This is a genomic window from Sinorhizobium sojae CCBAU 05684 (genome assembly GCF_002288525.1).
GTDB lineage: Bacteria > Pseudomonadota > Alphaproteobacteria > Rhizobiales > Rhizobiaceae > Sinorhizobium > Sinorhizobium sojae.
This window is the reverse complement of the sequence record NZ_CP023067.1, coordinates 2,552,501-2,608,110: the sequence shown is the minus strand read 5'-3', so window position 1 is coordinate 2,608,110 and position 55,610 is coordinate 2,552,501. Positions and strand designations below refer to the sequence as shown.

Genomic DNA, 55,610 nt, shown 5'->3' with positions numbered 1-55,610 from the left:
ATGATAGCAGATGTGGCCGGCGGTATGGCCGGGTGTTTCGATCACCTCGACCGGGTGACCAGCGAAGTCGAAGCGCTCGCCGTGGCCGACCGCCTTGTCGAGGCCGGGGATCTTCTGTGCCTCGCCCTGGGGGCCTATGATCGTCGCACCGAAGCGCTCCTTTAGGCTGACATTTGCGGCGACGTGGTCGCTGTGATGGTGCGTGGTGAGGATATGCGTCAACCTCCAGCCACGCCGTTCCAGGGTCTCCAGGATCGGCAACTCTTCGGGGGCGTCTATCGACGCGGTCGCGCCGCTTGCCGGATCGTGGACGAGGACACCGAAATTGTCGGTGCGGCAGAGGAAGAGGTCGAGTTCGAGCGCGGCCATGGCGTGTTCCTCCGATCGAATGCGATCGATCCTGATGGTCGGAAGCGGGTACGGCATAGATGCCTTTTTCCGCCATTTTGGTTCGTGCCCCGAATGTAGCGAGGCTCGCCTTGAAGTCTACCGCCCCGAGGCTAACATGTCGTCCATGCACACCGATATCGTCGATCTCCGCCAATTCTATCATTCCGAACTCGGCAGGATGGCGGAACAGGCCGTCACCATGGCGCTCTCATCCATTTGGGCGCGGTTACCGGAAGAGCGTCTCGTCGGCCTCGGTTACGCGGTCCCCTATCTCGAACGTTTCCGTCCCGACACGGAACGGACCTTCGCCTTCATGCCGGCGGGCCAGGGGGCGGTGAACTGGCCGGCGGCCGAATTGTCCTCGACGGCACTGGTGTTCGATGAGGAATTGCCGTTGCCCGACGCCTCGATCGACCGCGTGCTGATGGTCCACGCCTTGGAATTCGCCGAAAGTCCGCGCGAGACCATGAAGGAGATCTGGCGCATTCTGGCGCCCGGCGGGCGGCTTGTCATCGTGGTGCCGAATCGCCGCGGCGTCTGGGCTCGGATGGAGCACACACCCTTCGGCTCGGGCCGGCCCTATTCGCGCGGGCAACTGACGGCACTGTTGCGCGAAACGAATTTCACGCCCGGCGCCAGCTCCGAGGCGCTCTTCTTCCCGCCGTCCAAACGTAAGCTGGTTCTTCGCCTGCGCCACGGTCTCGAGCGCTTCGGCAGGTCGTTATGGCCGGTGTTTTCCGGGGTGATCATCGTTGAGGCCCAGAAGCGCCTCTATCAGGGTCTGCCCGTGGCCGCCCGCGCCTCGCGCCGTGTCTTCGTTCCCGTGCTGGCGCCGCATGGCATTCCGAGCACTCGGAGCAGGGCCGTGGGGATCGGGCGGCCATAGGCGCAGGCCGAGAGGCTAAAAATCCGCGGCTGCCGAGTTAAAGACACCGCACTCGACAAATTTCCGCGGTCCCGCTATTGGCTGGACCCGCGTTCTCCCGTGAAAGCCGAGCCGATGAACCTTGCCTTGAAGAGCCCCGAGCCGCGCCACGGCATCCTGGACATAGTCGCCTATGTTCCGGGCAAGGAGCATGCGCCGGGTGTTGCGAAGGTGCACAAGCTGTCATCGAACGAAACGCCGCTCGGTGCCAGCCCGCGTGCGATCGAGGCGTTCCAAAAGGCCGCATTCAGTCTCGAGCGCTATCCCGACGGACAGGCATCGGCACTCAGGGAAGCGATCGCTGCGGTCCACGGGCTGAATCCGGCCAACATTTTTTGCGGCAACGGTTCGGACGAACTGCTCGGTCTACTCTGCCACGCCTATCTCGGACCCGGCGACGAGGGCATCGTCACCGAGCACGGATTCCTGGTCTACAAGATTCAGATCACCGCGGCCGGCGGCAGGGCGGTGACCGTCAGGGAGAAGGATGAGCGGCTCGACGTCGATCAAATCCTGGCGGCCGTCACAGAGCGCACCAGGATCGTCCTTATCGCCAACCCGGCGAACCCGACCGGCACCTACATACCGGTCGACGAGGTACGGCGGCTGCATGCGGGCCTTCCCGCCGGCGTGCTGCTGGTCCTCGATGCCGCCTATGCCGAATATGTCCGGCGCAACGATTACGAGGCGGGGCTGGAGCTGGTCTCGGGCAACCGCAATGTGGTTATGACGCGGACGTTCTCTAAGATTTACGGCCTGGCGGGCCTGCGCATTGGCTGGATGTATGCCCCGCGTGCAGTGGTGGAAGCGCTCGACCGCGTACGTGGGCCGTTCAACCTCAATGCGCCGGCGATTGCCGCGGGCGCAGCGGCTATTCGCGACCGAGCTTTTGTCGCCGCTGCGGTCGAGCACAATCTCGCCTGGCTCGCAAGGGTCAGCGAAGCGCTGACGGCGATCGGTCTTCGGGTGACGCCGTCGGTCACAAATTTCGTGCTGATCCATTTCCCGGATGGGGACGGAAAGACCGCCGAGCACGCCGATGCGTTCCTGACGGAGCGCGGCTTCATCCTGCGCGCCGTTGGCGCCTACGGCTTTCCCAACGCGCTCCGAATGACGGTCGGCGCGCAGGAGGCGAACGAAGGCGTCATCGCGGCGCTGACAGAATACATGGGACGGAAATGATGGCTCAGCAGTTCGAAACCATCGCACTTGTCGGAATCGGCCTGATCGGCTCATCGATCGCGCGCGATATCCGCGAGAAGCAGCTCGCCGGCACCATCGTCGTTTCGACGCGCAGCGAAGCAACGTTGAAGCGCGCGGGCGAGCTCGGTCTCGGCGACCGCTACACGCTTTCGGCCGCCGAGGCGGTCAAGGATGCCGATCTGGTGATCGTCTCCGTCCCGGTCGGTGCCTCCGGCGGCGTCGCGGCGGAAATCGCCTCGCATCTGAAACCGGGCGCGATCGTCACCGATGTCGGCTCGACCAAGGGGTCGGTGATCGGGCAGATGGCGCCGCATCTGCCCAAGAGCGTGCATTTCATCCCCGGCCACCCGATCGCCGGTACGGAGCATTCCGGTCCGGATGCTGGCTTCGCCGGACTTTTCCGCGGCCGCTGGTGCATTCTGACGCCGCCGCCGGGTGCGGACGAGGAAGCGGTCGCCCGGCTTCGGCTCTTCTGGGAAACATTGGGCTCCATGGTTGAGGAAATGGACGCGGAGCATCACGACAAGGTGCTGGCCATCGTCTCGCATCTGCCGCACATCATAGCCTACAACATCGTCGGAACGGCCGACGATCTGGAAGCCGTCACCGAGTCCGAAGTGATCAAATACTCCGCCTCCGGCTTCCGCGATTTCACCCGCCTCGCGGCTTCGGACCCGACCATGTGGCGGGACGTCTGCCTGCACAACAAGGATGCGATCCTGGAAATGCTCGCGCGTTTTTCCGAGGACCTGGCTTCGCTGCAGCGCGCGATCCGCTGGGGCGACGGCGACAAGCTGTTCGATCTCTTCACCCGCACGCGGGCGATCCGTCGATCGATCATCCAGGCCGGCCAGGACACGGCCATGCCGGACTTCGGCCGGCACGTCATGGATCAGAAATAGACTGCGGTTCCGATTCGCTTGTCCGCAGCGGGAGGGCAGATGCCGCAGGCAATCACCCGCCCTACAACGCCGGCAGCACGCCGATCGGAACGAAGGCGAGGAAGGCGGTACCGTCGCGCACATTGAGCTTGACGGTCGCCTCGTCTTTGCCGCCGGCGAGCGCCGTCAGCATATTGGCGACATTGTTGATGAGATCCGTCTCTTCGGGAACGGCTTTCGCCAGGCTGTCGCGCCAGGCGCCGATGCCCCTCAGGGTGAGGGAGAACTCGCCGGAAATGAGCCCGCGCTCGCCGACCGAAAAGGGGCCGGAGAGCTTGGCGCTCATTCCATCACCCAGGTCCAGCGTCAACTGGCGCAGTTCCCCCGTCGTGCCGCGTAGCGCATGCGGCGAAAGCGAGGCGCCGTGAAGCCAACCGGCCTTGCCCGTGAACGTGAAGTCCGCAGCGATATCGGCCGGCTGGGCGAGGCTCAGACCATCCTCCAGGCGCAGGTCGAGCTTTTCGACGCTCAGGGCCGCATCGAGATCCTCGCCGTTCTGGCGCAGATGCACTTCCCCATGATTGGCGCCGAAGCTGAAGCCTTTTGCGGACAGCGACGAACGAACCGTGCCCGTCAGGTTGTCATAGGCAAGCGATGTGCGATCGACGCCTGTGAGGGTTGCCGCGAGGCTCGCATGCAGCAGCGTCCAATCGGCGGAGATCGAAATGCCCGGCGAGACGCGGATTTCCGCCGGCCCGTCGAGTTCGATCACCGCTCGGCCGGGCTGGTAGACCTGGGCTGCGGACCTCAGCGCCCCGAAGGAGGCGGAGACGCCATAGCGGGCATCGTCGAGGCGCACCTTTTCGCAGAAGAGGCCGATGCGGAAGGGAAAGCCGCGCACCTCCATCTCCGCACATTCGCCGCCTAGGCCGGCTTCCCGATTCTCTGCAAGATAGGCCGGCAAGCGCTTCTCGATCTGGTCCGCCGCCAGAAACCAGACGCCGGTATAGAGACCGGTGACCAGCACGACACCCGCGGCGAGCCAGAGAAATTTCCTGCCGGCACGTGATTCCTTGGCAACCTCGGTCATCGTCATGGTACTCGCATACTCCGATTGCTTCGGCGGAACCCGCGTTTCCTGTGGCCGCTTCCGGTCCCGCAAGATTTTCCGACGCAGCAGGTGACTTCTCTTCATCCCGCATGCATCTTCGAGAAATGGGACGAAAGAGGGTGGAAATCGCTTCACACCTTCAATCATCCCGCTCTAATAGTGTCCACTACAGCGCCGCGCGTCTTATCAGGCAAGGATCGCTGTAGCACTTTGAATCGCTGCATGTCTTTGTCCATAAATCGAGGTCGATTAAGGAGATATGCAGCAGGCCGTCGCTCACCACCATCCGGCGGCCGCATGGTTGAATGGCAGCGGATATGGACGAATTTTGGGTCTTTGGCTACGGATCGTTGATGTGGAATCCGGGCTTTCGCTTCGAAGAGAAGTGGACCGCCCGCGCCTTCGGCTATCGCCGCTCCCTCTGTGTGCATTCCTGGGTGCACCGCGGCACCGAGCAGCGGCCGGGCCTGGTGCTCGGCCTCGACTATGGCGGCTCCTGCATCGGCACGGCCTTTCGCGTCGCGCTCCCCGATAAGGCGGAGGTGATCGACTATCTGCGCGAACGCGAGCTGGTGACCCGCGTCTACAAGGAGAGGGTCATGCCGGTGCAACTCCTGGACGGGCGTCGCGTGCCGGCGCTTGCCTATGTGGTCGACCGCGATCACGCGCAATATGCCGGCGGTCGGACGCCGGCGGAAGCGGCGGCAACGGTCGCCGACGCCGTCGGCAGGTCGGGTCCGAACAGCGAATACGTGCTCAATACGCTCGCCCATCTGCGGGAGATGGGCATCCGCGATCAGTGGCTCGAAGAGGTCGCCGCCGAGCTCTCGATCAGTGCGTCGGCCGGACCGGGTCTAGCGCATCGGCCCGAGTATCGGACGATCTTCGGACAGCGCGATGCGTAAATTCAAAGGGTCAGAGCATCCTAATGCGTCATGAAGCACGCATTAGGATGCTGTAATGCCTCTCAGGAGTTGAGTTCGCGCAGCCGTTGTTTCGCCGTGGCCGGCAGCGGCACATGCGGATTGTCCCGGACCGTATCGACGAGAAGCTCGTCGCTGGCGGCCTCGGTCACTTCCACGAGTTTCCTGAGGAAGGCGTCAGGGTCCATGCCGGGTTCGATCGGCGGTAGGACTCGTACTTTGAAATGGCCGGGAAAGCGCAGGAATTTGCGCCGCGGCCAGAACAGGCCCGGATGCATGGCAATGGGAACGACCGGCACCTGCAGGTCCCGGTAAAGCCGGGCGATTCCGTATTTGTATTCCGGAGGCGCCCCTGGCGCGCGCCGCGTGCCTTCCGGGTAGATGATCAACTGACGCCCGGTTGCCATTTCCCGTTTGGTGCGCTCCATTACCTCGGACATGGCCTTGCCCCGCGCGGCACGGTTTACCGGCACCATGCGCTGCTTGATGACGTACCAGCCGAAGAGCGGTATCCAGGTGAGCTCGCGCTTCAGGATGAAGAACGGATCGTCGAGCCAGGGCAGAAGCGCGTAGGTGTCCCAAAAGGACTGGTGCTTCGGCGCGAAGATATAGGAGCCCTTCGGAATGTTCCCCAGGCCCTCGATCTCAAAAGTCGTGCCGACGATCTTCTCCATCAGCCAATGATTGCTGCGTACCCAGTTCTTCGGCACGATCCAGGACGCCTTGCGCGGCAACAGGAAATAGACCGGCGTCATCACGATCATCTGCACGATCAGATTGGTATAGAAGACCAGATTGAAGAGGATCGAACGCAGGATGATCATCAGGCGGGCTCTCGGTGCGCATGCAAAGGCTTTCGGCCGCTGCCTACACGAAACCCGCCCGGAGGAAAACTGTTCTTTGGCTATTCAGCCGGCGCTCCGTGGGAAGAGGCGGTCCTGAGCCCGTTTTCGGAAGGAGAGCCTGCCAGGTCACGCAGCGACGCGATGGAATATTTGGCGTATTCGAGCAATATGGCCTTCAGGAACAGCGGATTGCGCAGCCAATTGCCCGACTTGAGATCGGAATTGACGACCGGATAGGCAATGAACTCCGTTTCCGGCCGGGCACGGCGCAATTCCAGCAGACTGCGGGGCATGTGATAGTTGTTGGTGACGACGAGGACGCTCCGGTAGCCGCGATCGAGAATCCATTGGGAGGCCTCGGTCGCATTGCCCGTCGTGTCGATCGCCTGGTGTCCGATATCCACGCAGCATTTGAAGAGAGCGGCCGAGCTCTGCGTATTGCGGCGTATCTGGCTCCCGGTCGTCGCCGGGTGGACGCCGGAGATGAGGAGCCGTCTGCCAGCACCGGTCTTCAGGAGTTCGACGCCTTGGTCTATCCGCTGAAAGCCGCCGGTCAGGACGACGATCGCGTCGGCCTTAGGCGCGAGCGGCGGCTGCAGCGAGGCGACGGTATCTGCGAAATGCAGGAAGCCGGCCACGAAAAGACCGAGGAAGGAGACCAGGACAAAAAAGCTCCGGCGCAGAATTCTCCGCAGCCGGCTGCGGGACCGGCGGCGGTGCGCTACCCTGTCTCGCCATTTGCCTCTCTCGGCCATTCCGCTCCCGCGAAGCTCCTCAACCATCGTGATTCTCTCACATAGCCGCCCTTTGCGGCAGGGAATAGATCAAACGCGGGCGAATCACCGCTCCAACGCCATCCATTCTGTCAGAGTCTAAAGCGTGTCGCGATCAAACGGACTCATGCGACGCGCGCATTTGCTTCCATGTTCTTGTGCATGTGGTTGCCCAACACCGCTGAACACATTTCGGGCGGCATGCATTACAGCGCCGCGCGTCTTTTCAGACGCCCAAAGGTCGCTGTAACTCTTTGACAGCGCGTCGAGCTTTCCGAAAACCGGGTCCGATTTTCGGGCCGATCCGCTAGCCCTGAAAGGTATCGGTCCGTCCGGGATCCGAGCGGATCAGATCGATCTCATAGATGGTTCGCATGACGGTGAGCCGCGCCGTCAGCGTCGTCAACAGGGCGATGACGAGGATGATCGCGAAGATGCCGAGATAGCCGGTATAGCCGATCGAGAATGTGCCGAAGAGGGCGGTCGCCTGGTCGGTTTCCGGCGTTGCGAGGGTCTGCGATTGCCAGAAGCTGGCGATCACGAAGGAAAGGGCTGCGAGAAGACCGCCGGCGCCGGCGCCCTTCAGGCTGATCCTCAAAAAGTGCTTTTGGAATTCGGAGGCGACGAAGCCGGCTTCCGCACCGACGAAATGCAGGACTTCGACGATGTGGCGATTTCCCGAAAGCGCGCCGCGCGTCGCGAAGACGACCGTTAGCACCATCGCCGAGGAGACGAGCATCAACACGCCGCTGCCGATCATCGCCGTGGTGTTGGCCATCGCCACGAGCCGGTCGACCCAGGTGCGGTGATCGTCGAGAAAGGCCTGAGGGATCATCTCGGTCAGCGCCTTGCGCATGGCGGCGAAGTCCGGCGGATTGTTCTCGTCGATGGTGACCACCACCAGCCGTGGCACCGGCAGTTCGTCGAGGTCGAGGCCGCCGCCGAGCCACGGTTCCAGGAGCCGAGCGGTCGCCGCACGGTCGACGATCGTTCCGCCCGTCGTGCCGCTAAAGGTCAAAGCGAGATCGCGCGCGTCGGCAAGCGCCCTCTCCATGTCGAGATCATCGTCCGGCTTGATCTGGATGGTGATTTCCCGGGAAATTTGCGATTGCCAGCTATGTGCCGTAGCCCGCACCATGCTGACGCCTCCGAGCGTCAGGCAGGCAAGGAAGGACATGATGGCGATGACGCACATCAGCGCATGGCCGGACACATTGGCCGAGGGGACGATCGGTCCGGTGGGGCGCACGCGCATTTCGGCACGGCGCTGCTGCTGCGGCGGATCTGCTTCGCGGCGGGGGCGCTGTTCATTCATAGATGTCGAGCCGCCCCTGTGACAGGATCATTCTCCTGGCCTCGACCTGATCCATCAGCGACAGGTCGTGGGTGGCAATCACCACCGCGGTTCCGAGCCGATTCAGTTCGAGGAACAGGTTCAGGAGCCGGCGTGCCATTGGCGGGTCGACATTGCCGGTCGGCTCGTCGGCGAGCAGGATTTCCGGCCGATCGATCAAGGCCCGCGCGATCGCCGCGCGCTGCTTCTCTCCGCCGGAAAGCACCGGTGGCAGTACATTGATGCGTTCGCCGAGGCCGACCCATTTCAAAAGCTCCAGCACGTCGGAGCGGTAGGTGGCCTCGTCCTTCCCCCGCACCCTCAACGGCAGGGCGACGTTCTCATAGGTCGTCAGATGGTCGAGCAAACGGAAGTCCTGGAAAACGATGCCGACCCGGCGACGCAACATCGGGAATTCCTCGCGCGGGATGGAGGAGATGTTGCGATCGAACATGCGGATCAGGCCGCGCGTCGGCTTCAGCGAGAGGAAGAGCAGGCGCAACAACGTCGTCTTGCCGGCCCCGGAGGGACCGGTCAGGAACTGAAAGGACCGGCGCGGAATGTCGAAGGTCAAGTCCCGGAGAATTTCCGGTCCCATGCCATAGCGCAGTCCGACATTTTCGAAATGAATCAACGGGACAGCCCAGTCTCTCGTCACGACCTCGATATCCGCGGCAACTCGGTCACAGCGGCGGTGTTACACCCTGCTGCATGTTTCCATCCCAAAATGGAGCCGATCGGGACCGTGCAGTAGGACAGCGCGCCTGCCAAGGCGAAACCGAGGGTCGCATCATGGTTAAACGACCGTTAATTTTCCATGAAAAGGCGCCGCTTTCGCGGCTCTTTTCCGAAACATTAACCATTTCCGTTTACGTGTCGTCAGGATTTCATGCAATGCCCTGTTTCTTGCATTGAAGGTCCTACTGTATGTCTCCTTGAATCAAATCCCGATTGAAGGACAAAGACGTGCAGCAACCCGAAGTGTTATAGCGACATTTGCGGATAGGACGCGGCGCTGTAGGGGCATTGTGCGAGCGAACCTCGTTGCGCTTCATCAGAGGCGCGACGCTGCGACGGGAGAGCCCCATGCAGGCATTTCGCACGAAGACAGCCGCCGGTATCGATCTGCTTTTGCCGGAACGAAGGCCGCGCTCGGCTGCCGCTGCCGTCAGGCGCCTGGACTACATCGACGTCGAGTTCGAGACGTTGGCGCCAGGGCCGCGGCGGAGCGCCTACCGGGTTTGCAACGACGGCCGGAGGGCGGCAGACCGTCCCGTGTCGCGTCCGACGACGGTAGCGGTCGAAAGCTTGCCGCGCCGGATCATGGCCATGGTCGAGCAGAGACTGGATGCGATGCCCGCCCGGCGTTTCGCCGGCCTCGTCCTCGCTCTCGGTGTGGCCGCATTCCTGACGATCGCCGGTTTCGGCGGCAAGGGTGAAGTCGATGCGCATCCGCTGGCAATCGAAGGCGTCACCGCATCGCTCGGCGATGCCGGCGGCATGCGCGTTCTCTCCGTCTACGCTACGATCGACAACCGATCGGGCAGAGAACAGTACGTGCCGTCTCTCGTCGTGGATGTGATGAGCAATGGGCGCCGGATGACGGCGACGCGGGTCATGCCCGAAGGTGCGGCTTTGGCGCCCGGCGAAAGTCGCCACCTCGTCGCCCGGCTGCCCTATGCGGGTGGAAAAAAGCCCGAGGTGACGGTTTCCTTTGCCGAAAGCAGTGCCTCTTCCCGCTGATTGTGGTAATCGGCGCTTGAGAGCGGAACAGGAAAGGGCCCGGCGGTCTTTCGCACGTGTTCCGGTTCCGCCAAAATGGGAAGGCTGGTGTTCTTCCTGGAAAAAACGGAGAAACCTGCATGCCCGTCGTTCGCGGTAAGACCATCGAGGTTCTTTACAGTGCGGAGGTAATTGCCAAACGCAATCGCGAAATGGCCGAAGAGATCATGCGCGGGCCGCACAAGGACCTGCTCGTCATCTCGATTCTCAAGGGCTCATTCATCTTCGCCGCCGATCTGATCCGTGCGATGCATGATGCGGGTCTTGCGCCCGAAGTCGAATTTATCACGTTGTCGAGCTACGGAACGGGGACCGAGTCCAAAGGCGTAAAAATCACCAAGGACATCGACAGCGATGTGCATGACCGCGATGTGCTGGTGATTGACGACATACTCGAGTCCGGCCGTACGCTGCGCTTCGCCAAGGATCTGCTCTACGAACGTGGTGCGCGCAATGTCACCGTGGCGGTGCTGCTCGATAAGCGCTCGAAGCGCAGGGTGGATCTCGAGGCGGACTATGTCGGATTCGAATGCCCGGACCATTTCGTGGTCGGCTACGGCATGGACGTCGCCTATGCCTTCCGCGAATTGCCATTCGTCGGCGTGGTCACCGACGACGCGTAGAGATTTACGGACCTGCGGTGTCCTCTGGTCGCGTTGCCGATCTGCATGGCTTTGCCTAAAACCGCTGAACAGTTTTGGGCGACAGCGACGCATTATTGCCCCCATGGCGACAACCGAGCCGAACGCGTTTACCGAAAGCAAAGGAAAAGCTGTTTGTTTGAAGCCGTGTGGCGGCTGTCTCCGGCCGGCCGTCACACATAGCTTCAATGGCATAGGGCGTTCCTCAGCGCTCTATGAGAGCGAACACGGGAGGCCATGATGGCGAGAATCCTGATTACCGAGGATGAGGATGCCTTGCGCTCATTCGTTGCGCGGGCACTGCGACTCGACGGACACGAGACAGTTGAAGCCGGTGACGGAGCCGACGGGCTCGCCCGCCTCAACGACCAGTCGTTCGATCTCCTGCTTTCCGATATTCGCATGCCGGGCATGGACGGAATTGAGCTGACCCATCAAGCCTCGTCCGCTTTTCCCCAGTTAAAGATACTGTTGATGACGGGCTATGCCGAGCAGCGCGAGCGCGCCGATGACCTTTCCGGCAAGGTGGTGGACGTCATTTCCAAGCCGTTCACGCTACCCGACATCCGCAAGGCGGTTGCCCGGGCGTTGGCGGCCTGACGCGCTTTACGGCTTCACAACAGACCGCGTCGCATAGAGTACGATGCGTAGATCGAAGGAGTAACAGCGTCCTTGTGTGTCCGTAGGGCCGCACGGCGCTGTAGGGTGGATCATGTGACGCGATGCGTGCCGCTGACAAGGGCGCGCACCTCAGCGCATGTCGAGTAGGCGCTCGAGATATTGTCTCTCCAGCTCCGGCGACAGATTGTCGCCGAGCTTGCGCCTGATTGCGTCGAGGATCTGCCGGGCTCGCTGGGTGTCGATCTCGTCAGGCACCTGCACTCGGTCGTCGAAATAAGGGCCTGCATTTTGGTGGCGTCGGCCGAGCGGGTCGCGCCCGCTCTGACCATATTGCGGCATGCCCATTCCTGGGCCCTGCTGCTGACCCTGGGCCTGCATCTGGTTCATCATATCCTGTGCGCCTTCGCGCAGCGCCTGCAAAGCCCGTCCCTGGCTGCCGACGGCGCGCTCTCCCTCGCCTTCGCCCAAGGCACCGGCCGCCTCTCCCATTTCCTTCTGCGCCTCGCCGAAGCCCTTGCCGGGTTCGATGCCGAGGTCCTCGAGGCCCTTCTGAAGCTCGCCCAGCTGTTTGCCGAGTGCCTCCTGTTGCTGCTTCAACTGCTTTAGCGCCTCCCTCAACTCATCGGCAGTCATTTCGTCGAGCGGGTTCGGCTGGCCGTTCGGATCGCCCTGTCCCGGATCCTGGGGCATGTCCTGGCTGAAGAGCTCATTGTCCTCACCCTGGAGCGGATCGCCACGCTGCATTCGGTCACGCAGGGCCTGATCCAGCTTGAAGGTCTCGTCCATCAACTGCTGCTGCTGCTGCATCAGTTGACCGAGCTGGTCCATCTGCTGGCGCATGGCATTGTTTTCGCCCATCTGCTGCATCATGCGGCCGGATGGCAGATTGCTCATCATCCGCTGCAGTTCGGACAGGAGCTGGCGGGCCTCGTCCCGTGCGCCGGAGCGCGCGAGATTTTCGATCTGGTCCATCAGCCGCTCAAGATCCTGCTGGCGCATCACATTGTTCATGTCGAAATTGCCGGCCATCGGAGGGTTCTTGGCCAGCTGCTCGGCGAGGGCCTGCATGTATTCCTGCATCGCCTGGCGCAGTTCCTGCATCAGCTTGGCGATTTCCTCGTCCGGCGCGTTGCGTTCGAGTGCGTCCGAAAGCGCCTGCTGCGCGTCTTGCAGCCGCCTTTCGGCGAGCGACAGGTCGCCGTCCTCGATGCCGAGCGCGATCTCCCAAAGATGGTCGGCGGCATCGCGCAGCATGTCGTCATTGCGCGCGAGCTGCATCCGCGTCCGTGCCGATTGCAGCAAGAGGAAATGCGTAAGGTTCGGAATCGTCACTTCCGGATAAAGCATCAGCGCTTCGTTCAGCTCGACCGAACGCGGCAACTGGTTGGCGTCCAGTGCGAAAATCTGCCGCTGCTCGGCGACGGAGGCGGCGAGTGGCTCGAAGAAGCGGCGTGCCGGCAGCACCATTTCCTCAGGCAGGCTCCGGCCTTCCTGGCCGGCGGCGTCGCGCGCGACGAGCGTGATCTCGACGCGTTTGCCCGAGAGCGGATGTTCGCTGAGATTACGGTTCGTGGTGCCCTTGGCCTCGCGGGCGTTGCGGCGCGGCAAGTCGAGGCGGTATTCGGGCAATGCATAGAGGGGTCGGGCGTTCTTCGCCGGTTCCTCCAGCGGCTTAATCTCGGCCCAGGCCTGCGAGATGCCGTAGTCGTCATGGGCGAGGAAGCTGACTTCCAGAGAACCGTTCGCCATCGCGCGGGGCGGATCGGCGAAAGCGATGTCCGGGACACTGTCGGGCGTGATCTTGAAGTTCCAACTCTTGCCGGCGACGGTAAGGGCACCATCCCGCGTGATCTTGTAGAGATAGTTGCGGGCGCCCTTCGGCGACCCGTCGGCGGACTGCGCCTTCGGTTGCGAATCGGGTTTGCCGTCGGAAGCGGGAATGATTGTCGGCTGCGCCTTGTCGGCTTCGCTGTAGCTGACCTCGGTCTCCTCGGCGGTGCCGGTTATCCGAACCGTCAGGTCGCTGAACTGCGGGATGGTGATCGGGCCATTCTCCTCCTCCGTGGCCGACATACCCTGCCGACCGGTCAGGAAGAGCGGTGCGCGCCCGGTATAGGCAGGCGGCGTCACCCAGGCATCGATCCGGATGTCGGGAGCCATTGACTGCTGTTCGGGCAAGCGGAAGGCATCCGAGAGCAATCCCGCGCGATTGGAATAGGAGTAGGCGAAGGCGATGCAGGCGATCAGGATCGGCACGGCCCTGAGCGCAAATGGGTCGTGTCGCGCGACGTCGGGGCGCGGCATGCCGGTCTCGAGACCGCGGACGAGGCGCGCCATGCGCGACTGGTGCTCGCGCCAGAGCGCCGCGCCAACGGAGCCCTGCGTCGCCGGAACGTCGTCCTGCACGCGTATCGCCTGGTGCGGCAGTCGGTTGCGCTTTTCCAGCAGCCGGTCGGCATCGGGAACCTCCGGCCAGCGAATGCGGGCGAGCGGCAAAAGGGTCAGGAACAGACCCGCGGCGGAGCCAAGCAGCACCAGCGTATGCAGCCAGAACGGCGCGACACGGAAGAAACCCAGCCAGGCAGCCGAGAGGAACACGAGGACGAGCGAGAGCGGGGCGAGAGCGCGCGGCAGTACCTGCTCGGCCGTCAGCACCAGCTGCGCCAGCAATCGCTTTGCCGCCAGCATTTTGACGAACGACCTCGGTCGTGGCGGATCATCCTGCCGGAACTGCGTCATCCGTTCTGCTTCCCTACAGCGTCCTTTGTGCGCCCCCAAAAGCGCGTCGCGATCAAACGTACTCGTGCGACGCGCTTAGATCCTTGTTCTTGTGCATGTCGTTGCCCCAAAACCGCTGCACACATTCGGGCGACATGCATTAGGACGCATAAGGGTCGCTATAACTCAAGAATCTACGCATCGTGCTTTCCGAAATCGGCTCCGATTTGCGGGCCGATGCGCTAGGGGTCCCATCGACCGCTGGCGACGGTTAACGGCAGAATAACACTGTTTGTGGCGAAGACGAGGGCGGCGCCGAAAAAGAAAACGTGATCGCCGGATTCGTCACCCCCTACGGCAGTCTTCTTGAATGACCTCGATTCAGGGCAATAAACATGCAGCACTTCAGTGTGCTACAGCGACCTTTGTGTCTGACGAGCTTTGCGCGTCTGATAGAAGACGCGCGGCGCTGTGGCGGTTCATTCCAACCAGGCCGGCAGCGAATCGAGACCGATCAGGTCCTCATAGCTCTTGCGTTGACGGATGACGTGGAAGCGATCGCCCTTGACGAGCACCTCCGGCACGAGAGGGCGGCTGTTGTAGGTGCTTGCCTGGACCGCGCCATAGGCGCCTGCCGAGCCGATCGCGAAGAGATCGCCCGGTTTCGGCATCGCCATTTCCCGATCGAGCGCCAGATAGTCGCCCGTCTCGCAGACCGGACCGACCACATCGGCCTTGATGCGCGGGGCATTGGCCGCCGAGATCTTGACCGGACGAATCTCATGATAGGCTTCATACAGCGTCGGGCGGATCAGGTCGTTCATGGCCCCGTCGACGATGACGAAGGTCTTCTCGCCACCATCCTTCACATAGATCACTTCGGTAACCAGAATGCCGGCATTGCCGACGATCAGGCGCCCCGGTTCGGTTACGATCTTGCAGTCGAGGTCCTTCAACTGGTTCTTGACGATCTCGGCATAGGCGTCGGGCAGGGGCGGCGGACTGTTATCTTGCCGATAGGGAATGCCGAGGCCGCCGCCGATGTCGACGTGGTCGATCAGATGGCCGTCGGACCGCAGCGTGTCGACCAGCTCGCGCAAGAGCTTGAAGGCATCGTCGAAGGGCTGCAGTTCGGTGATCTGGCTGCCGATATGCATGTCGATGCCGGTCACCTTGATGCCCGGAAGCGTCGCGGCATGGGCGTAGACGCTGCGCGCCCGTTCCCAGGAGATGCCGAACTTGTTTTCCTTCTTGCCGGTCGAGATCTTGGCATGGGTGCGGGCGTCGACATCGGGATTGATGCGGAAGGAGACGTGGGCCTGCTTGCCGGCGCGCATGGCCCGCTGGTTGAGGATCTCGAGTTCAGGCTCCGACTCGACGTTGAAGCAGTAGATTCCCGCCTCAAGCGCGAGATCCATCTCGCGCGGCGTCTTGCCGACGCCGGAGAACATGATACGGCTTGCGGGGATGCCGGCGGCGAGCGCCCGACGCAACTCGCCCTCGGAGACGACGTCGATGCCGGCGCCGAGCTGGCCAAGCGTCTTCAGCACGGCCTGATTGGAATTGGCTTTCATGGCGTAGCAGACCATGGCGTCAACGTCTGCAAAAGCCTCGGAAAAGACGCGGTAGTGGCGCTCCAGCGTCGCAGTGGAGTAGCAGTAGAACGGCGTTCCGACGGCGCGGGCGATGTCCGTCACCGGTACGTCCTCGGCGTAAAGGATTCCGTCGCGATATTCGAAGTGGTTCACGGCAGTTGCTCGTCTTAGAGGAGGGGATCAAGCAGGAACGGACGATCTACGACCGTCTGCTGCGGCTCTGCCGTGCCGGCGGGCGCTGTGATCGACGCGGCTCCCGGGCGCTCGAGATCGCCCTTGCGGCCGCAACCGGAGAGAACCAGACCCGGGACTGCCAGGAGAAGCACAAGCCGGGCGGCCTTCATGAATGTCATCGTCATTTTCCTTCGCCGACGCTGAAGCCGATTGATCCCAGAGCGTCAGCGGGCGCGGGCGCCGCGGGTTGCCATTGCCGCTCTGGTGCGATCTCTTATCGGTTTTTCAGCGGCTTGTGCACCCTGATTCTGCCCTGCTGCTGCCGTGCCTAATTGCGCGTCCGCCACCAGGCGATCTGCTTGCGGACTTCGGCCGGTGCCGTGCCGCCGAAGCTGGTGCGGCTTGCCACCGAGGCTTCGACCGTCAGCACGTCGAACACCTTGTCGGTGATCGCCGGATTGATCGCCTGGAGCTCGGCAAGCGCGAGATCGGCGAGTTCGCAGCCCTTCTCTTCGGCGAGCGCCACGGCGCGGCCGGTCACGTGATGGGCTTCGCGGAAGGGCAGGCCCGCCTCGCGCACCAGCCAGTCGGCGAGATCGGTGGCGGTCGAATAGCCGGATCCGGCGGCGGCCTTCATCCGGTCGGCCCGTACCGTCATGTCCCGGACCATGCCTGTCATCGCCGCGACGGCGAGCTCGAGGTTCTCGGCCGCGTCGAAGACCTGCTCCTTGTCCTCCTGCATGTCCTTCGAATAGGCGAGCGGCAGGCCCTTCATCACCGTCAGGAGGGCTATCAGCGACCCGTTGATGCGGCCGGTCTTGGCGCGCACGAGCTCGGCGGCGTCGGGATTCTTCTTCTGCGGCATGATTGAGGAGCCGGTCGAGAAGGCATCGGACAGGCGGATGAAGCCGAATTGCGGCGTCGACCAGATGACGATCTCTTCCGCCAGGCGCGACAAATGCGTTGCGGCGATCGCCGCGATCGACAGGAACTCCAGCGCGAAATCGCGGTCGGATACCGTATCAATCGAGTTGCGGGTCGGCTCGCGGAAGCCAAGCGCTCGTGCCGTCATGTGGCGGTCGATCGGGAAGCCGGTGCCGGCGAGGGCCGCCGCGCCGATCGGGCTTTCATCCATGTGCTCGATCGCGTGGCGTACACGTGCGCGATCGCGGCCGAACATTTCGACATAGGCCATGCAATGATGGCCGAAGGTCACCGGCTGCGCGGTCTGCAGGTGGGTGAAGCCCGGCATCACCGTCTCGGCATGCTCCTCGGCCCTATCGAGAAAGGCGGCGATCAGCGCCGTCAGGGCCTTCTCCGTCTTTTGCAGCTCTTCCTTCGCCCAGAGGCGGAAATCGAGCGCGACCTGGTCGTTGCGCGAGCGCGCCGTGTGCAGGCGTCCGGCGGCAGGGCCGATCAGCGCCGCGAGCCGCGCCTCGATGTTCATGTGGATGTCCTCGAGGCGGCGCGAAAACTCGAAGCTGCCGCTTTCGATCTCTGACAGGATTGTGTTGAGGCCGTGAACGATCTTGTCTTTATCCTCGGCGGAAATGATGCCCTGATGCGCCAACATGGTCGCATGCGCTATTGAGCCGCGGATGTCCTGGGCATAGAGCTTCTTGTCGAAGCCGATCGAGGCATTTATCTCCTCCATGATCGCGTCCGGGCCCGAGGCGAAGCGCCCGCCCCACATCTGGTTGGAGGATTTCGACTCGGAACTGCCGTCAGCCATGAGGATGCCCGCCTTGGAGAATGAAATGCCAGACCAGAAGAAACGTCCTCCGGCCGTGAAGTTGTTCGCGCTCGCCGCCCTTTTCGGCGTGATCGCCGGTGCGGCTGCGGTATACGTTAAGGAGACCGGGTCTGGCAATGCCGGCGCGGCGCTAACGGCGGCCGACGCCAGTTGCGCGCTTTCCGCCGAGAAGGTCGCCGCGGCGACGCCGCTGATGCGCGGTCAGGTCGCGGCGATGACGCCGGCCGCAAATCCGCGCCCGATCAGCGAACTCGGCTTCGTCGGAGCGGGCGGAAAGCCGCTGACGCTCGCCTCCTTCGCCGGCAAGACCCTGCTCGTCAATCTGTGGGCGACCTGGTGCCTGCCTTGCAGGGAAGAAATGCCGGCGCTCAACGCCCTGCAAAAAGCTCTCGGCGGCGACCGTTTCGAGGTCGTTGCCATCAATATCGATATGGGCGACGACGAGAAGCCGAGGACCTTCCTCGACGAGATCGCCGTTCATGACCTTGGCTATTACCGCGACAGTTCGATGGGGGTGTTCAACACGTTGAAGAAGGAAGGCCTTGCCTTCGGTCTGCCGGCCACCCTGCTGATCGACGAGAAGGGCTGCCTGATCGGCTCGATGAACGGCCCCGCCGTCTGGGACAGCGAGGACGCGAAGCGTCTCATCCAGGCGACGCTTGGCGTCCCCGCAGCCGGTTGATGCGGGCAGTGGGTTACCGCTGCGGCGCGGATCAGCGCGTCGGGACCGGTGCGTCTCCCCGATAGTCGTAGAAGCCGCGGCCGGACTTGCGGCCAAGCCAGCCGGCTTCGACATATTTCACGAGAAGCGGGCAGGGACGGTACTTGGAATCGGCGAGGCCGTCGTGCAGCACTTGCATGATCGACAGGCAGGTATCGAGTCCGATGAAATCGGCAAGCTGCAGTGGTCCCATTGGATGGTTGGCGCCGAGCCGCATCGCCGTGTCGATGGCGTCGACGGTGCCGACGCCTTCATAGAGCGTGTAGATCGCCTCATTGATCATCGGCAGCAGGATGCGGTTGACGATGAAGGCAGGAAAGTCCTCGGCGACGGTCACCGTCTTGTCGAGGCGCGCGACGAATTCCTTGGCCGCCCGGAAGGTCTCCTCCTCCGTGGCAATGCCGCGGACCAGTTCCACCAGCTTCATCACCGGGACCGGGTTCATGAAATGTATGCCCATGAACCGCTCGGGACGGTCAGTTGCCGAGGCAAGCCGGGTGATCGAGAGCGACGAGGTGTTGGTTGCAAGAATGGCGTCCGGCCTCATGATCGGACAAACCTGGCCGTAGATCTTGCGCTTGATGGTTTCGTCTTCCGTGACCGCCTCGACGACGAGGTCCGCCTGCGAGAGATCGTTGATATCCGTCGAGCCTTTGATCAGGGAAAGCGCCTTCTTGCGGTCCTCGTCGCTCATTTTGCCGGACGAGACCTGGCGGGCGAGGTTGCCGTTTATGGTCGCAAGTCCTGCTTCGATGCGGTCCGCTGAAATATCGTAAAGCTGTACCTTGTATCCGGCGGTTGCGGAGACATGGGCAATGCCGCAGCCCATTTGACCAGCGCCAACAATTCCGACCGTCTTGATCATCGAAGCAAACATCCATCTTCAAGAGGTCTCGGCAGCCGGGCTGCCGCAGACAGGAAAATACCGGGCCGGTTGGACCGACCCGGTACGATTGTTAATGCCAAGCTGGCAGATTTTCCAGCCTTTTTCATGGGGAAGCGTGGCGCCCCTCAGAGCGCCTTTTCGAGCTCCGGCAGCACGTCGAAGAGATCGGCGACGAGGCCGTAGTCGGCAACCTGGAAGATCGGCGCCTCCTCGTCCTTGTTGATCGCCACGATCACCTTCGAGTCCTTCATGCCGGCGAGATGCTGGATCGCCCCGGAAATGCCGCAGGCGATGTAGAGGTCGGGCGCCACCACCTTACCGGTCTGGCCGACCTGCCAGTCGTTCGGGGCATAGCCGGCATCGACGGCGGCGCGGCTTGCACCGACGGCGGCGCCGAGCTTGTCGGCGACCGGCAGGATCACCTCCTGGAACTTTTCCGACGAGCCGAGCGCTCGGCCGCCGGATATGATGATCTTCGCCGAGGTCAGCTCCGGGCGATCGGAGGAGGACAGCGCATCGGACACATGGCTGGAAAGCCCCGGATCGGCGGCGGCCGCAACCGTCTCGATCGGCGCCGAACCGTCTTCTTGGGCAGCGGCAAACGAGGCGGTGCGCACGGTGATCACCTTCTTCGCTTCCGTTGTCTGCACCGTCTGGATGGCGTTGCCGGCATAGATCGGCCGCCGATAAGTGTCGGCGGAGACGACCTCGACGATCTCGGAGATCTGCGCGACGTCGATGAGCGCGGCAACCCGCGGCATGACGTTCTTGCCGACCGAGGTGGCGGCGGCGACGAGCGTGTCGTAAGAGCCGGCGAGCGAGACGATTGTTGCGGCCAGCGGCTCGGCGAGATTATGGGCGAGGCTCGCGTCCTCGGCGACGAGCACCTTGGCGACGCCGGAGAGCTTGGCGGCCTGTTCGGCGATCGCCTTGACGTTGGAGCCGGCGACGAGCACGTGCACGTCGCCGCCGATCTTGGAGGCCGCCGTCAGCGCCTTCGCCGTCTGGTCGGAAAGCTGGGTGGTGTCGTGGTCAGCCAGAAGCAGAATGGCCATGATGAATTCTCCCTTTCTTGCGCTCGACGATCCGGTCCGGATCGGAGCTTGAAGATTCTGAACTTAAAGGACGCCGGCTTCGCTCTTGAGCTTGTCGACGAGCTCGGCGACCGACTTCACCTTGATGCCGGCCTTGCGGCCCGACGGCTCTTCCGTCTTCAGAACCTTCAGCCGTGCCGTCGTGTCGACGCCGAAATCGGCCGGGGACTTCTTGTCGAGCGGCTTCTTCTTCGCCTTCATGATGTTGGGCAGCGAGGCATAGCGCGGCTCGTTCAATCTCAAATCGGTGGTGACCACCGCCGGCAGCTTCAGTTCCACCGTCTGCAGGCCGCCGTCGACCTCGCGGGTGACGTTGACCTTGCCGTCGCCGATCTCGACCTTGGAGGCAAACGTACCCTGCGGCCAGCCGAGCAGCGCCGACAGCATCTGGCCGGTCTGGTTCGAATCGTCGTCGATCGCCTGCTTGCCGACGATGACGAGACCCGGCTGTTCGGCTTCGGCCACGCCCTTGACGATCTTGGCGACGGCGAGCGGCTCGACCTGGTCCTCGGTCTCGACGAGGATCGCCCGGTCGGCGCCCATGGCAAGCGCGGTCCGCAGCGTCTCTTCGGCCTTGGCCGGACCGATCGAGACGACGACGACTTCCGAAGCCTTGCCGGCTTCCTTGAGCCGCAGCGCCTCTTCGACCGAGATCTCGTCGAAGGGGTTCATCGACATTTTGACGTTGGCCAACTCAACGCCCGTGCCGTCCCCCTTCACCCGGATCTTGACGTTGTAGTCGACGACCCGTTTCACCGTAACTAGGATTTTCATGGATACTTTCCCTCCAGGAACTTTCGCAGGAAAATGCGCTTTAACAGAGCGGTCTGATTGTCGGTTGGCGACATCGATACGCGTTTTTTCTCCAATTACAATTGTTGACCGCGACGCAAAATCGATAAAAAGCGCTAATGCTCGAATGACGTTTACGTACACGTAACAAGGCGCGTTGGCAAGGCGGGAAGCGAACGGCCGCAATTGCTCCGGCGCAGCGCCCCTGCCGTGCCGGAAATCCCCAGCAATTCATTGAATTCTCAACTATATCGCGCCGTATTGGTAGATACTGCAACCATGCTCAGGTTGGTCGACCCCACGGAGTCGGGGGCTTCCTGCGGCCGGGGAGCGGGCTCGTCGTTCCCTCTATCGGTTCGGACTGATGTTCGACGGCGCGCGGGGTGACGATCGTGCGGTCGAATAGCGGAACCCCGCGACGTCGCAAAAGGACCACCAGCACGAGCCCGGAAACAATGCCGCCGACATGGGCGCTCCACGAGACGCCGCCATTCGGATCCACCGCGAGCATGAAGAACTGCTGGCCGATCCAAAAGGCAAGCGGAATTGCAGCGGGAAGCGGTAGGGGAACGCGGAAGAGCACCAGGATCCAAACCCTGACTTTCGGATGCAAAAGGAAATAGGCGGCGACGACGCCGGAAACAGCACCGGAAGCGCCGATCAGGGGCGCCTCCGAGGCGGGATCGATGAGCCCGTGCGCCAGCGCGCCCGCGGCGGTGCAGAGGAGATAGAAGACGAGAAAGCGGAAGTGCCCGAGCGCGTCTTCGACATTGTCGCCGAAGACCCAGAGAAACAGCATGTTCATTGCGAAATGCGAGAGATCGCCGTGCAGAAAAGAATAGGTGACGAAGGTGAATTCATCCGGGACGTAGACGAACGACGGATCGAGCATTGCGTAGTCGAAGACGATTGCCGGGATGTAGCCGAAGGCGAGCAGTGCGGCATTGGCGAAATCCTCGGTCGCGATCGGTCCGGTAATGAACCAGACCGCGAAGTTGATGACGATCAACGTGACCGTCACATATTGCATGTCGATGTGCTTCAGTTCGTTCCGGTCGTGAAGCGGTATGAACATGCGGTCCCCCGGCGTGCGTTTCGAGCGACCTTATCTGTTCTTGCCAGGAATCCAAAGCACGTCGGCCCGGCCCCTGTCGTTCGCCCAGCGGGCGGCGACGAAGAGGAAGTCGGAGAGCCGATTGATATAGGCGATAGCCTCGTGGCTGACGATCTCGCCTTCGGTTTCGGCAAGCGCGACCATGTGCCGTTCGGCGCGCCGGGCAATGGTGCGGGCGGCATGCAGGGCGGCGGATGCGGCGCTGCCGGCGGGCAGCACGAAGGAACGCAGCGGTTCGAGCTCCGCATTCAGGCGGTCAATCTCGCCCTCGAGCCGCGCGACCTGCGCGGCAACGATCCGCAAGGGCTCATAGGCCGGCTGTTCGCCGGTATCCGGCGTCGCCAGATCCGCACCGAGATCGAAGAGGTCGTTCTGGATGCGCATCAGCATCGAATCAAGCTCGCTCAGTTCCCTGGTATGCTGCCGGGCAAGGCCGACAAAGGCGTTCGCTTCATCGACGGTGCCATAGGCTTCGACCCTGGAGTCGCTCTTCGAGCGGCGCGGACCAGCGACGAGACCGGTCGTACCGTTGTCGCCGGTTCTCGTATAAATCTTGTTCAGTCTGACCATTTTTCCTCCCAGTCTTCGCCCGCCGCTCAGGCCGGGCGGCCGCCGCCGGTGATCCACAGCGTCAGCATGATCAGCACCAGCGCGACGGCCTGCAGCAGGATGCGCATCTGCATCAGCTTGTTGGAGGTGTTGCCGCTGCCGCGCCGGGCCATGTTCAACAGGCCGCGGATGAGCACGATCGCAACTAGCCCCATGACGAACAAGGTCACGGCGGTGAGAAAACTGGGCATGGCGTCCTTCCTTCTCTTCTATCAGCCGAGCCGGCCGAGGATGCGATAGAACAATGCCGCCGGCAGGACCTTCTTTAGAAGCGCGCCCTGTTTGGCGGGGGTCGTCACAATATAATGAGGCTTTGGACGGCGTGCCGTCAAAGCGTGTTTCAGGACATGATAGACAGCGTCCGGTCCGAGCTTGCCGCGCGCCGGCTTGCTTTCGCCGCGAAGGCGCCGAATCTGGCGCTCGTATTCCGCCCGGTGGACGGAATTCTTCAGATCGATGAAGCGCTCGATATAGGCGACGGCATTGGCGGTGAACTTCGAAGCGATAGGCCCGGGCTCGATGAGACTGACCTCGACGCCGCTACCCGCGAGTTCCATCCGGAGTGTAAGGGACAGGGCCTCGAGCGCGAATTTCGATGCGTTGTAGGCGCCGCGCCAGCGATAGGGCACGATGCCGAGAATGGAGGAGCACTGCACGATGCGGCCGTGTCCCCGCGCACGCATTGCCGGGATGACGCGGCGCGTCAGGTCATGCCAGCCGATGACGTTTGTTTCGAACTGCAGCCGCAGAGCCTCGGTTGGCAGGTCCTCGACGGCGCCGGCCTGGCCATAGGCGCCGTTGTTGAACAGGGCGTCGATCCGCCCGCCTGTCCGCGCCATCACGGCCTCCACCAGCGCGGCGATCGTATCCGGCTGGGTATAGTCCATGATGAACGTCTCGATGCCTTCCCCTTCGAGTTCCACTTGATCCTCGGAGCGGCGGACCGTCGCGAAGACGCGCCAGCCGTCCGCCTTCAGCGCACGGGCGCAATAGGCGCCGATGCCGGAGGAACAGCCGGTGACGATGATGGTTGGGCGATTGGGCATGACAGCGGTTCCTGTAGAAATCCGAACGTCGTTTCCCATATTCACCCTTGGGATACAATCGGATTGCGTATACTCAAGCCTCGTGGCCCGCGAGGGCAGGAGGGCGCCGCTGGCCGACCGCAGCGGGCGGACGGGCGGCGACCGATGGATTTGGAGACGGGATGCCGGCAGTCGTTCGCATCATCTGGAAAGTCCTATTCGACGCGTACTGGCATTTCAGCGAGGACGATGGGTGGGCCATGGCGAGTCACGTCGCCTTGTCGTCGCTGATGGCCATTTTTCCTTTCCTGATCTTCGGCACGGCGCTCGGCAGCTATCTCGGCGCCGACGAGTTTGCGGACACGGCCGTCCACCTGATCTTCGATGCCTGGCCGGAATCGATCGCAAAGCCCGTCGCAGACGAGATCGTCCGTGTGCTGACCATTCCTCGCGGCGGCATCCTCACCATATCCGTGCTGGCGGCAGCCTATTTCGCCTCGAACGGCGTGGAGGCTCTCAGAATAGCGCTCAACCGAGCCTATAGGGTTGCCGAAAGCCGTCCCTGGTATGTGACGCGGCTTGCGAGCCTCGGCTTTGTGCTTGCCGCCGTTCTCATCCTTGCCGCCCTCAGCATCCTGCTCGTTGCGGTGCCCCTTGCCGTGCGCAATGCCGACGAATGGCTGCCCTGGCTCAGCACGGTGCTGGCGGCCGTCGACAATTGGGGACTGGCACTGGCACTGGTGATGCTGACGGTGGGGCTTCTTGTGTCGCATCTCTGGTTGCCCGACGGTCATCGCAATGTGATGGACGTACTGCCCGGTATCGTCCTGACGCTGTTGTTCTGGTCGATCGGCGCCTATGCTTTTGCGTCCTATCTCGCCGCTTTCTCCACCTATGTCGCCACCTATGCCGGCCTTGCCTCGGTCGTGATCGTACTGGTCTTCCTCTACATGATCGGCGCGATTTTCATCATCGGCGCCGAGATCAATGCCGCGATCATAAAATTCCGGGTCAAGCGCATGGTCAGGCGCAGATTTCAAGTGCGTGGCGACTGAAGGTCGCGCATGTGCTCGCTCGTATCGTCGGCAAGCATCCTGCGGATATCCTCCGGCGAATGGCCTGCCGCGCGAAGCGCGGCGATGCCGCTGTCTCCATTGCTCTTCGACAGCTTCCGGCCGTCCGGGCCGAGGATGAGGCGGTGATGGTGGTAGACGGGCTCGGGCAGGCCCAAGAGCCGCTGCAGCAGACGGTGGATGGAGGTCGCGTGGTAGAGGTCGCGGCCACGTACCACATGGGTTACGCCCTGCAGGGCGTCGTCGGCCACGACCGACAGGTGATAGCTCGAGGGCGCATCGGAGCGCGAGAGGATGACATCGCCCCAGGCAGAGGGATCGGCGGCGATCCGCCACGTTTCTCCTGATGGACCCGCTCCGGTTTCATGCCATGTCAGCGGTTCGCCGGCGCGCTGCACAGCCTTGGCGACGTCGAGGCGCCAGGCATAGGCACGGCCACCTGCAACGAGCTTCGCCTGCTCGCCGGGCGACAGGTCGCGCTCGCGTCCGGGGTAAAGCGGCGTCCCATCCGGGTCGCGCGGCCAGGCTCCTCCGCTCGCCTCCGCAGCAGCCACGGCCGCCTTTATCTCGCCGCGCGACATGACGGAGGGATAGACGAGACCCATCGCCTTCAGCCGATCGAGCGTTGCGGCGTAGCGGGCGAGATGGTCGGACTGGCGACGCACCGGTTCGTCCCAGGAGAGCCCCAGCCAGGTCAGGTCCTCGAAGATCGCCGTCTCGAATTCCGGGCGGCAGCGGGTCCGGTCGATGTCCTCGATCCGCAGCAGGAATCGGCCGCCGATTGCGGCCGCCATGTCGTGATTGACGATCGCCGACAGTGCGTGGCCAAGGTGCAACAGGCCGTTCGGGCTTGGTGCAAAGCGGAAAACGGGTTGTTCCGGTCGTACTGTCGGCATTGTATTCCTTTGGCATGGAAGCGGTATAAAGGTCATCCGCTTTCTGCAGCCCCGCGCGTTTTCAGGCGCACAATGGACGCTATAACACTACGACTTGCTGCAGGTTTTTGTCGTCAAATGCAGTGGAGGGCGCATGCGGATCATCCGTACACATGAGGATATCGAAGCGGGACTTGCCGGCCTGATCATGCTTGATGCCCGACTTGAGCAGGTGCTCTCGAAGGCAGGGCCCGTGCCGCTGAGGCGCACGGAGCCCGGCTATCGCGGCCTCGCCAATATCATCGTCTCGCAAATGGTCTCGAAGGCGAGCGCGCAGGCGATATGGAAGCGGATGGAAGCGGCGCTCGGCGAGATCAGCGCCGAGGGTGTGCTCTCTCTGAGCGACGAGGACTGCCGGCTTTTCGGACTTTCGCGCGCCAAGGCGGATGCGTTGCGGCGTGTTGCGGCCGCGACCGTTGCCGGCGAAATCGACCTTCAGGCCGTCTGCGACATCGAAGCGGCGGCGGCGATCCACGAATTGACGGCGATAAAAGGCATCGGGCGCTGGACGGCGGAGGTCTATCTGCTCTTCTGCGCCGGCCATCCGGACGTCTTTCCCTGCGGCGATGTGGCGCTGCAGAATGCGATCGGGCATGCGCTTGGCTTCGAACTCCGCCCGACGGCAAGCGAAGTCGATTCGCTGGCGGTCGTCTGGTCGCCCTGGCGCAGTGTCGCGGCGCGGCTCTTTTGGGCCTATTATGCCCAGGAGATGCGGCGCGACGCGTTGCCCGTGACGCCTTGAAGAAAAAAGCGAATCGCCTGTCGACTTTTTCTTTGTGGCTTCACAATCCTGTCGCAACGCGCCTAATATAGAAGATGCAGATGCCGAATCGATCAGGAGAATACGCTTGACGATTGCAGTCTCACCTCAGGCACTTCCGGCGCTTGTCTTGAACGCCGATTATAGGCCTTTGAGCTATTACCCCTTGTCGCTCTGGTCCTGGCAGGACGCGATCAAGGCGGTCTTTCTCGACCGGGTCATTATCCTCGCCGAATACGAACATTCCGTTTCGTCGCCAAGCTTCTCCATGCGGCTGCCGAGCGTCGTCTGCCTGAAGAGCTATGTCCAGCCTTCGCGCTTCCCGGCCTTCACCCGGTTCAATGTCTTCCTGCGTGACAAGTTCGAATGCCAGTATTGCGGATCGCCGGACGATCTGACCTTCGACCATGTGATACCGCGGGCGCATGGCGGCCAGACCACCTGGGAGAACGTCGTGGCGGCCTGTTCGCCCTGCAATCTGCGCAAGGGCAGCAAACTGCCGAAGCAGGCCAACATGTTTCCGCACCAGAGGCCCTTTCAGCCGACGGTGCAGGATCTGCATAACAACGGCCGGCTCTTCCCGCCGAACCATCTCCACGATAGCTGGATGGATTATCTCTACTGGGATGTCGAGCTGCAACCGTAGGTCTGTCTCGCAACGGTCAGGCCCTGGCGGCTCCGCGAAGCGCGATTGCCGCGAGGACCAGGCTGGCGATCACGTTCCATCCGGCAAAGGAAAGACCGAAGACGCGTAGCGCCGCTTCCGTGCAGGAGGGGGCATGTTTGGCGTCGAGGTCGCCGAGCAGATCGCCGACATCGGAGGAGATGCCTTGTGCCGTGGTGGCGCAGGTCGAAGGGCCCTCCCAGAAATGCCATTCCGCTCCGGCGTGGTAGACGCCGATGCCAGCACCGACGAGCATCGATATGCCGACAAGCACGAGCAAGGTGCGCGTCGTCCAGGCCGGCAGCTTCAACACGCTCGTCAGGATGGCGAGGATGCCGAGCGGGATGCCATAGTAATAGGGGTCGCGCTGCAGCAGGCAGAGCGCGCAAGGAATGTAGCCGCCGATATGCTCGAAGCCGAGGGCGCCGCCGACGGTCGCCGCCATGCCCAAGGTGACGAGCACGGCGAGGATGAACTGCTGGCGCTGGGCTACGGACGCTTCGATCATGCACACCTCATGGCGGCCGGCAGAATACGCGCCGGGCCGCCTTTCATTCGATGCCGTCTTCTAATGTAGGAACAGTGTGGATGTAAATCGCTTCAACATGCGACCAATCGCACGGTTTTGTGATCTCTTGAGCGAAATTCGCAAGTTCGCGGTTGACCGGCGCGAAAAGCTTCGTGTAAACCGCAAGCCGCTGATATCGCCCAGCCTTATGCCCCATTGGCGGAATTGGTAGACGCGCTCGACTCAAAATCGAGTTCCGAAAGGAGTGCTGGTTCGACCCCGGCATGGGGCACCACCAAACAGACATGTGCGCGCCTGTTCCTTGAAGCAGCCACCGCTTGAGCGCGGCCAGGCTGGAAGCATGATTCCCGTGGCTCCATCGGAGAAGGTGCGGTGCCCGATTGTCTGGCCAAGCGGGCGCACCCGTTGAATTATATGGGTCGGACGTGCTAGCTGCTGCCTTGCACAAACTGTCAGCGCGGCAGGGCCCATGTTACCGAGGATCGAAAACTACGAGGATCTCTATTGCGAGTTCCGCTGGCGAATTCCGCAGAGATTCAATATCGGCGTCGCGGTCAGCGATGCCTGGGCGGCGCGGGATCCGGGGCGCGTCTGCCTTGAGCATTTCAGTCCGGATGGCGCGCATCTATCGCTGACCTATGCGGAATTTGCAGCCCGTTCCTCGGCCTTCGCCGCGGGCTTAGCGGCGCGCGGCATCAGGCCGGGCGATCGCGTCGCCATCCTCCTGCCGCAGGGCTTCGAAGCGGCGATCGCCCATACGGCGATCTACAAGCTCGGCGCGATCGCCCTGCCGCTGGCGTTGCTCTTCGGCGTCGAGGCGCTTGCCTATCGCCTGCGCGACGCAGAGGCGGCGGCGATCGTCACGAACCGGTTCGGCTATGAACGCGTGGCGGCGATCCGCGACGATTTGTCGGACCTTCGGCTGGTCGTGCTCGCGGAAGCGGAGGAACTGCCGGGCACCGTCCGTTTCGATCGTCTGATTTCGGGCGAGGAGCGCTTTACTGCTGCAGACACAACACCGGATGACCCGGCGCTGATGATCTATACGTCCGGGACGACGGGGCCGCCGAAGGGGGCGCTTCACGGCCATCGCGTGCTTCCTGGCCATTTGCCGGGATTCCAGTTCCACCATCACTTCCTGCCACAGCCCGGCGACCGCATGTGGACGCCGGCCGACTGGGCCTGGGCCGGCGGGCTCTTGAACGCGCTGCTGCCGTCGCTGTTCTTCGGCGTGCCGGTCGTCTCCTCGCCGGCGCAGAAGTTCGATCCGCACATGGCCTTCCGCATCATGCAGGATATGGATGTGCGCAACGCTTTCATTCCGCCGACGGCCTTGAGGCTCTTGAGATCCGTCGAGCGGCCGCGCGAGCGCTATCGCCTCAATCTCCGAACGATTGGCTCGGCGGGCGAAGCGCTCGGGCGCGAGACCTATGAATGGGCGAAGGCGGCGCTCGGCATCGAGGTCAGCGAATTCTACGGCCAGACGGAGTGCAACATCGTCATGGACGATGAAGGGTATTTCACCTTTTTCGGCCGCGACGACGACGTCATCACCTCGTCGGGCTACCGCATCGGCCCGGGCGAGATCGAGGATTGCCTGGTGGGGCACCCCGACGTCCAGATGGCGGCAGCTGTCGGCAGGCCGGACCCGATCCGCACCGAAATAGTCAAAGCCTACGTGGTGCTGAGGCCCGGCGTTGCCGCCGGCGAAGGAACCGCGGCCGATATCCGCGAGTGGGTGAAGAACCGGCTCTCCATGCACGAATATCCGCGCGAGATCGAGTTCGTCGACAGCCTGCCGTTGACGACCTCGGGCAAGGTGATCCGACAGCTCTTGCGCGAAAGAACGGTGGCGGAGGGTATGGCGAGCGTGGCGATGGGCAGTTAAGCTGGAGCGGCCCTAACCCCTGTACACCCGCAGGGCGTTACGTCCTAACGCCCCGCCAGCGCCCGTATCTTGTCGCGCAGCAGGCGGGCCATGTTGCGGGTGTTGCGGTAGAGGTGAAGCTGGGCCGCGACCTGGCGCACGTCGCGGTCGCGGTTCTGCTTAAGACCGATGACGAGCGTGCCCATCTCCTCGCGCTCCTGCCAGAAACGGGCAATCATCGGATGATCCGGCACTGCGCAGGAGTCGGAGCGGACGATGTTGGCGTCGTCGAGGTGCCACTCGGTCAATTGCGCGAGCAGCAGCTTGCCGGGCGAATATCTGGCATAGCGCTCGTCATAGGCGGTCTTCCAGGTATAGGCCTCGCCCGCCATCAGCAGAACCACCATCGCCGCGATCGCCTTGCCGTCCAGATCGAGCGTATGGATGCGGACGCTGTCGCCTTCCGCGAGATTTGTGATCGCCTCCCTCGCGAAGGCGGCACGGAAGCGGTCCATGATCATGGCGCTGCGCTCGCGTCCCTTCCAGCCAGAGGCCTCGAGCGCGAGGAACTCCTCCATCCGCCAGCGGATCTCCTCCGGCTGGCGTGCGACGCAATAGGCGAGATTGCCGCATTTCTTAAGATTGTTCCATTGGCGCCGCAGTTCCTTGAAATGGCCGCGGCTGATCGCCTCGCGCAGATAGGCGGTGCCGTCAAGCAGGCTTTCGAGCATCGGCCGCTCGAAGGTGTCGGTCACGGTCAATGGCAGGTTCTCGCCGATAGCGACGGCGCGGGCGAGCTGCGCAAACTTTCCCTTGAGTCGGATGTCGGGCAGCACGAGCACCTGCGGCAGGTCTGAGTCGCGAGCGGCAAGCGCCTCGTAGAAGTTGCTGATCGTCTCCGCCGCGTCCTCCGCATCGAGGAGGGGGACGCCCAAGGGGCCGAACGGATTGGACCAGGCTCGGATGATCGGTGCGCCGATCGAAAACCCCGGCTTCTCGAGCGAGAACGGCATGACGAAGCGCATGCGGCTGCTGCGTTCGTTGTCGTCGCGAATGACGGCGAGGCGGACGACTCGATCCTCGAGCCGAGGCATGGCCGGGGCTAGGAAGCGCCCGGTGAAGAAGACGTTCGGCTCGATGGCGCGATTGGAGAGAAAATCGAGTTCCCGTTGCAACTCATAGCCGGCGCGGGCCGGGTAGATCGCAAGATGCCGCCCGGGTCGCCCTACCGTGAGTAGGCGCTCGGCCTGGGACGGATCGGAGACCGGCCGAGCCGCCAAGCCGTTGAGCATGCGGGACGCGGTGCCGTTGGCATTGCCGGGAAGCTGGATATTGCCGCTCATGGCCTGATCGCCTCCTTCTTTTCGTCGTTATGCCCGCCGCCCGCCAGCGCGAGCAGGGTGAAGCCGAATGTGTGCCTTACCGCCACGTGCAGGATTGCCGCTTCCACGAACATCGCGCCGGCTGTTGCGCAAGCCGCCCCGGTCAACCCAAAAAGCGGCACAAGCGTCACGTTCAGCGCGATATTGGCCCCGAGTGCCCCGGCATAGAGGGCGACGCAGAGCTTCTGCCGTCCGGCCATGGTGAGCAGGGTTTCGGCGGGGCCGACAAAGGCCTTAGCGAGGATGCCGGCCAGCAGGATCGCCATCAGCGGAGCGCCGGCGGTAAAGGCCGGACCGAACAGCGAAAGCAGGAAGGGCCCGGCCGCAACCACGGTGCAGCCGATCGCGAGCGAAGGCCAGAAGGACCAGCGTGCGCTCTCGATGGCGATTTCGGTCAATTGTCGACGGTCGCGCAAGGCCATCGCCGCCGAAAAGCGCGGACCCGCGGCGGCTTTGACCGCGAACATGACGAAATGCACGAGCGCCATGGTCTTGGCGGCGGCAAAGTAGATCGCGACGTCGTCCGGCTTCAGATAGAGCCCGACGATCACGACGTCGGAATTCGTGAGCAGGAAGCCAAAACCATCGACGAGGAAGATCGGAACCGAGACGCGCAGCCAGCGGCCGAGTTCGATTTTCATCGGGCCGCGCCTGTAGTGGCGGCCGAGCCGCCACGCCATGGCGAGGAATTGACCGATTGCAGTGACGTAGGTCGCCGCCAGAGCGGCGGCCATGGCCGTGGTCGCGTCGTGGGGGAGCCCAACGACGACCGCGAGGACCATGAAGGTGAGGATGAGCAGCGGCCGCACGATATAGGTCGGGCTCAGCGCCGCGATCGGCCAGGCATGGGCGCGGGCGGTGCCGTCCATCACGTCGCCGAGCGCGATCATCGGCAGGGTGCAGAGGCCGAGATAGAGCGGAAGGATGTAGTAGCTTTCGATGGTGCGCCCGAAAAACCAGAGCCCGATGGCCGCGATTGCGGCAAGCGTGCTCGCGGAGACGAGCGCGAAGATGCGTGCCGTCGTCGTCAGTCCGCGGATCTCGGCGAGCGCCGATGTCGCATGATATTCCGGCAGGAAGCGGATAACGGCCGCGTGCAGTCCGAGGCAGGAGAGATTACCGAACAGGACGACCATCACCCAGACGAAGATGAAGACGCCGTACTCGAACTCGCCCATGAGGCGCGCGATCACGATCTGCGAAACGAAAGCGATCGCCGCGCTCAGGATGCGGATGATAAAGGCGATGAGCGCCATGCGCTGCGCCCGGCTGCGGGAATCGGCGCCGGATAAGGTGGCGGCGAGCCGCTCAGGGATTGGGGCCAGACGGTGCCTCAGCGCCGACGGCAATATTCGTCCGGCTGTTTGACATACCGCCATGAACACGAGGACACCCTGAGATTACGCAATACAGGGCACCACTTCTGCCAGATCAGCGTTAACAAAGGGTTCAGCGCCATCCAGGCGGTTCAGACGAAAATGCCGCCTAGCGCATCGGCCCGAAAATCGAAACCAATTTTCGGAAAGCTCGACGCGCTGATTGAAAGAGTTACAGCGACCTTTGCGCGTCTGAAAAGACGCGCGGAGCTGTAATGCGTAGAGGCGGCATCGCGATCAAGCTTCATAGATTCCGTGGCAATGCTTGTATTTCTTGCCGGAACCGCAGGGGCAGGCCTCGTTGCGCGCCACCTTGCCCCAGGTCGATGGGTCGGCCGGGTTGCGGTTCTCCCGGGCGGTTGCAAGCAGCGTCTCTCCCGCCTGCTCGAAATCGTCCTGGCCGGTGAGCGGTGAGATGTGGTGCGCTTCCATCGGCGGCAAGGGCTGCGGCTCCTGCTGCGCCTCGCGCACCAACTCGACGCGCATCAATTGCGCCGTCACAGCCTGGCGGAGATTGACGAGCAGGGCCTGGAACAGCTCGAAGGCCTCGGACTTGTACTCCTGCAGCGGGTCGCGCTGCGCGTAGCCGCGGAAGCCGACGACCGAACGCAGATGGTCGAGGTTGACGATGTGCTCGCGCCAGAGATGGTCGAGCGTCTGCAGCACGACTGAGCGCTCGACATATTGCATGATGTCGGGCCCGAAGCGTTCCGCCCGATCGGCGGCGGCCTTGTCGGAGGCGGCGGTGATGCGCTCGAGGATATCGTCCTCGGCAATACCTTCTTCCGCGGCCCATTCGACGACGGGAAGATCAAGGTTGAGGTATTGCTGAACGTCGGCCTTGAGTCCTTCCACGTCCCATTGCTCGGCATAGGCTCGTTCAGGGATACGCTTGCGGACGATGTCCTCGATCACTTCGTTGCGCATGTCGGCAACGGTCTCGCCGACATCCGTCGCGTCCATCAGTTCGAGGCGCTGCTCGAAGATGACCTTTCGTTGGTCGTTGAGTACGTCATCGTACTTAAGAAGATTCTTGCGGATGTCGAAGTTGCGGGCCTCGACCTTTTTCTGCGCACGCTCGAGCGCCTTGTTGATCCAGGGGTGGACGATCGCTTCGCCTTCTTTCAGACCCAGCTTCTGCAGCATGCCGTCCATGCGGTCGGAGCCGAAGATCCGCATCAGGTCGTCCTGCAGCGACAGGTAGAACTTTGAGCGGCCCGGGTCGCCCTGGCGCCCTGAGCGACCGCGCAACTGATTGTCGATGCGGCGGCTTTCATGCCGCTCAGTTGCGAGCACGTAGAGCCCGCCCGCGGCGAGCGCCTGCTCCTTGAGCTTCTGCACTTCCTCGCGGATGGCCTTTTCGCGTGCCTCGCGCTCCGGACCCGGCTCGACCTCGGCCAATTCCTGCTGGATGCGCATGTCCGGGTTGCCGCCGAGCTGGATGTCGGTGCCGCGGCCCGCCATGTTAGTGGCGATCGTCACGGCGCCCGGCACGCCGGCCTGGGCGACGATATAGGCTTCCTGTTCGTGGTAACGGGCGTTCAGGACCTGGAATTTGGAGAAGCCGCTCTTCTTCAGCATCTCGGCGAGCAGCTCCGATTTCTCGATCGACGTGGTGCCGACGAGCATCGGCTGGCCGCGTTCGTGCGCTGTCTTGATCTCCTCGATGATCGCCTTGTACTTCTCGCCGGCAGTACGATAGACCTCGTCGTCCTCGTCGAGGCGCTGGATCGGCAGGTTGGTCGGAACTTCGACCACTTCGAGGCCGTAGATATTGCCGAATTCCTCGGCTTCCGTCGCCGCGGTGCCGGTCATGCCCGCAAGTTTTTCGTACATGCGGAAGTAGTTCTGGAAGGTGACCGAGGCGAGCGTCTGGTTCTCGGGTTGGATCTGCACCTTTTCTTTGGCTTCGAGAGCCTGGTGCTGGCCTTCCGAATAGCGGCGCCCCGGCATCATGCGGCCGGTGAACTCATCGATGATGACGATCTCGTCATTGCGCACGATGTAGTCCTTGTCACGCGTGAACAGCTTGTGAGCCTTCAGCGCATTGTTGACGTGGTGGACGATCGCGACGTTCTCGATGTCGTAGAGCGACTCGCCCTTCAGCAGGCCCGCCTCGCGCAGCAGGTTCTCGAGCTTTTCGGTGCCTTCCTCCGAGAAATTGGCAGAGCGCTGCTTTTCGTCGATCTCATAGTCTTCCGGTGCGAGCAGCGGGATGAAATCGTTGATGGTGTTGTAGAGGTCCGAGCGGTCGTCGAGCGGACCGGAGATGATGAGCGGCGTGCGCGCCTCGTCGACGAGGATGGAGTCGACCTCGTCGACGATCGCGAAAAAGTGACCGCGCTGCACCATCTGCGACCGCTCGTACTTCATATTGTCGCGGAGATAATCGAAGCCGAGTTCGTTGTTGGTGGCGTAGGTGACGTCGCAGGCATAGGCGTCGCGGCGCTGCTCGTCGGTTAAGCCATGGACGATGACGCCCGTCGACAGGCCGAGAAAGCCGTAGATACGGCCCATCATACCCGCGTCGCGCTGGGCGAGGTAATCGTTGACGGTGACGACGTGAACGCCCTTGCCGGCGAGTGCGTTCAGATAGACGGGCAGCGTCGCGACGAGCGTCTTGCCTTCACCGGTCTTCATTTCGGCGATAGCGCGCTCGTGCAGGATCATGCCGCCGATGAGCTGAACGTCGAAGGGACGCAGGCCGAGCACGCGGCGTGCCGCTTCGCGCACCACGGCAAAGGCCGGAACGAGGATGTCGTCGAGGGTCTTGCCATCCGCAAGCTGCTGGCGAAACTCTGCCGTCTTTGCCGTCAGCGCTTCGTCGCTCAAGGCCTGCATTTCGGCTTCGAGGGCGCTGATGGCATCCACCCGGCCCTGATAGCTGCGTACGCGGCGATCGTTGGCAGAGCCAAACAACTTGCGGGCAAGGCCGCCGAGACTGACCATTCCAATGGTCCTTTCCTTATTTGTCGCCTGGGGTTTCAGGTTCGGGGGTTCAGGTTGGGGCCCGAAAAACCGCGAAATGCCGTGAAACGCCCGGAAAACTGTTCTGGACGCGAGGTTGCGTGACAGATAAGAGGGGGGTCGGATTATGTCAACGCACTTGCACGGCCAGCTGGTTACAGAACTGCCACATTCTGGTGTTGTGCAGCCCGCTCGAGGGCCCGACGCAATCGCGCTGACGGTCAATGTGAAAGGTTTAGACAGATGTCCAGATACAAGACCCTGGCGATCGCGGCGCTGGTCGCGATGATCGCGGCAGGCGGTGTCGCCCGCGCCGAAGAGACCGACCCGGTCGTCGCGACGGTCGGCGATCAGGAAATCCGCAAGTCGGAGCTTGAGCTTGCGATCAGCAGCCTTGATCCGCAACTCCAGAGCATGCCGGAGGAGCAGAAGCGGGCTGCGGCGCTTTCATCCGTCATCGACGTGAAGCTTCTGGCGAAAGACGCCGAGAAGGAAGGGCTCCAGAACGACGAGACATACAAGCAGCGCATCGCCTTCCTGACCGAGCGCGAACTTCACAACGCCTTTTTCAAGAAGCACGTCGTTGACGCCATCACCGAAGAAGATGTGAAGGCGCGCTACGAGAAGGAAATCGCAGCCATCCCGGCACAGGAAGAGGTGAAGGCGCGGCATATCCTCGTCAAGACAGAGGAAGAAGCCAAGGGGATCATCAAGGAACTCGAGGCGGGCAAGAGCTTCGTCGAGCTCGCCAAGGCCAAGTCCACCGATCCTAACAAGGACGATGGCGGCGACCTCGGCTACTTCACCAAAGGACGCATGGTGCCGGAATTCGAGGCGGCGGCCTTCGCGCTGGAAAAGGGCGCATACACCAAGGAGCCGGTGAAGACGCAATTCGGCTATCATGTGATACTCGTGGAGGACAAGCGGCCGCAGGCGCCGCCGGCGCTCGAACAGGTCGAGCCGCAGGTTCGCCAGCTTGTGATGCGTGACAAGTACCTTGAGCTGCTGGCCTCCGCGAAAGAATCGACCGAGGTCGAGATCTCCGATCCCGAGCTGAAGAAGGCCTACGACGCGGCCAACGCGGCGCGGGAAGCGCGATAACTACCCCTTGGGTGCCCTACTGCATGTCTCCTCGAATCGAGCTCGATTTAAGGACAAAGGCATGCAGCAGTTCAAAGCGCTACAGCGGCCTTTGTGCAGCCTGATGCACGCGCGGCGCTGCAGGTGGGGCGCCCCGATACAAGGGCCAACGGCGGCTCTCGCGCCTCGCGCGCCGCCGTTGACCGGAGCGGGCTGAGAGCAAAGCGGAGCAAGCTTCGCTTCCGCGGCCGCTCGACCTTCGACAAGATCAGGATGTCCGGCGGCTGAATGCCGTTCGGGCATTTGTCGCACCATCCAAGGCTTCCAAAGCAGGTTTCTCCCATGTCCGGTTCCGTTTCTCCGCTTGCTCCGAAAACCTTTGCCGACATGCCGGCGCTGCGCGGCGTGCGCATGGCGACCGCCGCCGCGGGGATCAAATACAAGGACCGAACCGATGTGCTGATGATGATCTTCGACGCGCCGGCCGCCGCTGCCGGCGTCTTTACGCGTTCGAAGTGCCCGTCCGCTCCGGTCGACTTCTGCCGGAAGAACCTTCCCGCCGGGGTCGCCCGTGCCGTCGTCGTCAATTCCGGCAATGCCAATGCCTTCACCGGCAAGAAAGGCAGGGAATCGACCGAGCTTACAGCGAAATCGGCGGCTCAGGCAGTCGGCTGCAGCGTGGGTGAGATCTTCCTCGCCTCGACGGGCGTGATCGGAGAGCCGCTCGACGCGACGAAATTCGCCGGCGTGCTTGACGGGCTTGCAGGAGAGGCCAAGGAAGACTTCTGGTTCGAGGCGGCCAAGGCAATCATGACCACGGATACCTACCCGAAGGTCGCAACCCGCGATGCGGAGATCGGCGGCGTGAAGGTCACGATCAACGGCATCGCCAAGGGAGCCGGCATGATCGCGCCGGACATGGCGACCATGCTCTCCTTCGTGGTGACCGATGCGGATATCGCGCCGGCAGCGTTGCAGGCGCTGCTCTCGGCTGGTGTCGGCCCGAGCTTCAATTCCGTGACGGTCGACAGCGACACCTCCACCTCCGACACGCTGATGCTTTTTGCAACCGGCGCGGCGGCAAAGGACGGTCAAGCTCGGATCGGGGATGCCGCCGACCCTCGGCTCGACTCCTTCCGCGCGGCGCTCAACGACCTTCTGCGTGATCTGGCACTGCAGGTGGTGCGCGACGGCGAGGGCGCGCGCAAAATGGTGGAGGTAACGGTCGAGGGTGCCGAGAACGATGCCGCGGCCAAACGCATCGCGCTGTCGATCGCCAATTCACCGCTCGTCAAGACGGCGGTCGCCGGCGAGGACGCGAATTGGGGCCGGGTGGTGATGGCAGTCGGCAAGTCGGGCGAGTTGGCCGAGCGCGACCGGCTGGCGATCTGGTTCGGAGATGTGCGCGTCGCCGTCGCGGGGGAACGCGACCCGGCCTATTCCGAAGCGGCCGCAAGTGCGGTGATGAAGGGCGAGACCATTCCGATCCGGGTCGAGATCGGCCTTGGCTCCGGCCGCGCCACCGTCTACACCTGCGACCTGACGAAGGAATATGTCGAGATCAATGGCGATTACAGAAGCTGACCCGGCGCTGCATCGGGGCTCAGGGACATGACATCGAACGACAGACAGCCGGACAGCCACGCGGCGATCGGGGCCGCGACGGTCGACCTGCCGAGCGTGCGGCGCCTGGAAGCCGTCGGCTTCCGCGCGTGGCCGGCAACCAGTGTGCACTATGACGGAAGCTGGCTGATCCGGTTGACCACCGGCCATCCGTCCAAGCGCCTGAACTCGGTCAATCCGCTCGACCCGTCGGACTATCGCGACATAGGTATCCGGCTCGAAAAGGCGGCGCGGCGCTTTGCCGAGCATGGCCGCGTGTTGACCGTTCGCCAGACACCGCTGACGCCGCCGCAGATGATCGCCCATATGGACGAGGCAGGCTGGCCGGCTTTCGGGCGCAGCCTGGTGCTGGCGCTCGACCTGGCGGAGCGAGATTTCGGCGACGGCATGGATCATCTGCCGATCAAGGACGTCGGGCGCTTTGCCGATGCACGGCTGCTGATCGGCAAAGAGGAGCCCGAGAGCAAGGAGGCTTTGATCGGCATTATTGATGCGATCAAGCCCGAGACCGGCCTCTTCCTGTTCGAGGACCGCGAGATCGGGCCGACGGCCGTGTCGCTGGTCGTGCATGACAATGATCTGGCCGGCATCATGCAGTTCGCCGTGGCCGAAGCGGTGCGCCGCCAAGGCGTCGGCAATGCACTTCTCGATGCATCGTTGCGTTGGGGGCGCCTTCGCGGCGCCAAGAAGGCCTGGATGCAGGTGGAGGCGGATAACGAGGCGGCGATTTCGCTTTACCGGAAGGCCGGCTTCAGTGAGGTCTATCGTTACGTCTATCGCGCGCCGAAGGTGTGAGGCATGGAAGCCAAGGACAAGAAGATCGTGCTCGTTGCGGCTTGCGCGCTGGTCGACTCAGACGGGCGCATCCTGCTCGCGCAGCGGCCGGAGGGAAAATCGCTTGCGGGGCTCTGGGAATTTCCAGGCGGAAAGGTCGAGGCCGGCGAAACGCCCGAGGAGACGCTCATTCGCGAGCTGGAGGAGGAACTGGGCATCCGTACCAAGATCGGCTGCCTCGCGCCGCTGACATTCGCAAGCCACAGCTATGACAGTTTCCACCTGCTGATGCCGCTCTATATCTGCCGCCGCTACGAGGGCATTGCCGAGGGCCGAGAGGGCCAGGCGATCAAATGGGTGCGTCCCAAAGCGTTGCGCGAATACCCGATGCCTCCTGCCGACGAACCTCTGATCCCCTTCCTGATGGATTTGCTCTAGCCGAAATCGATGGCCGGGTCGGCCCACGGCGACGCGGCGGCCCCATCCGCTGATGCGGGTCCGGCGCCCTGACGGTTTCATTCCCCAAAATTTCAAAATTTCATTAATCGAAAGTTTATCACCCGTAAGGCAAACTCGTCCTCATCGGTTTTTGCTTCAATCGGATCGGATTGAAGGGCAATGGCTTGGGGCAGCGTCAGCTTGTTGAAGGGAAGGGTGCTTTCAACGTTGCCCCCTGAGAGTATTTCGCGAGGCTGGAATGGTGGACGAGGATTTCTGGAGAACGGTTCAGGACAAGGATCTGGTGGCGAGCCAGTCCCGCCGGACGGGCGTGCTCAATCTTTCGCTGCTGTTCGGCACGGCAGTGATCGCGCTCACGCTGATCCTGACGCCAATGCTGTCGTCGAAGAGCGACAAGCGGATGCTTGCGAACAGGCCGATCGATTACGACAACATCACCACCGGTTCGATTCCCTCCGGTACGGGCAAACGCTATACCGTGCGCCGCAGCGTGCTTCAGGAGATGCCGGGCGCCGTGTGCATCATCGATGCCGATGGTACCAGGAGCGGATGTTGATCTGAGCCTTGCGGCTCTGCGTCTTCCGCGGAAAATCACTACAGCGCCGCGCGCGTCTTGATCGGACGCGCAAAGATCGTTGTAGCACTTTGAATTGCTGCATGTCTTCGTCCTTAAGTCGACGTCGATCCAACATGCAGTGCCATGGCGAGGCCGCAAGGCCCGTTGGAGGGCGCATGGGTAAGCTCAAACATCTCGTCCACGACCGGGATGGTGCTACGGCGGTAGAATACGGCCTCATCGTGGCATTGATCTCGGTTGGTCTCCTCCTCGGCCTTCAGAGCTTTTCAGGCAGTCTGCAGAATGTGCTGGAATATATAGCTGGAACGATCGACAACGCCTGAGATGCGGTCAGGACTTGCCCGAATTCTTCAGCGAATGCTCCTGCACGCCCAGCGCTTCCGACAGCCTGTGCTTTGCCGAGCCCGGCTTCAGCGGCTTCTGCTGGCTTGCATGCGGCGCCCAGCCCGAGACGTAAATAATCGAAAAGGTCGCACGAACCCGCCCGTCCGGGTCGGAAAAGCGTTCGGAATAGATTTCCGCCGCTCTCAGGAAGAAGCGCCTCGGCACGGGCGTTCGGCTGCGGGCGGCGAGCGGATTGGTCATACCCATGGCTCTTAGATCCTTGAGGAGACCGAAGAGCGAATCGTAGCGAACCGTGTAGGTTTCGGCATCGGCCACGGGCAGCGCAAAGCCCGCCCGCTGCAGCAGCGCGCCCACCTCGCGGACGTCGGCAAAGGGAATGACCCTCGGGCTTGCTCCGCCGGTCAATTCGGCTTCGGCGACAATCAGCGCCTCGCGCAGTTCCTGCAGCGTGCCGCTGCCCGGAATCGCCGCCAGGAAGAGGCCGTCGGGCTTCAGCGCCCGGCGCGCCTGTATGAACACCCCGGGCGTGTCATTGGTCAGATGCAGGGACAGCGGCGAGACCAGGAGGTTGAGGGATTCCGGTGCGGCAGGAACGCGTTCGAGCGGCGCGATCGTCACGGGCCCGTCATTCGAACGAAAGCCCTGGTCGGTTTCCACGCGCTCGATCTCGCCGACCTTGCCGGTTTCTGCAAGAAAACGCGCGGTAGTGCCGGTATAGCCGTGCAATTCCATTGCCTTGTCGAAGTGCCGCTCCACGACGCCGACGCGATCGGCGAGCTCCTGCGCCACGATGTCGAGAAGGAAGCTTGCTTTGGGATCGCCGCGATGAAGCGCGCGTCGGCGGTGCGCCTCGATGAGGCTCTGGTCAAAGATGATTTCCACGATACTCTCCCGGGATCACGGACGTGAGAGAAACCCTGGCGGAGACAAAGTCAACCGGATGGATCGGCATGTATGGAGAAATTGGACCGCGCATGGTGCGTCGCTGTTCGCCCGGCTCAGGACCGGTGCAGTCAACTTGTTGTTTCCGCCTGTCTGCCGCGGCTGTGGACGGCTGACGGGTGACGCTCACGCTGTCTGCCCGTCCTGCTGGGCGGGGTTGCCGTTGATCGAACGGCCCTATTGCGACGTGCTCGGCTTGCCCTTTGCGTTCGATCCCGGTGAGGGCGCCGTGTCGCCGGAAGCGATTGCCGACCCTCCTGTCTTCGACAGGCTGCGTTCCGTGGCGCTTCATCAGGGTATCGCCCGTGACCTGGTGCATGGCTTGAAATATCGCGACCGCACCGACCTGGCCCCGATGATGGCGGAATGGATGATCCGCGCCAGCGACGGTGCCGTTGCAGCCGCCGACATGATCGTGCCGGTGCCGCTGCATCCCTTCCGCCTGTGGAGGCGGAAATTCAACCAGGCGGCGGAACTGGCGCGGATCATAGCAGAGCGCGCGGGAAGGCCCTACCGGCCCGACGCGCTTCGCCGCATCAAACGCACGAGCCGTCAGGTCGGCCTCGGGTTGAGAGCGCGTGAAGATAATGTCCGTGGCGCCTTCGCCGTTCCGGAATGCGTGAGACCGACGCTCGCCGGAAAGAGCATCGTGCTTGTCGACGACGTCTATACGACGGGTGCGACGGTTTCGGCTGCCACGCGCGCCCTGAAGCGGGCAGGGGCCCGCGACGTCACGGTTTTGACCTTTGCAAGAGCCTTATCTGGACCTATATGACTGAAGTGCAGCGCATCCAGAGCGAACGCTTTGAATTCGTGCATGTTTCCATGCCGCGCCGGATCGGCCCAGGGAAACAGGCAATGGCAGATGTCCGGTATCGGGCTGGTGAAGGAGCGGTTTGAGACTATGGCGTCGGTCGTCATCTATACGCGTCAGTTCTGCGGTTATTGCTCGAGGGCGAAGAAGCTCCTGGAGACGAAGGGCGTCTCTTTCGTGGAGCACGACGCTACCTATGATCCGACACTGCGTCAGACAATGGTCGAGAAGTCCAACGGGGGCAGGACCTTCCCGCAAATCTTCATCAATGACATTCATGTCGGCGGTTGCGACGATCTGCATGCGCTCGAGCGTGCGGGCAAGCTCGACGCGATGCTTGCCGCTTGATAGAGGGCGCAGAGGCTCCCGGCGTTTTTACCGGCATTCCGCGCGGCTGTTGCGGCGAGCTTTGCGCGCCGGCTCGCGCGGGAGGGAGAGAGTTGGAGAGATTGCTCGGGTCGACTCGACGCGATCCGGCTCTTCCGGAGAAAGAGTAAAATGTTCAAGGCTGCTGCCATCCAGATGTGTTCCGGCATCGATCCCGCAAGCAATGCGCAGACGATGGCGCGCCTCGTGCGCGAGGCGGCGTTGCAAGGTGCGACTTACATACAAACCCCCGAGATGACCGGTGCCATTCAGCGCGACCGGGCAGGGCTTCGTTCCGTGTTGAGGGACGAGACCGGCGACCTGATCGTCCAAGAGGCGGCGCGGCTTGCCGGCGAACTCGGTATTTATCTCCACGTCGGCTCGACGCCGATCGGCCTTGAGGACGGCAAGGTCGCCAATCGCGGTTTTCTCTTCGGACCCGATGGAAAAATGATCTGTGACTACGACAAGATCCACATGTTCGACGTGGATCTGGAGCATGGCGAGAGCTGGCGCGAAAGCGCCGTCTATCGGCCCGGTTCCACGGCCCGCATCGCCGATCTTCCTTTCTGTAAGCTCGGGTTTGCCATCTGCTACGATGTCCGCTTTCCGGAACTCTTCCGCTGCCAGGCCGTTGCCGGAGCCGAGATCATGTCGGTGCCCGCAGCTTTCACACGCCAGACGGGGGAAGCGCATTGGGAAATCCTGTTGCGCGCCCGGGCCATCGAGAACGGGTTGTTCGTCATCGCCGCCGCGCAGGGCGGAGACCATGAGGATGGACGACAGACCTTCGGTCATTCGATGATCGTCGACCCCTGGGGCCGGGTGCTGGCCGAGGCCGGTCCGAGCGGCGAGGCGGTCATCATTGCCGAGATCGACATCGCCGCGGCGCACAAGGCGCGGGCGCGTATCCCCAATCTCAAGAACGCCCGCGATTTCGTGCTGGAAGAAGTGGTCCCTGCCGGGAAAGGAGGCGTTGCAGCTTGATCCGCTACAATCTCACCTGTGATAACGGCCATGCCTTCGAAGGCTGGTTCTCCTCGAGCGACGACTTTGCACGGCAGGCCGAAGCCCATCTGATCACCTGTCCCACCTGCAGCTCCGCCTCCGTCACCAAGCAGCTGATGGCGCCCTCCGTTTCGACTGCTCGCAAGAAAGAGGCGCGGCAGGCGCTGGTCATGGACAAGGCGCAGAAGGAGACGATCACCAAAGTTAGAGAGATGGTGAAATTGATCCGCGAGAACGCGGAAGATGTCGGCGAGCGCTTCCCTGAAGAGGCGCGCAAGATCTATTATGGCGAAGCCGAGCAGCGCGGCCTGGTCGGCAAGGCGTCCACGGAAGAGGCGATCGCACTCCTGGAAGAGGGCATCGAGATCGCGCCACTGCCGATGCTCCCCGACGATTCGAACTGAGGCGACCCAACTATTCAAATCGGCCGTTTGGCGACGATCATGTAGTTGATGTCCATGTCCCGCGACAGGCTCCACTGGTTGGAAAACGGGCTGAAGAACACGCCGGTGCGGTCGGTGACCTGCATTCCGCTCGCCTCAATCGGCTTTTCCAGTTCCTCCGGCCGCACGAGCTTCTCGTACTGATGCGTGCCGCGCGGCAGCCAGCGCAACACGTTTTCAGCGGCGAAGATGGCGAGGGCGGCGGCCTTCAGTGTCCGGTTGATGGTGGCAATGAACATAAGCCCGCCCGGCCGGATCATATGGGCGCATGTCGTCACGAAGAAATCGACATCCGCGACATGCTCGACCACTTCCATGTTGAGGACGATATCGAAGCTCTCGCCAGCCTCGGCGAGCGCTTCGGCCGTTACAGCGCGGTAATCGACGTCGACACCGCTCCCCGCCGCATGCGTCCTCGCGATGCCGATATTCTTTTCCGAAGCATCAGCTCCAAGCACGTTGGCCCCCATGCGCGCCATCGGCTCGGAGAGAAGTCCGCCGCCGCAGCCGATATCGAGCAGGCGCAAGCCCTTCAGCGGCTGCGGGCTCTTTGCATCACGGCCGAAATGCTCGCAGGCCTTGTCCCGGATATAGGCCAGGCGCACAGGGTTGAACTTGTGCAGTGGACGGAACTTGCCGGTCGGATCCCACCATTCGGCTGCCATCGCCGAAAAGCGGTCTACCTCGCTCTGATCGATCGTCGTGCGTGCCGTCTCGCTCATCGCAGCTTCCTCGCCTGGTCCAGTTGCGCATCGTGCTTTCCGAAAATCGGAACCTATTTTCGGAAAGCACGATGCGCAGTTTCAAAGACTTACAGCGTCCTCTGTGCGTCCTGAAGGCCGCACTGCGCTGCAATTTGTGAAGTCGGACGATCGGCGGACGATGTCAAGGTCCTGAAGCGGCGTTCCTCAGTCCCGCGCGGGCAGGTAGTGCAGGATAACGACGCCGGACTTCAGCGGCCGGACATGAGTGAGCACCAGTTTCGTGCGTTCGGGAATATTCTGGAAGAGGGGCGTTCCTTCGCCGAGCAGCACCGGATTGATGCCGAGGCGGTATTCGTCGACCAAGCCCTTGGCTGTCAGCGTCGCCGCGAAATCGGCGCTGCCGTAGATAAAGATCGTGCCGCCGTCGCGCTGTTTCAGTTGCTCGACCTCGGCGACGGCATCGCCGGAAACGAGCGTCGTGTTGTTCCAATCGGCGCTTTGGAGAGTTCTGGAAAAGACGAACTTCTCGACGTTGTTCATGAAAGTGGCGATCTCTCCCTCGGCCGAGGGCCAGTAGGCGGCCATCAGTTCATAGGTGACGCGGCCGAAGAGAAGCGTGCCGGCTTCAAGCTGCGTCTCTCCGATATAGGCGGCAAGCTCGTCCTCGAAGACGAACCAGCCGATGTCGTGGCCGGGAGCCTCGAAGAAGCCGTCGACGCTGACCATGTCCCACATGATGACCTTGCGCATCCCACTTTCCTCTCGTCGTTTTCGGCGTTCTTCGATATTTCTCAACATGCCAAATCTAGTGCACTTTTACAATCGGTTTTATAAGGAGATCGGTTTGCGAATACAAAACGAGGATCGGCTGGGCCGTAGACGTTGTTGCTCGACCCCGTCGCCATTGGGCCGGCTCTTCCTCTCTCACGACGAACCGCCGCTCCGGGCGGAGGAGATCGCGCGACGGCTAGAGAAGGGCGTGAGCGATAACGAGTGGAACGGTCGAGGCGATGCTCATCCGGCACGTCGCCGGCTTCATCGCGCGGCCTCTGGCCTGACGGCCATTGCGCGCCGCCCCCTGATCCGCTAAGAGACGCCGCGACTTCCGCTCCCCGAGGCGGTGACTGGCCGATGTCTGAGACGTCTCTTTAAAGCTCTTCGATTGCCAGGTGCCGGCGGGGGCGATTTCCTGTCGCGCGCTCGCGCGGAAAACCTGTTGGTACGGTAGAGGCGAAATGGCACGCATCGTGATGAAATTCGGCGGGACTTCCGTCGCAGATTTGGACCGCATCCACAATGTCGCCCGCCATGTAAAACGCGAAGTCGATGCCGGCCACGAGGTTGCAGTCGTCGTTTCGGCCATGTCCGGCAAGACCAACGAACTCGTTGGCTGGGTCGACAACATGCCGAAGGTCGCCGGCTCCAACGCCCCGTTCTACGATGCGCGCGAATATGATGCGGTCGTCGCCTCCGGTGAACAGGTGACCTCGGGCCTGCTCGCCATTGCGCTGCAGTCCAAGGGCGTGAATGCCCGGTCCTGGCAGGGTTGGCAGATCCCGATCCGCACGGACAACGCCCATGGTGCCGCCCGCATTCTCGATATCGACGGCTCCGACATCATCCGCCGCATGGGTGAGGGGCAGGTGGCGGTCGTTGCCGGTTTCCAAGGGCTCGGCCCCGACAATCGCTTGGCTACGCTCGGCCGCGGTGGTTCCGACACGTCCGCCGTCGCGATCGCGGCTGCCGTCAAGGCCGACCGATGCGACATCTACACCGATGTCGACGGCGTCTATACGACCGATCCCCGCGTCGAGCCGAAGGCGCGGCGACTGAAGAAGATCGCCTTCGAAGAAATGCTGGAAATGGCGTCCCTCGGCGCCAAGGTGCTGCAGGTGCGCTCCGTCGAGCTCGCGATGGTGCACAAGGTGCGCACTTTCGTGCGCTCGTCTTTCGAGGATCCCGATGCGCCGGGCATGGGTGACCTTCTGAACCCGCCCGGAACGCTGATTTGTGATGAGGATGAGATCGTGGAACAGGAAGTCGTAACCGGCATTGCCTATGCCAAGGATGAAGCCCAGATCTCGCTGCGCCGCCTGGCCGACCGGCCGGGTGTCTCCGCCGCGATCTTCGGGCCGCTCGCGGAAGCGCATATCAATGTCGACATGATCGTTCAGAACATTTCGGAAGACGGCTCCAAGACGGACATGACCTTCACGGTGCCGTCCGGCGACGTCAACAAGGCGCTGAAGGTGCTTTCCGAAAGCAAGGAGACGATCGGCTACGACGTGGTTCAGTCGGAATCCGGTCTCGTCAAGGTCTCCGTCATCGGCATCGGCATGCGCAGCCATGCGGGTGTCGCCGCCTCGGCCTTCCGGGCGCTCGCCGAGAAGGGCATCAACATCAAGGCGATCACCACCTCTGAAATCAAGATTTCCATCCTGATCGACGGACCTTATGCCGAATTGGCCGTTCGCACTTTGCATTCCGTCTACGGTCTGGATAAGAGTTAAACAGCAGGCATTCGATTTGGGATTCGCGGCTGTTGGCGGTCGCGACAGCCCGTCTTATGCCGACATTTATTCTTTGTCGGGAGACCCCACGCGATGAGAGACCTTTCCGCGGGTCCGCGCGTTCTCCTCAAGCGGTTGCGCGAGCTCATGGCGGAACCGCTCGAGCCGCAGGAGCGCCTTGACCGGATCGTGCGCCAGATAGCGCAGAACATGGTCGCGGAAGTGTGCTCCGTCTACGTGCTGCGCTCAGACGGAGTGCTGGAGCTCTACGCGACCGAGGGACTGAACAAGACCGCCGTACACCTGGCGCAGTTGAAGATGGGCCAAGGCCTCGTCGGAACGATTGCCGCCTCGGCGCGCCCGCTCAATCTCTCCGATGCGCAATCGCATCCCGCCTTCACCTATCTGCCGGAGACCGGAGAGGAGATCTACCACTCCTTCCTCGGCGTGCCGATCCTGCGCACCGGGCGCGCGCTCGGCGTCCTCGTCGTGCAGAACAAGGCGCAGCGCAACTACCGCGAGGACGAGGTCGAGGCGCTCGAGACGACAGCTATGGTGCTGGCCGAGATGGTTGCGACCGGCGAGCTCAAAAAGATTACAAAGCCTGGACTGGAGCTCGACCTTTCCCGCCCCGTTGCGATCGAAGGCAACAGCTATGGGGAGGGGATCGGTTTAGGCTACGTGGTTCTGCACGAGCCGAGGATCGTCGTCACCAACCTGCTCAACGAGGATACGGAACACGAGCTGCAGCGCCTGGCGGAAGCGCTCGGCTCGCTGCGGATCTCGATCGACGACATGCTTTCGAGGCGCGAGGTGTCGATGGAGGGCGAGCACCGGGCCGTGCTCGAGACCTACCGGATGTTCGCCCATGACCGCGGCTGGGTGAGGAAGCTCGAGGAAGCGATCCGTAACGGCCTGACGGCGGAGGCCGCGGTCGAGCGGGTGCAGAGCGAGACCAAGGCGCGGATGATCCGCCTGACAGATCCTTACCTGCGCGAGCGCATGCACGATTTCGACGATCTTGCCAATCGGCTTCTGCGCCAGCTTTCGGGCTATGGCGCCAAGTTATCGGCGGCGGATTTTCCGAATGATGCGATTATCGTGGCGCGCGCCATGGGCGCCGCCGAACTGCTCGACTACCCGCGTGAGAACGTGCGCGGGCTGGTGCTGGAGGAGGGAGCGGTCACGAGCCATGTGGTGATCGTCGCGCGCGCGATGGGCATTCCGGTCGTCGGACAGGCGGCAGGCGCCGTGGCGCTTGCCGAAAATCGCGACGCGATCATCGTTGATGGCGATGATGCCAAGGTCCATTTGCGCCCGGTCGCGGACTTGCAGCGTTCCTACGAGGAAAAGGTGCGCTTCCGTGCTCGCCGGCAGGCGCAGTTCCGGGCACTCAAGGACGTCGAGCCGCTGACGAAGGACGGCAAGCGCATTACACTGATGATGAATGCCGGTCTGCTGGTGGATTTGCCGCATCTGAACGAGGCCGGCGCAGAAGGGATCGGCCTTTTCCGGACTGAACTCCAGTTCATGATCGCCTCCACCATGCCGAAGGCAGAGGAGCAGGAGGCTTTCTACTGCGATGTTCTGAAGCAGACAGGCGGCAAACCGGTGACCTTCCGTACGCTCGATATCGGCGGCGACAAGGTGGTTCCCTATTTCCGCGCGGCGGAAGAGGAAAACCCTGCGCTCGGTTGGCGTGCCATCCGGCTTTCGCTCGATCGGCCGGGGCTGCTGCGTACCCAGTTCCGGGCGATGCTGCGGGCCTCCGCCGGCGGCGAACTCAAGCTGATGTTGCCGATGGTGACGGAGGTTGCGGAGCTCAAGGCGGCGCGCCAGCTTCTGCAGAAGGAAATCGAAAGGGAGTCGAAGCTCGGAGAACAATTGCCGCGCAAGCTGCAGTTCGGGGCGATGCTCGAAGTGCCGGCGCTGCTGTGGCAGCTCGACGAGCTGATGGCCGAAGTGGATTTCGTCTCGGTCGGATCCAACGATCTCTTCCAGTTCGCCATGGCGGTGGATCGCGGCAATGCCCGGGTCTCCGACCGCTTCGACGCGCTCGGCCGGCCGTTCCTGAGGATCCTTCGCGACATCGTGCGCGCGGGCGAGCGCAACGAGACGCCGGTGACGCTCTGCGGCGAGATGGCAAGCAAACCGCTCTCGGCCATGGCCCTGCTCGGCCTCGGCTTCCGCTCGGTGTCTATGTCGCCGACGGCCGTGGGTCCGGTGAAGGCAATGTTGCTCGCGCTCGATGCGGCAAAGCTGGCCGAAGTGCTCGATGCGCAGCTGGACGACGTGAAATCCGAGACGTCGATCCGCCAGATCCTCGTCGATTTCGCTGCCGAAAACGGCATACCGGTATAGATTGAATGACAGCGTCTTGTGCTCGTCCGGACGGGGTCCCGGGCGGGCGAGCGCATTTGGAGTGACAGTGGCAAAGCTTCCCCTTGAAAAGATGCGCGAACTCGAACGACGATTCGGCGAAATCGAGGCTCGCATGTCCGCCGGGCCCTCGGCCGACGTCTATGTGAAGCTCGCGTCGGAATATTCCGAACTAGAGCCCGTGGTGACGAAGATCCGCGCCTATCACAAGGCCGAGGACGAGCTTGCCGACATCGATGCTTTGCTTGACGACCGGTCAACGGACAAGGACATGCGCGATCTTGCGGAGATGGAGCGCCCGGAGCTCGAGGAAACGATCGAAGCGCTCGAGCAGGAAATCCATATACTGTTGCTTCCGAAGGATGCGGCAGATGAGAAAAGCGCGATTCTCGAGATCCGCGCCGGCACCGGCGGCTCGGAAGCGGCACTCTTTGCTGGCGATCTCTTCCGCATGTACGAGCGGTACGCCGCGAGCAAAGGCTGGCGCGTGGAGGTGCTTTCGGCAAGTGATGGCGAAGCCGGCGGCTACAAGGAAATCATCGCGACCGTCTCGGGGCGCGGTGTTTTCTCGCGGCTGAAATTCGAATCAGGCGTCCATCGGGTGCAGCGCGTGCCGGAGACGGAGGCGAGCGGCCGCATTCACACGTCGGCGGCAACCGTGGCGGTGCTTCCAGAGGCCGAGGAGATCGACATAGAGATCCGGCCGGAGCATATCCGCATCGACACGATGCGCTCATCAGGCGCCGGCGGCCAGCACGTCAATACGACGGACTCGGCCGTCCGCGTCACGCATCTGCCGACCGGCATCGTGGTTACGAGTTCGGAGAAGTCGCAGCACCAGAACCGAGCCAAGGCGATGCAGGTGCTGCGTTCGCGGCTTTACGACATGGAACGCCAGCGCGCCGAAAACGAGCGCTCCACCGATCGCAAGAACCAGGTCGGCTCCGGCGACCGCTCGGAGCGCATTCGCACCTACAACTTTCCGCAGGGCCGGGTGACCGATCACCGCATCAACCTGACGCTCTACAAGCTCGACCGGATGATGGAAGGCGAGATCGACGAGGTGGTGGACGCGCTTCTGGCGGACTACCACGCAAGCCAGCTCGCGCTCCTCGGCGAGAAGCAGAACTGAGCGGCGATGGGCGAGACGTTGGACAGCCTGCTTGCCGAAAGCCGCGACCGGTTGAAGACCGCCGGCATCGAAGGCGCGGCGCTTGATGCCCGTCGTCTCGTTTCGGGACTGCTCGGCCTGTCTCCTGCCGAACTGATGACGCGCGGCCGCCATCCGGTAAGCGGCGCCGACATCGCGCGCATCCGGGACGCAGTTCGGCGCCGCGTCGCCCGCGAGCCGGTCTATCGTATCCTGGGCGAACGCGAATTCTCAGGCTTAACGCTCAAGCTGTCTAAGGAAACGCTTGAGCCGCGGCCAGATACGGAAACCCTCGTGGATTGCATCATCCCCCACGTGCGGCGGATCTCCGCGCAAAAGGGACGCTGCCGGATAATCGATCTCGGCACCGGAACCGGAGCGATCTGTCTTGCACTTCTCGCGTCGGTACTTGACGCGCGCGGACTTGGTACTGATATCTCAGAGGACGCCTTGGCGACGGCACAGGAAAATGCCGAGCGGAACGGCCTCGCCGAACGCTTCGATACCCTTCGAAGCAGCTGGTTCGGAGCCGTGGAGGGACGGTTCGACGTCATCGTCTCAAATCCGCCGTATATCAGGTCCAATGTCGTCGATAAGCTTGAGCCGGAAGTGAGATTCCACGATCCGGCCGCCGCACTTGACGGCGGAGATGACGGGCTTGATGCCTATCATGCCATCGCTCTTCACGCGGGCCGCCATCTTGAGGCGGGCGGTGTAATAGGCTTGGAAATCGGTTTCGACCAGAAGCAGGCAGTCACGGCGCTCTTCGTGGCGCGTGGGTTCTGTCTGCTTGAGAGCGCGAAGGATCTCGGCGGCAACGACCGGGTCCTGGTGTTCGAGCAGGACGCTGAACGCGGCACCAAGCGTTGAAAAAATGCTGCACCGGCGTCTCTCTTTTCTTGAAGAGCAAAGAAAGGGCTTGGAATCCCAAAGGAAGCGGGCTAGTTTGCGCCCGCGCACTGGGCAGAGGGTCATGGACCGGAGATTCGGTCCAGTATGACCTGGCCACGGGGATTGCTCTCAAGAAAGAGTTGCTAGGGTTCGACAGTGCCTTGTGCGGGTACCTGTTAATTTGACGTCAGCCGGCGCCGAGATCGCGAACAGACGGTCTGTTGCGGCGCGTGTTTTCTCTGGCGCGGGCAGAGCCGGCCGGGATGCGGAACCATATGATCATTATAGAGAAAATTCGGGTGAATGGACTATGAGGCCAGGACAGCAAAACAAGCGCGGCCGTGGGCGGAACAACAATAATAACAACAACAACAACAACGGGAGTGGCAACCGCAAGGGCTCCAATCCCTTGACGCGCACCTATGACAGCTCCGGCCCGGACGTGAAAATTCGCGGTACAGCCCAGCATATAGCGGAAAAATATGCAGCGCTCGCGCGTGATGCCCAGAGTGCCGGCGATCGCGTCATGGCCGAAAACTACCTCCAGCACGCCGAGCACTACAATCGCATCATCGCGGCAGCGCAGGCACAGATGCAGGATCGCTTCCAGCGGGACGACCGCCAGGATCACCAGGATCGCGATCCGACCGACCGAGAGCAGGACGATCTGGACCAGGATCAGGCCTTTGCGGAACCGGCGCCGGTGGCCGAAACGCCCGCAAGCGAGCCGCAGTCGGTGGTTGACGGTTCCGGACCGCAGCCGGTGATCGAAGGTGTGCCTGCCGAAGTCGCTTTGGAAGAGGAAACGCAATCCGGACGGGCTTCATCGCGCCGCCGTAGCGCGTCGCGGCCGCGCCGGCCACGTCGCAACGCCTCGGAAGAGGGCGCAACCGGTGAAACGCCGGCGGGCGAGTCGGCGGCGATGGCGGCGTCGGAATAAAGACAGCTACACATCTCAAGCAAAGCCCGGTCTCATGGCCGGGCTTTCTGTTTCGGGCGCTAGCTGTAGAGCGCCTACTGCATGTCTCCTTGAATCGACTGATTCAAGGACAAAGATATGCAGCAATTCGAAGCGCTACAGCGACCTTTGTGCGTCTGAAAAGACGCTGGGCGCCGTTGCGCTTCACTGTGCCTTCAGCAGCGCCGGAATCCCTCCCTTTCCCGCAAATCCGATTTCGGAAGAGCGGTCGTATACCACCTTTAATTTCCGAAAACGCTGCCCCATATTCCCCTTCGAAGACTTGATCCCGCGCAAGGCGAGGACGAGGTGACGATGACAGGCTTGCCGATGCGGGAGCCTGATCCTGAAACACCGGCCAGTGCCACGATGAGGGCTTGCCGGGCTATGGAGGTAAGTTATGAACATCGAAAAATATTCCGAGCGCGTGCGCGGTTTCCTGCAATCGGCGCAGACCTTTGCCCTTGCGGAGGGACATCAACAATTCACGCCGGAGCACGTTCTCAAGGTCTTGCTCGATGACGACCAGGGCATGGCGGCGTCGCTCATCGAGCGCGCCGGCGGCGACGCTCGCGAAGCGCGGACGGGTACCGCTCAGGCGCTGGCAAAGCTCCCGAAGGTGACCGGCGGTAGCGGTTCCGTCTATCTTTCACAGCCGCTTGCCAAGGTGTTCACCACTGCCGAGGAGGCGGCGAAAAAAGCCGGCGACAGCTTCGTCACCGTCGAGCGGCTGCTCCTGGCCCTCGCGGTCGAGAGTTCGGCCTCCACTGCTTCGATCCTCTCGAAGGCTGGCGTGACGCCGACGAAACTCAACCAGGTGATCAACGACATTCGCAAAGGCCGGACGGCCGACAGCGTGAATGCCGAACAGGGCTTCGACTCCCTGAAGAAATACGCTCGCGATCTGACCGCGGAAGCGCGCGACGGCAAGCTCGATCCGGTGATCGGCCGTGACGACGAAATCCGCCGCACGATCCAGGTGCTCTCGCGCCGTACGAAGAACAATCCGGTGCTGATCGGTGAGCCCGGCGTCGGCAAAACGGCAATTGCCGAGGGGCTGTCACTCCGCATCGTCAATGGCGACGTGCCCGAAAGCCTCAAGGATAAGCGGCTCATGGCGCTCGACATGGGGGCGTTGATCGCCGGCGCGAAGTTCCGCGGCGAATTCGAAGAGCGGCTGAAGGCGGTGCTGAACGAGGTACGTTCCGAGGAGGGCGAGATCATCCTCTTCATCGACGAGATGCATACGCTCGTCGGCGCCGGCAAGGCGGACGGTGCGATGGACGCGTCGAACCTCCTGAAACCGGCGCTGGCACGCGGCGAACTGCACTGCGTCGGTGCGACGACGCTTGACGAATATCGCAAGCATGTCGAGAAGGATGCGGCCCTTGCCCGGCGTTTCCAGCCGGTCTTCGTCGACGAGCCAACGGTCGAGGATACGATCTCGATCCTGCGCGGGCTCAAGGAGAAGTACGAGCAGCACCACAAGGTGCGGATATCCGATTCGGCACTGGTCTCGGCCGCGACCCTTTCCAACCGCTACATCACCGACCGGTTCCTGCCGGACAAAGCGATCGACCTCATGGACGAGGCCGCATCGAGGCTCCGAATGCAGGTTGATTCAAAGCCCGAGGAGCTTGACGAGCTCGACCGGCGTGTCATTCAACTGAAGATCGAGCGCGAAGCCTTGAAAAAGGAGACCGATGCCTCCTCCATGGATCGCCTGGAAAAGTTGGAGCTTGATCTGGCAGCGCTCGAGGAGCAGGCGGCGACACTGACGGCGCGGTGGCAGGCGGAGAAGCAAAAGCTCGGCCGCGCCGCCGATCTCAAGAAGGAGCTCGACGAAGCGCGCAACGAGCTACAGATCGTCCAACGCAAGGGCGAATTCCAGCGGGCCGGAGAACTCGCCTATGGCGTCATCCCGAATTTGGAGAAGGAACTCGCCGAGGCGGAGAGCCAGGACGCTTCGAGCGCCAACGCCATGGTGCAGGAGGTGGTGACGCCGGACCATATCGCCCACATCGTTTCGCGCTGGACCGGCATTCCCGTCGACAAGATGCTCGAAGGCGAGCGGGAAAAGCTGCTCCGGATGGAGGACGAGCTGGCGAAGTGGGTCGTCGGCCAGGGCGATGCGGTTCAGGCCGTGTCGCGAGCGGTTCGCCGCTCTCGCGCCGGGCTTCAGGACCCCAACCGGCCGATCGGTTCCTTCATCTTCCTCGGCCCAACCGGCGTCGGTAAGACGGAGCTCACCAAGGCGCTTGCCCGGTTCCTCTTCGACGACGAGACCGCGCTGATGCGGATCGACATGTCGGAATATATGGAGAAGCACTCGGTCGCCCGGCTGATCGGCGCGCCGCCCGGCTATGTCGGTTACGAGGAGGGGGGAGCGCTTACCGAATCTGTTCGCCGCAGGCCTTATCAGGTGGTGCTGTTCGACGAGATCGAGAAGGCGCATCCGGACGTCTTCAACGTGCTGCTGCAGGTGCTCGACGATGGGCGGCTGACCGACGGTCAGGGTCGCACCGTCGATTTCAAGAACACGATGATCATCATGACGTCGAATCTTGGGTCGGAGTATCTGACAGGTCTTGGCGAAGACCAGGACAGCGATGTCGTGCGCGAGCAGGTGATGGAGGTGGTGAGAGCCGCCTTCCGGCCGGAATTTCTGAACCGCGTCGACGAGATCATTCTGTTCCACCGGCTGCGGCGTGCGCAAATGGGAGCCATCGTCGACATCCAGCTCGCAAGACTGCGCAAGCTGCTCGCCGAACGCAAGATTACGATCGAACTCGAAGACGCGGCGAGGGACTTCCTCGCCGAGCGGGGCTATGACCCGGCCTACGGGGCGCGGCCCTTGAAACGGGCGATCCAGAAATATGTTCAGGATCCGCTGGCGGAGAAGATGCTGCAGGGCGAGTTTCCGGACGGCTCGGCGGTCAAGATCTTCGCCGGCTCCGATCGGCTGAGCTTCAAGCGCGGCTCATCCGCAGCACAGGAAGCCGCGTAAAGCGCATGCGCTTACCGTATGAGGCCGCCCCCACCGCGGCAGCGGGGCGGCCTCTCTGCATGGGCGAATGTGGCCAGGTTACTTGCTCGCCACCTCGTTAAGATCGTCCTTGCCGAGG

The 55,610-nt window shown here is 62.7% G+C and carries 54 protein-coding genes and 1 tRNA gene (2 of these 55 running past the window's edge); 29 read left to right on the top strand and 26 right to left on the bottom strand.

Features of this window, described 5'->3' with window-relative positions:
- Positions 1–369 carry the 5' portion of a hydroxyacylglutathione hydrolase gene (gene gloB, locus SJ05684_RS12800; RefSeq protein ID WP_034857354.1) on the bottom strand. It extends 402 nt beyond the left edge of the window, so 369 of the gene's 771 nt are visible here — the first part of the coding sequence; the start codon lies at positions 367–369; the stop codon falls past the left edge of the window.
- Between the two features lie 136 nt (positions 370–505).
- On the opposite strand from gloB, the gene SJ05684_RS12795 reads away from it, so the two are divergent.
- From SJ05684_RS12795 to SJ05684_RS12785, 3 genes are all read left to right on the top strand, one after another.
- Complete coding sequence (locus tag SJ05684_RS12795; RefSeq protein WP_034857308.1) at positions 506–1,276, top strand: class I SAM-dependent methyltransferase; 771 nt, start codon at positions 506–508, stop codon at positions 1,274–1,276.
- A gap of 114 nt (positions 1,277–1,390) precedes the next feature.
- The gene (gene hisC / locus SJ05684_RS12790; RefSeq protein WP_034857309.1) at positions 1,391–2,497 is read left to right on the top strand and encodes a histidinol-phosphate transaminase; all 1,107 of its coding nucleotides are present in this window, start codon (positions 1,391–1,393) and stop codon (positions 2,495–2,497) included.
- Complete coding sequence (locus SJ05684_RS12785) at positions 2,494–3,420, top strand: prephenate/arogenate dehydrogenase family protein (protein WP_034857310.1); 927 nt, start codon at positions 2,494–2,496, stop codon at positions 3,418–3,420. Before hisC ends, SJ05684_RS12785 begins: the two co-directional genes overlap by 4 nt.
- A gap of 61 nt (positions 3,421–3,481) precedes the next feature.
- Here the strand turns inward: SJ05684_RS12785 and SJ05684_RS12780 are convergent, their stop codons facing one another.
- Positions 3,482–4,495: a DUF2125 domain-containing protein gene (locus SJ05684_RS12780; protein ID WP_034857355.1), complete on the bottom strand. Its 1,014-nt coding sequence runs from the start codon at positions 4,493–4,495 to the stop codon at positions 3,482–3,484.
- Between the two features lie 320 nt (positions 4,496–4,815).
- Between SJ05684_RS12780 and SJ05684_RS12775 the strand changes: the two genes are divergently transcribed.
- Positions 4,816–5,415 carry a gamma-glutamylcyclotransferase gene (locus SJ05684_RS12775; RefSeq protein ID WP_050980120.1) on the top strand — a complete coding sequence of 200 codons (600 nt, stop codon included), beginning with the start codon at positions 4,816–4,818 and terminating at the stop codon, positions 5,413–5,415.
- Between the two features lie 62 nt (positions 5,416–5,477).
- Here SJ05684_RS12775 and SJ05684_RS12770 read toward each other — a convergent pair whose 3' ends face one another.
- The 4 genes from SJ05684_RS12770 to ftsE all read right to left on the bottom strand — a co-directional run bounded on the left by SJ05684_RS12770 (position 5,478) and on the right by ftsE (position 8,982).
- Positions 5,478–6,257 (bottom strand): lysophospholipid acyltransferase family protein, encoded by a 780-nt coding sequence (locus SJ05684_RS12770; RefSeq protein WP_034857311.1) that lies wholly within the window; start codon positions 6,255–6,257, stop codon positions 5,478–5,480.
- Positions 6,258–6,337: 80 nt separating this feature from the next.
- Positions 6,338–7,033, bottom strand: coding sequence for a YdcF family protein (locus SJ05684_RS12765; protein WP_034857357.1), 696 nt, complete (start codon positions 7,031–7,033; stop codon positions 6,338–6,340).
- A gap of 325 nt (positions 7,034–7,358) precedes the next feature.
- Positions 7,359–8,366, bottom strand: coding sequence for a cell division protein FtsX (locus tag SJ05684_RS12760; RefSeq protein ID WP_034857312.1), 1,008 nt, complete (start codon positions 8,364–8,366; stop codon positions 7,359–7,361).
- Entirely contained in the window at positions 8,359–8,982 is a 624-nt protein-coding gene (gene ftsE / locus SJ05684_RS12755) for a cell division ATP-binding protein FtsE (RefSeq protein WP_244426685.1), read from the bottom strand. The genes SJ05684_RS12760 and ftsE overlap by 8 nt, the downstream gene beginning before the upstream one ends.
- Before the next feature lie 488 nt (positions 8,983–9,470).
- Here ftsE and SJ05684_RS12750 point away from each other — a divergent pair, with 488 nt between their 5' ends.
- The 3 genes from SJ05684_RS12750 (at position 9,471) to SJ05684_RS12740 (ending at position 11,407) form a co-directional block, all read left to right on the top strand.
- Positions 9,471–10,127 carry a hypothetical protein gene (locus tag SJ05684_RS12750; RefSeq protein ID WP_034857314.1) on the top strand — a complete coding sequence of 219 codons (657 nt, stop codon included), beginning with the start codon at positions 9,471–9,473 and terminating at the stop codon, positions 10,125–10,127.
- Positions 10,128–10,246: 119 nt separating this feature from the next.
- Complete coding sequence (gene hpt / locus SJ05684_RS12745) at positions 10,247–10,789, top strand: hypoxanthine phosphoribosyltransferase (RefSeq protein ID WP_034857315.1); 543 nt, start codon at positions 10,247–10,249, stop codon at positions 10,787–10,789.
- Between the two features lie 258 nt (positions 10,790–11,047).
- Positions 11,048–11,407 carry a response regulator gene (locus tag SJ05684_RS12740; protein WP_034857316.1) on the top strand — a complete coding sequence of 120 codons (360 nt, stop codon included), beginning with the start codon at positions 11,048–11,050 and terminating at the stop codon, positions 11,405–11,407.
- Between the two features lie 150 nt (positions 11,408–11,557).
- On the opposite strand, the gene SJ05684_RS12735 is transcribed toward SJ05684_RS12740, so the two are convergent.
- From SJ05684_RS12735 to argH, 4 genes are all read right to left on the bottom strand, one after another.
- Positions 11,558–14,167: a TIGR02302 family protein gene (locus tag SJ05684_RS12735; RefSeq protein ID WP_034857317.1), complete on the bottom strand. Its 2,610-nt coding sequence runs from the start codon at positions 14,165–14,167 to the stop codon at positions 11,558–11,560.
- A 458-nt stretch (positions 14,168–14,625) separates the two neighbouring features.
- On the bottom strand, positions 14,626–15,894 hold the full coding sequence (gene lysA, locus SJ05684_RS12730) for a diaminopimelate decarboxylase (protein WP_034857318.1): 1,269 nt from the start codon (positions 15,892–15,894) through the stop codon (positions 14,626–14,628).
- 14 nt (positions 15,895–15,908) lie between these two features.
- Positions 15,909–16,100 carry an LPS translocon maturation chaperone LptM gene (lptM, locus tag SJ05684_RS12725; protein WP_034857319.1) on the bottom strand — a complete coding sequence of 64 codons (192 nt, stop codon included), beginning with the start codon at positions 16,098–16,100 and terminating at the stop codon, positions 15,909–15,911.
- Positions 16,101–16,243: 143 nt separating this feature from the next.
- Complete coding sequence (gene argH / locus SJ05684_RS12720; RefSeq protein ID WP_034857320.1) at positions 16,244–17,647, bottom strand: argininosuccinate lyase; 1,404 nt, start codon at positions 17,645–17,647, stop codon at positions 16,244–16,246.
- A gap of 25 nt (positions 17,648–17,672) precedes the next feature.
- Here argH and tlpA point away from each other — a divergent pair, with 25 nt between their 5' ends.
- The gene (gene tlpA / locus SJ05684_RS12715) at positions 17,673–18,350 is read left to right on the top strand and encodes a thiol:disulfide interchange protein TlpA (RefSeq protein WP_034857358.1); all 678 of its coding nucleotides are present in this window, start codon (positions 17,673–17,675) and stop codon (positions 18,348–18,350) included.
- 31 nt (positions 18,351–18,381) lie between these two features.
- Here the strand turns inward: tlpA and SJ05684_RS12710 are convergent, their stop codons facing one another.
- The 7 genes from SJ05684_RS12710 to SJ05684_RS12680 form a co-directional block, all read right to left on the bottom strand.
- A complete protein-coding gene (locus tag SJ05684_RS12710) occupies positions 18,382–19,254 on the bottom strand; it encodes a 3-hydroxybutyryl-CoA dehydrogenase (protein ID WP_034857359.1) in 873 nt (290 codons plus the stop codon).
- 146 nt (positions 19,255–19,400) lie between these two features.
- Positions 19,401–20,330: an electron transfer flavoprotein subunit alpha/FixB family protein gene (locus SJ05684_RS12705; RefSeq protein ID WP_034857321.1), complete on the bottom strand. Its 930-nt coding sequence runs from the start codon at positions 20,328–20,330 to the stop codon at positions 19,401–19,403.
- A gap of 63 nt (positions 20,331–20,393) precedes the next feature.
- Positions 20,394–21,143 carry an electron transfer flavoprotein subunit beta/FixA family protein gene (locus SJ05684_RS12700; protein WP_034857322.1) on the bottom strand — a complete coding sequence of 250 codons (750 nt, stop codon included), beginning with the start codon at positions 21,141–21,143 and terminating at the stop codon, positions 20,394–20,396.
- 301 nt (positions 21,144–21,444) lie between these two features.
- Positions 21,445–22,236 carry a rhomboid family intramembrane serine protease gene (locus SJ05684_RS12695; protein ID WP_034857323.1) on the bottom strand — a complete coding sequence of 264 codons (792 nt, stop codon included), beginning with the start codon at positions 22,234–22,236 and terminating at the stop codon, positions 21,445–21,447.
- Between the two features lie 30 nt (positions 22,237–22,266).
- Complete coding sequence (locus SJ05684_RS12690) at positions 22,267–22,845, bottom strand: cob(I)yrinic acid a,c-diamide adenosyltransferase (protein WP_034857324.1); 579 nt, start codon at positions 22,843–22,845, stop codon at positions 22,267–22,269.
- Positions 22,846–22,871: 26 nt separating this feature from the next.
- A complete protein-coding gene (locus SJ05684_RS12685; RefSeq protein ID WP_034857325.1) occupies positions 22,872–23,075 on the bottom strand; it encodes a twin transmembrane helix small protein in 204 nt (67 codons plus the stop codon).
- A gap of 21 nt (positions 23,076–23,096) precedes the next feature.
- The gene (locus SJ05684_RS12680; protein WP_034857326.1) at positions 23,097–23,930 is read right to left on the bottom strand and encodes an SDR family oxidoreductase; all 834 of its coding nucleotides are present in this window, start codon (positions 23,928–23,930) and stop codon (positions 23,097–23,099) included.
- Between the two features lie 161 nt (positions 23,931–24,091).
- Here SJ05684_RS12680 and SJ05684_RS12675 point away from each other — a divergent pair, with 161 nt between their 5' ends.
- Positions 24,092–24,964, top strand: a complete 873-nt coding sequence (locus SJ05684_RS12675; protein WP_034857327.1) for a YihY/virulence factor BrkB family protein — start codon at positions 24,092–24,094, stop codon at positions 24,962–24,964.
- On the opposite strand, the gene gluQRS is transcribed toward SJ05684_RS12675, so the two are convergent.
- Complete coding sequence (gene gluQRS / locus SJ05684_RS12670; protein WP_050980122.1) at positions 24,946–25,878, bottom strand: tRNA glutamyl-Q(34) synthetase GluQRS; 933 nt, start codon at positions 25,876–25,878, stop codon at positions 24,946–24,948. The genes SJ05684_RS12675 and gluQRS overlap by 19 nt on opposite strands.
- A 133-nt stretch (positions 25,879–26,011) precedes the next feature.
- Between gluQRS and SJ05684_RS12665 the strand changes: the two genes are divergently transcribed.
- Positions 26,012–26,659 (top strand): DNA-3-methyladenine glycosylase family protein, encoded by a 648-nt coding sequence (locus SJ05684_RS12665; protein WP_034857328.1) that lies wholly within the window; start codon positions 26,012–26,014, stop codon positions 26,657–26,659.
- Positions 26,660–26,765: 106 nt separating this feature from the next.
- The gene (locus SJ05684_RS12660; RefSeq protein WP_034857329.1) at positions 26,766–27,323 is read left to right on the top strand and encodes an HNH endonuclease; all 558 of its coding nucleotides are present in this window, start codon (positions 26,766–26,768) and stop codon (positions 27,321–27,323) included.
- A 16-nt stretch (positions 27,324–27,339) separates the two neighbouring features.
- On the opposite strand, the gene SJ05684_RS12655 is transcribed toward SJ05684_RS12660, so the two are convergent.
- On the bottom strand, positions 27,340–27,849 hold the full coding sequence (locus SJ05684_RS12655) for a disulfide bond formation protein B (protein ID WP_034857330.1): 510 nt from the start codon (positions 27,847–27,849) through the stop codon (positions 27,340–27,342).
- A 210-nt stretch (positions 27,850–28,059) separates the two neighbouring features.
- Here SJ05684_RS12655 and SJ05684_RS12650 point away from each other — a divergent pair.
- Positions 28,060–28,144 (top strand) — tRNA-Leu (locus SJ05684_RS12650).
- A 195-nt stretch (positions 28,145–28,339) separates the two neighbouring features.
- Positions 28,340–29,758, top strand: coding sequence for an AMP-binding protein (locus SJ05684_RS12645; protein WP_034857331.1), 1,419 nt, complete (start codon positions 28,340–28,342; stop codon positions 29,756–29,758).
- Positions 29,759–29,802: 44 nt separating this feature from the next.
- Here the strand turns inward: SJ05684_RS12645 and SJ05684_RS12640 are convergent, their stop codons facing one another.
- The 3 genes from SJ05684_RS12640 to secA all read right to left on the bottom strand — a co-directional run bounded on the left by SJ05684_RS12640 (position 29,803) and on the right by secA (position 35,444).
- Positions 29,803–31,080: a GNAT family N-acetyltransferase gene (locus tag SJ05684_RS12640; RefSeq protein ID WP_034857332.1), complete on the bottom strand. Its 1,278-nt coding sequence runs from the start codon at positions 31,078–31,080 to the stop codon at positions 29,803–29,805.
- A complete protein-coding gene (locus tag SJ05684_RS12635) occupies positions 31,077–32,498 on the bottom strand; it encodes a lipopolysaccharide biosynthesis protein (RefSeq protein ID WP_034857333.1) in 1,422 nt (473 codons plus the stop codon). Before SJ05684_RS12635 ends, SJ05684_RS12640 begins: the two co-directional genes overlap by 4 nt.
- A 234-nt stretch (positions 32,499–32,732) precedes the next feature.
- Complete coding sequence (gene secA / locus SJ05684_RS12630) at positions 32,733–35,444, bottom strand: preprotein translocase subunit SecA (RefSeq protein WP_034857334.1); 2,712 nt, start codon at positions 35,442–35,444, stop codon at positions 32,733–32,735.
- 261 nt (positions 35,445–35,705) lie between these two features.
- Here secA and SJ05684_RS12625 point away from each other — a divergent pair, with 261 nt between their 5' ends.
- From SJ05684_RS12625 to SJ05684_RS12600, 6 genes are all read left to right on the top strand, one after another.
- Entirely contained in the window at positions 35,706–36,563 is an 858-nt protein-coding gene (locus SJ05684_RS12625) for a peptidylprolyl isomerase (RefSeq protein ID WP_034857335.1), read from the top strand.
- Between the two features lie 321 nt (positions 36,564–36,884).
- Complete coding sequence (argJ, locus tag SJ05684_RS12620; RefSeq protein ID WP_034857336.1) at positions 36,885–38,126, top strand: bifunctional glutamate N-acetyltransferase/amino-acid acetyltransferase ArgJ; 1,242 nt, start codon at positions 36,885–36,887, stop codon at positions 38,124–38,126.
- A gap of 27 nt (positions 38,127–38,153) precedes the next feature.
- A complete protein-coding gene (locus tag SJ05684_RS12615) occupies positions 38,154–38,960 on the top strand; it encodes a GNAT family N-acetyltransferase (protein WP_034857337.1) in 807 nt (268 codons plus the stop codon).
- A 3-nt stretch (positions 38,961–38,963) separates the two neighbouring features.
- Positions 38,964–39,377, top strand: coding sequence for an 8-oxo-dGTP diphosphatase MutT (gene mutT, locus SJ05684_RS12610; protein ID WP_034857338.1), 414 nt, complete (start codon positions 38,964–38,966; stop codon positions 39,375–39,377).
- A gap of 259 nt (positions 39,378–39,636) precedes the next feature.
- Entirely contained in the window at positions 39,637–39,954 is a 318-nt protein-coding gene (locus SJ05684_RS12605) for a membrane protein (RefSeq protein WP_034857339.1), read from the top strand.
- Between the two features lie 176 nt (positions 39,955–40,130).
- Positions 40,131–40,298, top strand: coding sequence for a Flp family type IVb pilin (locus SJ05684_RS12600; RefSeq protein WP_034857340.1), 168 nt, complete (start codon positions 40,131–40,133; stop codon positions 40,296–40,298).
- Between the two features lie 7 nt (positions 40,299–40,305).
- On the opposite strand, the gene SJ05684_RS12595 is transcribed toward SJ05684_RS12600, so the two are convergent.
- Entirely contained in the window at positions 40,306–41,202 is an 897-nt protein-coding gene (locus SJ05684_RS12595) for a methyltransferase domain-containing protein (RefSeq protein ID WP_034857341.1), read from the bottom strand.
- Positions 41,203–41,260: 58 nt separating this feature from the next.
- Here SJ05684_RS12595 and SJ05684_RS12590 point away from each other — a divergent pair, with 58 nt between their 5' ends.
- The 4 genes from SJ05684_RS12590 (at position 41,261) to SJ05684_RS12575 (ending at position 43,854) form a co-directional block, all read left to right on the top strand.
- Complete coding sequence (locus SJ05684_RS12590; RefSeq protein ID WP_050980123.1) at positions 41,261–42,037, top strand: ComF family protein; 777 nt, start codon at positions 41,261–41,263, stop codon at positions 42,035–42,037.
- Positions 42,038–42,166: 129 nt separating this feature from the next.
- A complete protein-coding gene (gene grxC, locus SJ05684_RS12585) occupies positions 42,167–42,424 on the top strand; it encodes a glutaredoxin 3 (protein ID WP_034857362.1) in 258 nt (85 codons plus the stop codon).
- Positions 42,425–42,574: 150 nt separating this feature from the next.
- Positions 42,575–43,429, top strand: a complete 855-nt coding sequence (locus tag SJ05684_RS12580; protein WP_034857342.1) for a carbon-nitrogen hydrolase family protein — start codon at positions 42,575–42,577, stop codon at positions 43,427–43,429.
- Complete coding sequence (locus tag SJ05684_RS12575; RefSeq protein WP_034857343.1) at positions 43,426–43,854, top strand: DUF1178 family protein; 429 nt, start codon at positions 43,426–43,428, stop codon at positions 43,852–43,854. Before SJ05684_RS12580 ends, SJ05684_RS12575 begins: the two co-directional genes overlap by 4 nt.
- A gap of 14 nt (positions 43,855–43,868) precedes the next feature.
- On the opposite strand, the gene ubiG is transcribed toward SJ05684_RS12575, so the two are convergent.
- Both ubiG and SJ05684_RS12565 read right to left on the bottom strand, forming a co-directional pair.
- The gene (gene ubiG, locus SJ05684_RS12570) at positions 43,869–44,615 is read right to left on the bottom strand and encodes a bifunctional 2-polyprenyl-6-hydroxyphenol methylase/3-demethylubiquinol 3-O-methyltransferase UbiG (protein WP_034857344.1); all 747 of its coding nucleotides are present in this window, start codon (positions 44,613–44,615) and stop codon (positions 43,869–43,871) included.
- 186 nt (positions 44,616–44,801) lie between these two features.
- A complete protein-coding gene (locus SJ05684_RS12565; protein ID WP_034857345.1) occupies positions 44,802–45,347 on the bottom strand; it encodes a dihydrofolate reductase family protein in 546 nt (181 codons plus the stop codon).
- A 485-nt stretch (positions 45,348–45,832) separates the two neighbouring features.
- On the opposite strand from SJ05684_RS12565, the gene SJ05684_RS12560 reads away from it, so the two are divergent.
- The 6 genes from SJ05684_RS12560 (at position 45,833) to clpB (ending at position 55,492) form a co-directional block, all read left to right on the top strand.
- Positions 45,833–47,107, top strand: a complete 1,275-nt coding sequence (locus SJ05684_RS12560; protein WP_034857346.1) for an aspartate kinase — start codon at positions 45,833–45,835, stop codon at positions 47,105–47,107.
- 93 nt (positions 47,108–47,200) lie between these two features.
- Positions 47,201–49,468, top strand: a complete 2,268-nt coding sequence (gene ptsP, locus SJ05684_RS12555; protein ID WP_034857347.1) for a phosphoenolpyruvate--protein phosphotransferase — start codon at positions 47,201–47,203, stop codon at positions 49,466–49,468.
- Positions 49,469–49,535: 67 nt separating this feature from the next.
- On the top strand, positions 49,536–50,618 hold the full coding sequence (gene prfA / locus SJ05684_RS12550) for a peptide chain release factor 1 (protein WP_034857348.1): 1,083 nt from the start codon (positions 49,536–49,538) through the stop codon (positions 50,616–50,618).
- A gap of 6 nt (positions 50,619–50,624) precedes the next feature.
- The gene (gene prmC, locus SJ05684_RS12545) at positions 50,625–51,506 is read left to right on the top strand and encodes a peptide chain release factor N(5)-glutamine methyltransferase (protein ID WP_034857349.1); all 882 of its coding nucleotides are present in this window, start codon (positions 50,625–50,627) and stop codon (positions 51,504–51,506) included.
- A 331-nt stretch (positions 51,507–51,837) separates the two neighbouring features.
- Positions 51,838–52,467 (top strand): DUF4167 domain-containing protein, encoded by a 630-nt coding sequence (locus SJ05684_RS12535; protein WP_034857350.1) that lies wholly within the window; start codon positions 51,838–51,840, stop codon positions 52,465–52,467.
- A 418-nt stretch (positions 52,468–52,885) separates the two neighbouring features.
- Positions 52,886–55,492, top strand: coding sequence for an ATP-dependent chaperone ClpB (gene clpB, locus SJ05684_RS12530; RefSeq protein WP_034857351.1), 2,607 nt, complete (start codon positions 52,886–52,888; stop codon positions 55,490–55,492).
- 78 nt (positions 55,493–55,570) lie between these two features.
- Here clpB and SJ05684_RS12525 read toward each other — a convergent pair whose 3' ends face one another.
- On the bottom strand, positions 55,571–55,610 hold the end of the coding sequence (locus SJ05684_RS12525) for a M23 family metallopeptidase (RefSeq protein WP_034857363.1). It continues 1,904 nt past the right edge of the window; only the last 40 of its 1,944 coding nucleotides appear in the window; its start codon lies beyond the right edge, outside the window — the gene reads right to left on this strand; its stop codon occupies positions 55,571–55,573.

Coding starts and splice junctions, on each gene's coding strand:
- SJ05684_RS12795 (WP_034857308.1), top strand. CDS start 506: ATGTCGTCCATGCACACCGATATCGTCGATCTCCGCCAATTCTATCAT.
- hisC (WP_034857309.1), top strand. CDS start 1,391: ATGAACCTTGCCTTGAAGAGCCCCGAGCCGCGCCACGGCATCCTGGAC.
- SJ05684_RS12785 (WP_034857310.1), top strand. CDS start 2,494: ATGATGGCTCAGCAGTTCGAAACCATCGCACTTGTCGGAATCGGCCTG.
- SJ05684_RS12780 (WP_034857355.1), bottom strand. CDS start 4,495: ATGACGATGACCGAGGTTGCCAAGGAATCACGTGCCGGCAGGAAATTT.
- SJ05684_RS12775 (WP_050980120.1), top strand. CDS start 4,816: ATGGCAGCGGATATGGACGAATTTTGGGTCTTTGGCTACGGATCGTTG.
- SJ05684_RS12770 (WP_034857311.1), bottom strand. CDS start 6,257: ATGATCATCCTGCGTTCGATCCTCTTCAATCTGGTCTTCTATACCAAT.
- SJ05684_RS12765 (WP_034857357.1), bottom strand. CDS start 7,033: ATGGCCGAGAGAGGCAAATGGCGAGACAGGGTAGCGCACCGCCGCCGG.
- SJ05684_RS12760 (WP_034857312.1), bottom strand. CDS start 8,366: ATGAATGAACAGCGCCCCCGCCGCGAAGCAGATCCGCCGCAGCAGCAG.
- ftsE (WP_244426685.1), bottom strand. CDS start 8,982: ATGGGACCGGAAATTCTCCGGGACTTGACCTTCGACATTCCGCGCCGG.
- SJ05684_RS12750 (WP_034857314.1), top strand. CDS start 9,471: ATGCAGGCATTTCGCACGAAGACAGCCGCCGGTATCGATCTGCTTTTG.
- hpt (WP_034857315.1), top strand. CDS start 10,247: ATGCCCGTCGTTCGCGGTAAGACCATCGAGGTTCTTTACAGTGCGGAG.
- SJ05684_RS12740 (WP_034857316.1), top strand. CDS start 11,048: ATGGCGAGAATCCTGATTACCGAGGATGAGGATGCCTTGCGCTCATTC.
- SJ05684_RS12735 (WP_034857317.1), bottom strand. CDS start 14,167: ATGACGCAGTTCCGGCAGGATGATCCGCCACGACCGAGGTCGTTCGTC.
- lptM (WP_034857319.1), bottom strand. CDS start 16,100: ATGACGATGACATTCATGAAGGCCGCCCGGCTTGTGCTTCTCCTGGCA.
- argH (WP_034857320.1), bottom strand. CDS start 17,647: ATGGCTGACGGCAGTTCCGAGTCGAAATCCTCCAACCAGATGTGGGGC.
- tlpA (WP_034857358.1), top strand. CDS start 17,673: ATGCCAGACCAGAAGAAACGTCCTCCGGCCGTGAAGTTGTTCGCGCTC.
- SJ05684_RS12710 (WP_034857359.1), bottom strand. CDS start 19,254: ATGATCAAGACGGTCGGAATTGTTGGCGCTGGTCAAATGGGCTGCGGC.
- SJ05684_RS12705 (WP_034857321.1), bottom strand. CDS start 20,330: ATGGCCATTCTGCTTCTGGCTGACCACGACACCACCCAGCTTTCCGAC.
- SJ05684_RS12700 (WP_034857322.1), bottom strand. CDS start 21,143: ATGAAAATCCTAGTTACGGTGAAACGGGTCGTCGACTACAACGTCAAG.
- SJ05684_RS12695 (WP_034857323.1), bottom strand. CDS start 22,236: ATGTTCATACCGCTTCACGACCGGAACGAACTGAAGCACATCGACATG.
- SJ05684_RS12690 (WP_034857324.1), bottom strand. CDS start 22,845: ATGGTCAGACTGAACAAGATTTATACGAGAACCGGCGACAACGGTACG.
- SJ05684_RS12685 (WP_034857325.1), bottom strand. CDS start 23,075: ATGCCCAGTTTTCTCACCGCCGTGACCTTGTTCGTCATGGGGCTAGTT.
- SJ05684_RS12680 (WP_034857326.1), bottom strand. CDS start 23,930: ATGCCCAATCGCCCAACCATCATCGTCACCGGCTGTTCCTCCGGCATC.
- SJ05684_RS12675 (WP_034857327.1), top strand. CDS start 24,092: ATGCCGGCAGTCGTTCGCATCATCTGGAAAGTCCTATTCGACGCGTAC.
- gluQRS (WP_050980122.1), bottom strand. CDS start 25,878: ATGCCGACAGTACGACCGGAACAACCCGTTTTCCGCTTTGCACCAAGC.
- SJ05684_RS12665 (WP_034857328.1), top strand. CDS start 26,012: ATGCGGATCATCCGTACACATGAGGATATCGAAGCGGGACTTGCCGGC.
- SJ05684_RS12655 (WP_034857330.1), bottom strand. CDS start 27,849: ATGATCGAAGCGTCCGTAGCCCAGCGCCAGCAGTTCATCCTCGCCGTG.
- SJ05684_RS12645 (WP_034857331.1), top strand. CDS start 28,340: ATGTTACCGAGGATCGAAAACTACGAGGATCTCTATTGCGAGTTCCGC.
- SJ05684_RS12640 (WP_034857332.1), bottom strand. CDS start 31,080: ATGAGCGGCAATATCCAGCTTCCCGGCAATGCCAACGGCACCGCGTCC.
- SJ05684_RS12635 (WP_034857333.1), bottom strand. CDS start 32,498: ATGGCGGTATGTCAAACAGCCGGACGAATATTGCCGTCGGCGCTGAGG.
- secA (WP_034857334.1), bottom strand. CDS start 35,444: ATGGTCAGTCTCGGCGGCCTTGCCCGCAAGTTGTTTGGCTCTGCCAAC.
- SJ05684_RS12625 (WP_034857335.1), top strand. CDS start 35,706: ATGTCCAGATACAAGACCCTGGCGATCGCGGCGCTGGTCGCGATGATC.
- argJ (WP_034857336.1), top strand. CDS start 36,885: ATGTCCGGTTCCGTTTCTCCGCTTGCTCCGAAAACCTTTGCCGACATG.
- SJ05684_RS12615 (WP_034857337.1), top strand. CDS start 38,154: ATGACATCGAACGACAGACAGCCGGACAGCCACGCGGCGATCGGGGCC.
- mutT (WP_034857338.1), top strand. CDS start 38,964: ATGGAAGCCAAGGACAAGAAGATCGTGCTCGTTGCGGCTTGCGCGCTG.
- SJ05684_RS12605 (WP_034857339.1), top strand. CDS start 39,637: ATGGTGGACGAGGATTTCTGGAGAACGGTTCAGGACAAGGATCTGGTG.
- SJ05684_RS12600 (WP_034857340.1), top strand. CDS start 40,131: ATGGGTAAGCTCAAACATCTCGTCCACGACCGGGATGGTGCTACGGCG.
- SJ05684_RS12590 (WP_050980123.1), top strand. CDS start 41,261: ATGGATCGGCATGTATGGAGAAATTGGACCGCGCATGGTGCGTCGCTG.
- grxC (WP_034857362.1), top strand. CDS start 42,167: ATGGCGTCGGTCGTCATCTATACGCGTCAGTTCTGCGGTTATTGCTCG.
- SJ05684_RS12580 (WP_034857342.1), top strand. CDS start 42,575: ATGTTCAAGGCTGCTGCCATCCAGATGTGTTCCGGCATCGATCCCGCA.
- ubiG (WP_034857344.1), bottom strand. CDS start 44,615: ATGAGCGAGACGGCACGCACGACGATCGATCAGAGCGAGGTAGACCGC.
- SJ05684_RS12565 (WP_034857345.1), bottom strand. CDS start 45,347: ATGCGCAAGGTCATCATGTGGGACATGGTCAGCGTCGACGGCTTCTTC.
- SJ05684_RS12560 (WP_034857346.1), top strand. CDS start 45,833: ATGGCACGCATCGTGATGAAATTCGGCGGGACTTCCGTCGCAGATTTG.
- ptsP (WP_034857347.1), top strand. CDS start 47,201: ATGAGAGACCTTTCCGCGGGTCCGCGCGTTCTCCTCAAGCGGTTGCGC.
- prmC (WP_034857349.1), top strand. CDS start 50,625: ATGGGCGAGACGTTGGACAGCCTGCTTGCCGAAAGCCGCGACCGGTTG.
- SJ05684_RS12535 (WP_034857350.1), top strand. CDS start 51,838: ATGAGGCCAGGACAGCAAAACAAGCGCGGCCGTGGGCGGAACAACAAT.
- clpB (WP_034857351.1), top strand. CDS start 52,886: ATGAACATCGAAAAATATTCCGAGCGCGTGCGCGGTTTCCTGCAATCG.